Source organism: Janthinobacterium sp. TB1-E2 (assembly GCF_036885605.1).
GTDB classification, from domain to species: Bacteria; Pseudomonadota; Gammaproteobacteria; order Burkholderiales; family Burkholderiaceae_D; genus Janthinobacterium; species Janthinobacterium aestuarii.
This window is the reverse complement of the sequence record NZ_CP142523.1, coordinates 2,754,428-2,811,961: the sequence shown is the minus strand read 5'-3', so window position 1 is coordinate 2,811,961 and position 57,534 is coordinate 2,754,428. Positions and strand designations below refer to the sequence as shown.

At 64.2% G+C, this 57,534-nt stretch carries 48 protein-coding genes (2 of these 48 only partly in view); 16 read left to right on the top strand and 32 right to left on the bottom strand.

Annotation, left to right across the window (positions count from 1 at the left end; translation table 11 throughout):
- Positions 1–104, top strand: partial view of a hypothetical protein gene (locus OPV09_RS12760; RefSeq protein ID WP_070303082.1) — the final stretch only. It extends 940 nt beyond the left edge of the window; only the last 104 of its 1,044 coding nucleotides appear in the window; the start codon falls outside the window, past its left edge; the stop codon is at positions 102–104.
- A gap of 151 nt (positions 105–255) precedes the next feature.
- Positions 256–1,356 carry a glycosyltransferase family 9 protein gene (locus OPV09_RS12755; protein WP_338682002.1) on the top strand — a complete coding sequence of 367 codons (1,101 nt, stop codon included), beginning with the start codon at positions 256–258 and terminating at the stop codon, positions 1,354–1,356.
- Here OPV09_RS12755 and OPV09_RS12750 read toward each other — a convergent pair.
- Both OPV09_RS12750 and OPV09_RS12745 read right to left on the bottom strand, forming a co-directional pair.
- Complete coding sequence (locus tag OPV09_RS12750; RefSeq protein WP_338682000.1) at positions 1,341–3,515, bottom strand: putative bifunctional diguanylate cyclase/phosphodiesterase; 2,175 nt, start codon at positions 3,513–3,515, stop codon at positions 1,341–1,343. The two genes, OPV09_RS12755 and OPV09_RS12750, sit on opposite strands and share 16 nt — an antisense overlap.
- 108 nt (positions 3,516–3,623) lie before the next feature.
- Positions 3,624–4,073, bottom strand: a complete 450-nt coding sequence (locus tag OPV09_RS12745; protein WP_338681998.1) for a hypothetical protein — start codon at positions 4,071–4,073, stop codon at positions 3,624–3,626.
- 182 nt (positions 4,074–4,255) lie between these two features.
- Between OPV09_RS12745 and OPV09_RS12740 the strand changes: the two genes are divergently transcribed.
- Positions 4,256–4,723, top strand: coding sequence for a PACE efflux transporter (locus OPV09_RS12740; RefSeq protein WP_034757742.1), 468 nt, complete (start codon positions 4,256–4,258; stop codon positions 4,721–4,723).
- Here OPV09_RS12740 and OPV09_RS12735 read toward each other — a convergent pair.
- Positions 4,699–5,580 (bottom strand): LysR family transcriptional regulator, encoded by an 882-nt coding sequence (locus tag OPV09_RS12735; protein WP_034757741.1) that lies wholly within the window; start codon positions 5,578–5,580, stop codon positions 4,699–4,701. The two genes, OPV09_RS12740 and OPV09_RS12735, sit on opposite strands and share 25 nt — an antisense overlap.
- A gap of 70 nt (positions 5,581–5,650) precedes the next feature.
- Between OPV09_RS12735 and OPV09_RS12730 the strand changes: the two genes are divergently transcribed.
- The gene (locus OPV09_RS12730; RefSeq protein ID WP_070303076.1) at positions 5,651–5,854 is read left to right on the top strand and encodes a DUF3460 family protein; all 204 of its coding nucleotides are present in this window, start codon (positions 5,651–5,653) and stop codon (positions 5,852–5,854) included.
- A 132-nt stretch (positions 5,855–5,986) separates the two neighbouring features.
- On the opposite strand, the gene OPV09_RS12725 is transcribed toward OPV09_RS12730, so the two are convergent.
- A complete protein-coding gene (locus OPV09_RS12725) occupies positions 5,987–6,736 on the bottom strand; it encodes a YcbK family protein (RefSeq protein WP_425324047.1) in 750 nt (249 codons plus the stop codon).
- A gap of 100 nt (positions 6,737–6,836) precedes the next feature.
- Positions 6,837–7,673: an EAL domain-containing protein gene (locus OPV09_RS12720; protein WP_338681994.1), complete on the bottom strand. Its 837-nt coding sequence runs from the start codon at positions 7,671–7,673 to the stop codon at positions 6,837–6,839.
- 232 nt (positions 7,674–7,905) lie between these two features.
- On the opposite strand from OPV09_RS12720, the gene OPV09_RS12715 reads away from it, so the two are divergent.
- The gene (locus tag OPV09_RS12715; protein ID WP_338681992.1) at positions 7,906–8,718 is read left to right on the top strand and encodes a class II glutamine amidotransferase; all 813 of its coding nucleotides are present in this window, start codon (positions 7,906–7,908) and stop codon (positions 8,716–8,718) included.
- Between the two features lie 65 nt (positions 8,719–8,783).
- Here OPV09_RS12715 and OPV09_RS12710 read toward each other — a convergent pair whose 3' ends face one another.
- Positions 8,784–9,314: a GNAT family N-acetyltransferase gene (locus OPV09_RS12710; RefSeq protein ID WP_034757728.1), complete on the bottom strand. Its 531-nt coding sequence runs from the start codon at positions 9,312–9,314 to the stop codon at positions 8,784–8,786.
- A gap of 301 nt (positions 9,315–9,615) precedes the next feature.
- On the opposite strand from OPV09_RS12710, the gene OPV09_RS12705 reads away from it, so the two are divergent.
- On the top strand, positions 9,616–10,671 hold the full coding sequence (locus tag OPV09_RS12705; RefSeq protein ID WP_139248378.1) for a sulfate ABC transporter substrate-binding protein: 1,056 nt from the start codon (positions 9,616–9,618) through the stop codon (positions 10,669–10,671).
- 43 nt (positions 10,672–10,714) lie between these two features.
- Here the strand turns inward: OPV09_RS12705 and OPV09_RS12700 are convergent, their stop codons facing one another.
- Positions 10,715–11,863: a LuxR family transcriptional regulator gene (locus OPV09_RS12700; RefSeq protein ID WP_338681989.1), complete on the bottom strand. Its 1,149-nt coding sequence runs from the start codon at positions 11,861–11,863 to the stop codon at positions 10,715–10,717.
- 158 nt (positions 11,864–12,021) lie between these two features.
- On the opposite strand from OPV09_RS12700, the gene OPV09_RS12695 reads away from it, so the two are divergent.
- Entirely contained in the window at positions 12,022–13,161 is a 1,140-nt protein-coding gene (locus OPV09_RS12695; protein WP_338681988.1) for a hypothetical protein, read from the top strand.
- A 12-nt stretch (positions 13,162–13,173) separates the two neighbouring features.
- On the opposite strand, the gene OPV09_RS12690 is transcribed toward OPV09_RS12695, so the two are convergent.
- Positions 13,174–13,659: a hypothetical protein gene (locus tag OPV09_RS12690; RefSeq protein WP_034757716.1), complete on the bottom strand. Its 486-nt coding sequence runs from the start codon at positions 13,657–13,659 to the stop codon at positions 13,174–13,176.
- 173 nt (positions 13,660–13,832) lie between these two features.
- Between OPV09_RS12690 and OPV09_RS12685 the strand changes: the two genes are divergently transcribed.
- Positions 13,833–14,051 carry a TOBE domain-containing protein gene (locus OPV09_RS12685; protein ID WP_034757699.1) on the top strand — a complete coding sequence of 73 codons (219 nt, stop codon included), beginning with the start codon at positions 13,833–13,835 and terminating at the stop codon, positions 14,049–14,051.
- A 30-nt stretch (positions 14,052–14,081) separates the two neighbouring features.
- Here the strand turns inward: OPV09_RS12685 and OPV09_RS12680 are convergent, their stop codons facing one another.
- Positions 14,082–14,831 (bottom strand): LytTR family DNA-binding domain-containing protein, encoded by a 750-nt coding sequence (locus OPV09_RS12680; protein WP_338681983.1) that lies wholly within the window; start codon positions 14,829–14,831, stop codon positions 14,082–14,084.
- Positions 14,828–16,087 (bottom strand): sensor histidine kinase, encoded by a 1,260-nt coding sequence (locus tag OPV09_RS12675; protein ID WP_338681982.1) that lies wholly within the window; start codon positions 16,085–16,087, stop codon positions 14,828–14,830. The genes OPV09_RS12680 and OPV09_RS12675 overlap by 4 nt, the downstream gene beginning before the upstream one ends.
- 415 nt (positions 16,088–16,502) lie before the next feature.
- On the opposite strand from OPV09_RS12675, the gene OPV09_RS12670 reads away from it, so the two are divergent.
- Positions 16,503–17,381 (top strand): serine hydrolase, encoded by an 879-nt coding sequence (locus OPV09_RS12670; RefSeq protein ID WP_034758101.1) that lies wholly within the window; start codon positions 16,503–16,505, stop codon positions 17,379–17,381.
- Positions 17,382–17,427: 46 nt separating this feature from the next.
- Here the strand turns inward: OPV09_RS12670 and OPV09_RS12665 are convergent, their stop codons facing one another.
- Positions 17,428–18,360, bottom strand: coding sequence for a DMT family transporter (locus tag OPV09_RS12665; RefSeq protein ID WP_338681980.1), 933 nt, complete (start codon positions 18,358–18,360; stop codon positions 17,428–17,430).
- A 120-nt stretch (positions 18,361–18,480) separates the two neighbouring features.
- Between OPV09_RS12665 and OPV09_RS12660 the strand changes: the two genes are divergently transcribed.
- Positions 18,481–19,380, top strand: a complete 900-nt coding sequence (locus OPV09_RS12660; protein WP_338681979.1) for a LysR family transcriptional regulator — start codon at positions 18,481–18,483, stop codon at positions 19,378–19,380.
- Between the two features lie 7 nt (positions 19,381–19,387).
- Here OPV09_RS12660 and OPV09_RS12655 read toward each other — a convergent pair whose 3' ends face one another.
- The 16 genes from OPV09_RS12655 to OPV09_RS12580 form a co-directional block, all read right to left on the bottom strand.
- Complete coding sequence (locus OPV09_RS12655; protein WP_219328374.1) at positions 19,388–21,307, bottom strand: methyl-accepting chemotaxis protein; 1,920 nt, start codon at positions 21,305–21,307, stop codon at positions 19,388–19,390.
- Between the two features lie 150 nt (positions 21,308–21,457).
- Positions 21,458–23,431 (bottom strand): exodeoxyribonuclease V subunit alpha, encoded by a 1,974-nt coding sequence (gene recD, locus OPV09_RS12650; protein WP_338681978.1) that lies wholly within the window; start codon positions 23,429–23,431, stop codon positions 21,458–21,460.
- Entirely contained in the window at positions 23,421–27,080 is a 3,660-nt protein-coding gene (gene recB, locus OPV09_RS12645; protein WP_338681977.1) for an exodeoxyribonuclease V subunit beta, read from the bottom strand. The genes recD and recB overlap by 11 nt, the downstream gene beginning before the upstream one ends.
- Complete coding sequence (recC, locus tag OPV09_RS12640) at positions 27,077–30,496, bottom strand: exodeoxyribonuclease V subunit gamma (protein ID WP_338681974.1); 3,420 nt, start codon at positions 30,494–30,496, stop codon at positions 27,077–27,079. Before recC ends, recB begins: the two co-directional genes overlap by 4 nt.
- A 75-nt stretch (positions 30,497–30,571) precedes the next feature.
- Positions 30,572–33,610 carry a CHASE domain-containing protein gene (locus OPV09_RS12635; RefSeq protein WP_338681972.1) on the bottom strand — a complete coding sequence of 1,013 codons (3,039 nt, stop codon included), beginning with the start codon at positions 33,608–33,610 and terminating at the stop codon, positions 30,572–30,574.
- A gap of 142 nt (positions 33,611–33,752) precedes the next feature.
- On the bottom strand, positions 33,753–34,532 hold the full coding sequence (cobA, locus tag OPV09_RS12630; RefSeq protein WP_338681970.1) for a uroporphyrinogen-III C-methyltransferase: 780 nt from the start codon (positions 34,530–34,532) through the stop codon (positions 33,753–33,755).
- Between the two features lie 14 nt (positions 34,533–34,546).
- Complete coding sequence (locus OPV09_RS12625; RefSeq protein WP_338681968.1) at positions 34,547–35,725, bottom strand: CmpA/NrtA family ABC transporter substrate-binding protein; 1,179 nt, start codon at positions 35,723–35,725, stop codon at positions 34,547–34,549.
- Positions 35,726–35,882: 157 nt separating this feature from the next.
- Complete coding sequence (locus tag OPV09_RS12620; RefSeq protein WP_070303064.1) at positions 35,883–36,521, bottom strand: ANTAR domain-containing response regulator; 639 nt, start codon at positions 36,519–36,521, stop codon at positions 35,883–35,885.
- Between the two features lie 74 nt (positions 36,522–36,595).
- Complete coding sequence (locus OPV09_RS12615) at positions 36,596–38,095, bottom strand: CoA-acylating methylmalonate-semialdehyde dehydrogenase (RefSeq protein WP_338681967.1); 1,500 nt, start codon at positions 38,093–38,095, stop codon at positions 36,596–36,598.
- 14 nt (positions 38,096–38,109) lie between these two features.
- Entirely contained in the window at positions 38,110–38,907 is a 798-nt protein-coding gene (gene iolB / locus OPV09_RS12610) for a 5-deoxy-glucuronate isomerase (RefSeq protein WP_338681965.1), read from the bottom strand.
- A complete protein-coding gene (gene iolE / locus OPV09_RS12605; RefSeq protein ID WP_338681963.1) occupies positions 38,904–39,824 on the bottom strand; it encodes a myo-inosose-2 dehydratase in 921 nt (306 codons plus the stop codon). Before iolE ends, iolB begins: the two co-directional genes overlap by 4 nt.
- Complete coding sequence (gene iolD / locus OPV09_RS12600; RefSeq protein ID WP_425324046.1) at positions 39,821–41,683, bottom strand: 3D-(3,5/4)-trihydroxycyclohexane-1,2-dione acylhydrolase (decyclizing); 1,863 nt, start codon at positions 41,681–41,683, stop codon at positions 39,821–39,823. The genes iolE and iolD overlap by 4 nt, the downstream gene beginning before the upstream one ends.
- Entirely contained in the window at positions 41,644–43,590 is a 1,947-nt protein-coding gene (locus OPV09_RS12595) for a bifunctional 5-dehydro-2-deoxygluconokinase/5-dehydro-2-deoxyphosphogluconate aldolase (RefSeq protein WP_338681959.1), read from the bottom strand. The genes iolD and OPV09_RS12595 overlap by 40 nt, the downstream gene beginning before the upstream one ends.
- Positions 43,591–43,598: 8 nt before the next feature.
- Complete coding sequence (locus OPV09_RS12590; protein WP_034757661.1) at positions 43,599–44,384, bottom strand: ATP-binding cassette domain-containing protein; 786 nt, start codon at positions 44,382–44,384, stop codon at positions 43,599–43,601.
- Between the two features lie 3 nt (positions 44,385–44,387).
- Positions 44,388–45,521, bottom strand: a complete 1,134-nt coding sequence (locus tag OPV09_RS12585) for an ABC transporter permease (RefSeq protein WP_051991939.1) — start codon at positions 45,519–45,521, stop codon at positions 44,388–44,390.
- Between the two features lie 174 nt (positions 45,522–45,695).
- Positions 45,696–46,745 carry a sugar ABC transporter substrate-binding protein gene (locus OPV09_RS12580; protein WP_034757655.1) on the bottom strand — a complete coding sequence of 350 codons (1,050 nt, stop codon included), beginning with the start codon at positions 46,743–46,745 and terminating at the stop codon, positions 45,696–45,698.
- Between the two features lie 248 nt (positions 46,746–46,993).
- On the opposite strand from OPV09_RS12580, the gene OPV09_RS12575 reads away from it, so the two are divergent.
- From OPV09_RS12575 to OPV09_RS12565, 3 genes are read left to right on the top strand one after another with little or no spacing between them, the layout of a single operon-like run.
- On the top strand, positions 46,994–47,860 hold the full coding sequence (locus OPV09_RS12575) for a MurR/RpiR family transcriptional regulator (protein ID WP_034757651.1): 867 nt from the start codon (positions 46,994–46,996) through the stop codon (positions 47,858–47,860).
- Positions 47,853–48,845 carry an inositol 2-dehydrogenase gene (gene iolG / locus OPV09_RS12570; RefSeq protein ID WP_338682290.1) on the top strand — a complete coding sequence of 331 codons (993 nt, stop codon included), beginning with the start codon at positions 47,853–47,855 and terminating at the stop codon, positions 48,843–48,845. Before OPV09_RS12575 ends, iolG begins: the two co-directional genes overlap by 8 nt.
- Before the next feature lie 34 nt (positions 48,846–48,879).
- Positions 48,880–49,902, top strand: coding sequence for a Gfo/Idh/MocA family oxidoreductase (locus OPV09_RS12565; RefSeq protein ID WP_338681957.1), 1,023 nt, complete (start codon positions 48,880–48,882; stop codon positions 49,900–49,902).
- A gap of 15 nt (positions 49,903–49,917) precedes the next feature.
- Here OPV09_RS12565 and OPV09_RS12560 read toward each other — a convergent pair whose 3' ends face one another.
- Positions 49,918–50,253, bottom strand: a complete 336-nt coding sequence (locus OPV09_RS12560; RefSeq protein WP_257620297.1) for a DNA-binding protein — start codon at positions 50,251–50,253, stop codon at positions 49,918–49,920.
- On the bottom strand, positions 50,222–50,599 hold the full coding sequence (locus OPV09_RS12555; protein WP_425324045.1) for a type II toxin-antitoxin system RelE/ParE family toxin: 378 nt from the start codon (positions 50,597–50,599) through the stop codon (positions 50,222–50,224). The genes OPV09_RS12560 and OPV09_RS12555 overlap by 32 nt, the downstream gene beginning before the upstream one ends.
- Positions 50,600–50,848: 249 nt before the next feature.
- Between OPV09_RS12555 and OPV09_RS12550 the strand changes: the two genes are divergently transcribed.
- A complete protein-coding gene (locus OPV09_RS12550) occupies positions 50,849–52,069 on the top strand; it encodes a hypothetical protein (protein WP_338681955.1) in 1,221 nt (406 codons plus the stop codon).
- 12 nt (positions 52,070–52,081) lie between these two features.
- On the opposite strand, the gene OPV09_RS12545 is transcribed toward OPV09_RS12550, so the two are convergent.
- The 3 genes from OPV09_RS12545 to OPV09_RS12535 are packed head-to-tail and all read right to left on the bottom strand — an operon-like array spanning position 52,082 to position 55,554.
- Positions 52,082–53,545: an ATP-binding protein gene (locus tag OPV09_RS12545; protein WP_034757631.1), complete on the bottom strand. Its 1,464-nt coding sequence runs from the start codon at positions 53,543–53,545 to the stop codon at positions 52,082–52,084.
- Complete coding sequence (locus tag OPV09_RS12540) at positions 53,538–54,251, bottom strand: response regulator (protein WP_034757625.1); 714 nt, start codon at positions 54,249–54,251, stop codon at positions 53,538–53,540. Before OPV09_RS12540 ends, OPV09_RS12545 begins: the two co-directional genes overlap by 8 nt.
- Entirely contained in the window at positions 54,226–55,554 is a 1,329-nt protein-coding gene (locus OPV09_RS12535) for an ABC transporter substrate-binding protein (protein WP_338681952.1), read from the bottom strand. Before OPV09_RS12535 ends, OPV09_RS12540 begins: the two co-directional genes overlap by 26 nt.
- A 355-nt stretch (positions 55,555–55,909) precedes the next feature.
- Between OPV09_RS12535 and OPV09_RS12530 the strand changes: the two genes are divergently transcribed.
- Together OPV09_RS12530 and OPV09_RS12525 are read left to right on the top strand one after the other, a co-directional pair.
- Positions 55,910–57,172 (top strand): ABC transporter substrate-binding protein, encoded by a 1,263-nt coding sequence (locus OPV09_RS12530; RefSeq protein WP_338681950.1) that lies wholly within the window; start codon positions 55,910–55,912, stop codon positions 57,170–57,172.
- Positions 57,173–57,286: 114 nt separating this feature from the next.
- A protein-coding gene (locus OPV09_RS12525) for a carbohydrate ABC transporter permease (protein WP_034758088.1) crosses the window boundary here: on the top strand, positions 57,287–57,534 show its start. The gene runs 667 nt beyond the window's last position; 248 of the gene's 915 nt are visible here — the first part of the coding sequence; the start codon lies at positions 57,287–57,289; the stop codon falls past the right edge of the window.

Sequence of the window (57,534 nt, the reverse complement as noted above, 5' to 3'; positions counted from 1 at the left end):
CGCAAAAGGCCAGCGAACCTGGCTATGAATCGCTGCTGGCGATCAGCTCGGCATTGGTCGGCATCAGCCGCGAGCGCGTTGTCGCCCTGCTGGGCCTGGAATAACCGCTTCCCGTGCGTGCGCCGCCCTGGCGCACGCGGCAATAAAAGGGGCATGCCCCCCTAGCTCAGGACGGTGGAAATCCGTAAGATGCTGCTGTCGCTGGCCGATTCACCACTACGCCGGCGCATTTCGTCATCCACCTCCGGAGTTCCCTTGATAAAAACCGCCGCCCGGCTGATCAGCTACGTCCTGCTGGGAAAATCCGGCAAGCAGCCCCTCGACATCGCCAAGGTGCGCAAGGTGCTGATTTTGCGCAACGACAAGATCGGCGACATGATCGTCACGTCGGCCCTGCTGCGCGAGCTGAAGAAAAACTATCCGCACTGGCAGATCGACGTGGCCGCCAGCAGCGCCAACCGCGATGTCATCGCCGGCAACCCGCATGTGAACGAGATCCTCATCTGGGACAAGCAGACGCTGCTGCGCGATGTGCGCACCACCATCGCCGACCTGCGCCGGCGCCGCTACGACGTCATCTTCAACCCCTACAACCGCTTTTCGATTCCCTTGCTGCTGCGTATCAAATGGCTGGGTGCCCGCTATCTGACGGGCTTTGCCATTCCCAAGTACGGCACCTCGACGGCGAAGCTGGGCATGTTCGACCATACGGTGCCCTGCGATCGCAGCCGCCACATCCTGCACAGCTTTTTCGCCACGTTCGAGGAGTTTGGCCTGCGCGACATCGATATGCGCTATGAACTGTTCGGCGTGGACGCGCACGCGGCACGCGTCGACGCCGCCTGCGACGGCCTGCTGCGCACGCATGAAGGCTTGTTCTGCCTCAACTTCCAGGGCAGCAATGCGCAACGCACGGTCAGCGTGGCCGATGCACAGCGCTGCTGCGCCGCCCTGGCGGCACGCTATCCGCGCCATGCGCTGCTGGTGATCGCCGCGCCGGGCACCGAGACGCGCGCCGCCGAGATCGTGCGCGGCGCCGGCCATGCCAACGTGATGAACGCGCCGCCCACCGGCCACATCCTGGAACTGGCGGCCCTGATACGCCGCTGCGACCTGGTGCTGTCGCCCGACACGTCGGTGATCCACATCGCCTCGGCGTATGACAAGAAAATCGTCGGCTACTACATCCGCACCGACAACTACCGCTGGTTTTACCCGGCCAGCCGCCATTACCGCGTCATCCTGGCCCCAGGCCTGACCCTGGCCTCGGTCAGCGATGCCGACACCCTGGCCGCCGTGGAAGACCTGATGGAAGGCGCCGGCCCGGCGCAGGTGACGCTTCAGGCCGCCGGCTGAGACGCCAGCAGGCGGTCCATCTGCCCCACCGGCAGCGCGCGGGAAAAGAAATACCCCTGCGCATAGTCGCAGCCGGCGGCACGCAGCAGATCGCGCTGCGACGCCGTCTCCACGCCCTCGGCCACGACTTTCAAGCCCAGGCGCTGTGCCAGGGCAATGATCGCCTCGCACAGTCCCTGCCCGGCGCCATCGCTTCCCAGTTCGCCGACCAGCGAACGGTCGATCTTGAGAAAATCGATATCGGCCTTCTGGATGCACGCGAGCGACACCTGGCCGCTGCCGAAATCGTCGAGCGCCAGCGCCAGGCCCATGGCGCGGAACTGGCGCAGCCGGTCAACCACCTGGCGCGCTTCGTCGAGCAGCACCGCTTCCGTTGTTTCGATGACGATGGCGCCCGGCGCCAGGCCGTGGCGCGCCAGATGCCCGCCCCAGTCCTGGTACAGCGCGGCGTCGCAGCGAAATTCCACGGCCGACTTGTTGATGCTGATCTGGAACGCGGTGCCATGCTCGTCTTGCCACTGCCGCGCCTGGCGCACGACCTGGCGAAACACCCACTCGCCGATATCGATGATCAGGCCGTTCGCCTCGGCAAAGCCGATGAAATCGGCCGGTGCCAGCAAGCCGCGCAGCGGATGGCGCCAGCGCAGCAGCGCCTCGGCCCGCTCGATGCTGCCGTCGCACAGGCGGATGATGGGCTGGTAATGCACTTCGAACTGGTCCTGCGCCAGCGCCAGGCGCATCTCGCGCACCGTGCTGCGGCGCAATTCGGCCGCCTGCTGCAATGCCGGTGTGAAATAGCTGTAGCCGTTGCGCCCCGCACTCTTGGCCGCATACATGGCCTGGTCGGCGTGCCGCAGCAAGGCGTCCGGCGACTCGGCGTCGGCCGGATACAGGGCCACGCCCACGCTGGCCGACACTTGCGCCGTGTCGCCTTCGAGCACGAACGGCAGGGCCAGCGCGGCCGTCAATTCCTGCAGCACGCGCTCGATGCCGCCCAGCTGTCCCACGCCGGCGAGGATGACGGTGAACTCGTCGCCGCCCAGGCGCGCGACCGTATCGGTAGCGCGCACGCGTTCGCTGATGCGCCGCGCCGCCTGGCGCAGCAGCATGTCGCCCTTCTCGTGACCGAGGCTGTCATTCACTTGCTTGAAATGGTCGAGGTCGATGAACAGCAGGGCCAGGCAAGCGCCCTCGCGTTTGGCGTGGGCCGCCTCGTGCTGCAAGCGGTCGAGAAACATGTGGCGGTTCGGCAAGCCCGTCAGCTGGTCGAAATTGGCTTGCCGCCAGATGCGCTCGGACGCGGCGCGCTGCGCCGTGATGTCGCTGACCAGCGCCAGCGCCCCCAGGTAGGTGCCGCTGGAGTCGAAGATGGGATTGGTGGCCAGGGTGGCCCACAAGGTGCTGCCGTCGCGCCGCAGGAACTTGAATTCGTGGCGCTCGACGATGCCGTCCTGGCGCCGCGCGATGTTGCGCTCTAGGATGGCGCGCCCCTCCTCATCCATGAAGGCCGCCAGCGGCTGGCCCAGCATATCCTCGATCTGGCAATCGAGCATGTGCGCCATCTTCGGATTGACAAAGCTGGTCAGCGCCTGCGCATCGATTTCCCAGATACCCTCCTCGGCGCTGTGCACGATGCGCCGGAAGCGCTCTTCGCTGCGTTCGAGCGCGGCCAGCTTGCCCTCGGCCTGCTCGAGCACCAGCCGCAGCGCCTGGCCGTTCGGGTCGGCGCTGCCCAGCAGGCTGACGGGCAAGCCCGCCTCGCGCACGCCGGGACGCGGCGGGGGCAGCTGCACCTGCAGCTGGATGCGCTCGGGCTCGCTGCTATTGAGCACGCGCTCCACGAACTGTTCGTAATCGCGGCGGAACGCCTCGTGCACAAAAGAACGGAACAGCACGTGGCCGGGACGCCCGCGCGCCAGGCCGAACAGTTCGGCCGCCACCAGGTTGACCTGCAGGATCACGCCATCGAGGCCCAGCACGAAATAGGCGACGGGCGCCAGCAGGTATAAATCGTTGAAATACGCTTGTTCGCGTTCGGCCTTCATCCGTTCCGGACTGAAGACACCATCGTCAAGCAGGGGCGCGACGTGCCGCGGCACGCCGTCGTGGCCGGGCGGGGAGGAATCCAGAGCAGGTACCGCTTGCGGTGGTGTATCCATGGCTGTCCTTGGCACGGCCGCCCTGGAAAACAGGTGGGTGCAGTAGCGAGACTAGCACGCGCCACGCGCAGTGTCGAGCCATGGATGCCGTTTCTGCAACAGGGCCGCTCAGCGGCCCATGCCCATACGGTGCCGGCGCAAGCCGAAATCATGGCCGACCACCAGCAAGGTGCTGGCCACCAGGCTCGACAGCCCCACGATCAGCTGGATCAGCTTATCGTCGGGCAAGACCCACAAGGACGAGTCCGGCGCCTCGCAGCCCGTGGCCGCGCTGATCAGCGGAGATACCCAGGCCGCGTCCGGCGTCACGTCGAGCACGACGGCGCCGTCGGCGCTCGTCTGCATATAGATATCGCCCCCTTCGGCCAGGGTAAAGCAGATACCCACGCCCGTTTCCGTGGCGCGGATATTGTCCTGCATGCTGCGGTTATGTTCCTCGATCCACACTTCCACGTCGTATGGCGTTTCCAGGTGCTCCCATGGACGGGGACGGAAACGGGGACGTTCTTCCGGGCTAGCGGGGGTATCGGGGATATTGCTGTCTGCTGCGCCTTGCATGCTCGTTGACCTTTTCTGCGGTGATGCGGCGGGACCGGTTGCCCGCCAGCCGCCATTATCCACCGTTCGCGGTGCGCATGGTATTACCCTGCTCAATCCATCAGAAAAACTGACAGCTATCGACTTCAAACATCAGCACACCTGACTTAAAATATCCGCCATCTCTTCTTTACAGGCTTTACATGCAAGGCATCAAACGCAAAATCGTCTACGTCACCGCCTTTGAAATCATCGGCATGGCCATTTCCACGGCTTGGCTGACCCTGCTTTCGGGCGAATCGCCCACCAGCACGGGACCGCTGGCGATCATGATCACCACCATTGCCGTGATCTGGAACCTGCTCTACAACACGGCGTTCGAATACTGGGAAATCCGCCAGGTGTCGCGCACGCGCACGGTCTGGCGCCGCATCCTGCATGCGATCGGCTTCCAGATCACACTCGTCATCTACCTGATCCCGCTGATCGCCTGGTGGCTCGACATCAGCCTGTGGCAAGCGTTCGTGCTCGATTTTGCGCTGATGCTGATCATCCCGTGCTACAGCTTCATCTTCAACTATTTCTTCGACGGCTTGTTCGGCGTACCCCTGTCGGCGCAGCAGCCGAAGGAAGAGCCAGCGAATGTTCAGGCCGCTTCGCTGAGCAACTGAAGAAAGGACCGCGCCGCCATGCCCAGCGGCCGGTCCTTCATCCACACGAGGTGGATGGGCACGACGAGGCCATTGCCCGTATTCTTGAACGCCACGCAGCGCACCCGCCCCGCCGCCAGCGAATCCTGGATGGCCGAGGCGGCAAAGTTGCCCCAGCCCAGGCCCGCTTCCACCATCGCCAGCGCCATCGGCAAGCTGTCCGTGCGCCAGTAGGACAGTCCCACCACGGGGCGCGCGTCGGCCAGGTCGAGTTCGCGGCTGGCCACGATGATCTGGCGCAAATTCACCAATTCCTCGATATACAGGGGCCGGCCCGCCGCGTCGGGCGGATGCTGGGTGGAGATAATCGCCAGCAAGGCATCGCTGCCCACCAGCTGGAACTGTTCCTCGTGATTGATGCGCCCGCCAGCAAAAGCCATGCAGGCGCTGATGCGGCCCCGGTGCAGCATGTCGAGCACATCGTCCTGCGGCGCCGTCAACACTTCGATGTCGAGCAGCGGATGGCGCTGCGACAGCGCGCGCACGGCGGCCAGGAAGGGCGTATGGTCGAGCTCGGCCGCGATGCCCAGCGAAATGCGGCTTTCCAATCCCTGCGACAATTCCTGCACGTGCAGGTGCAACTGCTTCAACTGCTCGGCGATCAGGCGCGCGTGGGGAAGCAGCGCCATGGCGGCCGGCGTGGGCACGGCTTCGCGCGCGCCCCGGTCGAACAGGGCGATACCCAGTTCCGCCTCGATATTGGCCATCGCCATGCTGACGGCCGATGGCGCCCGCCGCAAGGCGCGCGCGGCGGCCGAGAACGAGCCGCCATCGACGACGGCCAGGAACAGTTCGATGTTATGGCTGGACAGTTTCATGGGGAAAGTAGAAAGTGCGGCACTTTTGCGCGCCAGGGCGGTCAAAAGGAAAAACCATGGGAGGACGCGCATGCGCCATCGACTACCGTACCGCCGCAGCGGCTATGTCTCGGACTTTACCCGCTTTATCGACGGCTATCTGCAGACGCACCCGGAAGTACTGGAAAACCAGCGGCGTGGCTGGCGCATCTGGTGGGAACGCCCGGCCAAGCTGCGCGAACTGGAACTGATCCACGCCGACAGCGTGCCGGAGCCGCCCTACCACTACGACTAAAAACGCCTGACCAAACCTACTGCGCGGTGCGCCTTGCGGCCTGCGATGCTCGCCGTACCTTCGTACGGCTGCGCGTCTCGGCCACAAATCACTACCGCTCGCAACGGTTTTGTCAGGTGTTTAATCTTTCGTTTAACCTTTCCAGACGCGCTGGAGGCCCGTATCCGCATGGATCCAGCCGCCGCGCGGGCCATTGCGGTAATAAAAGCCCACGCCGCCCTGCTTGAAGCTGCGCACGAGCGAACCGAGCACTTCCGCGTTCAGATTCGCCACGCGGATGTCGGCGGCGCGGCCCGAGATGTGCAGCGACTGGCGCGCGGCCGGCACGCCCGCTTCGCGCAGGCGGCTGTTCGACTCGGCCGTGCGGTAGCCCGACAGGATCTCCAGTGGCTGCTCGATGCCGTAACGGGCCACGAACGCTTGCGTGCCCCACAGGGTTTCCAGCAGTTTCGGGTCGATCGGCGCCGTCTTCTTGCCGTTCACGTCGCGCAGCAAGTGGCACAGTTCCTGGTAAGCCGAATCGATGACTTCGCCATCTTTCCAGTACAGCAATTTCGCCTTTTCATTGCTGGCCGGACGCACCACTTCCAGGGTGCGGGGCTTGAGCCAGAATTCCAGGTCCAGCGCCTGCGCGTCGAAGATGTCGGGCGGCGGTTCCATCTCGGTGATGGCCTGGCGCGACTGCGACGTGACCGAGCGGTCGACGCTGGCCAGTTGCGTCGGCTGAGGCGGCACGGCCGTGCGCGGTGCGCGCGGCTTGGCGCTGGCCGAAGCCGAGGCCGGAGCGGCCGTGCGCGAGGCGCAGCCGATGAGAGGAGTGGCTACCAGGCCCAGCGCGGCCAGGCCCATACCGTGATGTAGAAAATTTCTGCGCGATGCCATAGTCAGTCCAATTTAACGATGGGAATACTATAGCGTATTGTGCTGCGAAGAAAAACCCTCAATGCCTATCGTGTCACCCTCATTTTTGGTATTCGGTGCCCTATGCGGCTGCCGCGCTGGCCGCCACGTCGCGGCTTGCCTGCGCCAGCGCCGTCAACGGCTTGTCCAATAAATATCCTTGGGCCACGATGGGCAAGCCCGTGATGGCGGCAACCCGCTGCAGCGCGGCCAGCGCCGGCGGCGTGTCGAGGCGCTTGAAAATGACGCGGATCTTCGCCGCATGGCACAGAGTAACGAAGCTGGCGACGGCCTGCTCGTCGCTGAGATTGCCCGCGTCGAGCTTGAACGTATGCGGGTGCAAGCGCTCCAGCATGCCGGTCGCCTCCTGCACGCTGGCCACATTGATGGCCAGGCGAAAACCGTTGCGGCGGTAATTGTCGGCCACGTAATTGAGCAGCCAGCCCTGGTTAGTCGTGACCGTCGGCAATTGCAGCACGATGCGCTCGATGGGCAAGCCCAGCGCGTCGAGGATGCGCTGAAAAGCGTGGCCGTGATTGCTGCTGACGGCGCTCAGCAGACGGTCATGCACGTTCAGGTACAGGTCCGACTGCTCCGCTTCGCCCTGGCGAAAGAAATTGATCGCGTGCAGCATGCGGCACAACCGGTCCAGCTCCACGGATTCATCGTCGCTGGCCGCGTGGTCGAGCAAGCGCCACAGCGACAAGCCCTCGTCCGCCTTCGACACGCTGCGCGCCAGCCCTTCGAACGCCACCAGCTTGCCGCTGTCCAGTTCGCGCAGCGGCTGGAAGGCGCTCGTCATGGTGCAATTGAAAAAGCGCCCCAGCGCCCTGCCCTCCCCGTCGAGCCAGACGCTGGTGCCGGCCTGGGTTTGGTGCGACAGGCGGGCCAGGTAATTTTTCAGGACGGGAAATGGCATACGTGCTCCTTCATCGGGCTGCGCCAGCTGCCCTCATGGGGAGGACGGCGCCAAAGTGTGCAGAGTAAGGCAGCGCCAAGCAAAGGAGAACGAATGGTTTCGCCATTTGATATGCGCCCAGCACATAAGGGTTGCGACGGCCAGCGCATAACGATAGTCGGAAACATTCGTTCCTGTGACCTGCCCCGGCCTTTACTGTGGGCATGTACCGATACCATCAGGAAGGGCCGCCATGTGCCAGTTACTCGCAATGAACAGCAGCAAACCGGCCGCGCTGGGATTTTCCTTTGCCGGCTTTGCCGAGCGGGGCGGACGCACGGACGAGCACCGCGACGGCTGGGGCATCGCCTATCATTCCAGTAGCGGCTGCACCCTGCTGACGGATCACCTGGCCGCCATCGATTCGCCGCTGGCGGCCCAGGTACAGCAGCATCCCGTGAAAGCGAAAAACATCGTCGCGCACATCCGCAAGGCTACGCAAGGCCGCATCGCGCCGGAAAACACCCACCCGTTCGCCCGCGAACTGTGGGGCAAGACCTGGTCATTTGCCCACAATGGCGACTTGAAAACGTGGCGCGCGCCCGCCAATGCGCACTACCGCGCCAGCGGCGACACGGACAGCGAGCAGGCGTTTTGCCACCTGCTAGCCAGCCTGCGCACGCGCTTTCCCGCTGGCGAACCCGCGCGCGCCGACTTGCGCACCGCCATCGCCGAGGTCGCCACGGACATCGCCGCGCACGGCAGCTTCAATTTCATCCTGTCGGACGGCGAGCTGCTGTTTGCCCACTGTTCCACGCATCTGCACTATGTAATACGCGAATATCCGTTTTCCGTGGCGCAACTGATCGACTGCGAGCGCAGCATCGACTTTCGCCAGCACAACCATCTGGACGACCGCATCGCCGTCATCGCCACGCATCCGCTGACGCAAAACGAGGACTGGCTGGCGTTCGCGCCCGGCGAACTGAAACTGTTTGCCGGCGGCACCTTGCTACCGGCAAACGATCGCGCGCAACCAGGCGTGTATATCCAGATCAGTTATTGAGGGAAACTATTCAAAGGAAGGAAAGGCCCGCCGCCGGATGGGCGGGCTGAAATGCAGGATAGCCGTCAGGCCGAATTGCAGTTGCAAAAGCGCTTGCGCTTGGGGTCGCCACTGGCAATGCCTGCGGGATCAATCTGTTTCCAGCAAAAAATCGTTTCCACGCCATATGGCGAACGCACATTGCCCGCCTCGACATAGCCCCGCTTGACGAAAAAGGCCTGGCTGCTGGCCGTGCTGTGCAGCTGCAGGGCCTTGATGCCCCACTCGCGCGCCTGCGCTTCCAGCTGCTCCACCAGCGCCTTGCCCGCGCCGCGGCCTTGCGCCTCGGGCAGCAGATAGCACAGGGCCAGCTTGCCGGCGCGCGTCAGCAAGCCGACGCCGACCACGGCGCCCGCCTCGACTGCGACCAGCGAAAAATTGGTGGGCGACGCGAACCAGCACGCCACCATCTGCGGTGTTTTATTGCCCAGCCAGGCTTCCAGGATGGCCGGATCGTCCCGATGATCGAGGCTGCAGCATTCGACGATGGAGCGTCGTAATACGTTGCACGCCTCGAAAGCGTCGGTCGATGTTGCAATACGAATTTCAAGACTCATGTACGCTCACAAAATATTCCAGTTGCCGATGCAGGCGGTTTTACCCCTGTATCGTGCGATTCGACTATACACCAAGCGGCGCAATCGGGTTTTTTGCCGCACGCCACAGACCGGTTTTGCCTATGGCGCCATGCCTGCAGACTAAGTGCTGGTGCGCGCCTTGCCCACGAATGTTTCCAAAAATCGATATCTGTTTTTTAGCGTAAACGGGAATCAAATCTAAGCATATTACGAAAAATTCGTTTCTTTTCCGGCCGGAATTTTAGACTATGTCTATCTATTCTCACAACAAGAGTTCAACATGACCCATTCCAACGCCGTATCGACCACCGCAGCGACGCTCACCCAACGCTCGCGCCGCTGGTTCCTGGCCAGCGCCCTGGCCGCGTCCGCTGCCGCCATGAGCCTGCCCATGGCGGCCAGCGCCGCCGAACCCGTGGTCTTGCTGAACGCCTCTTACGACGTGATGCGCGAACTGTTCAAGGATGTGAACCCCGCATTTATTGCTGACTGGAAAGCCAAAACGGGCGAAACCATCACCATCAAGCAGTCGCACGGCGGCTCAAGCAAGCAGGCGCGCTCCGTCGCCGATGGCCTGGAAGCGTCCGTCGTGACCATGAACCAGGCCAATGACATCGATATCCTCGTCGACCGCGGACTCGTGGTGGCCGACTGGGCCAAGAAATTCCCGAACAATGCGGCGCCGTTTTATTCGACCATGGTGTACCTGGTGCGCAAAGGCAACCCGAAACGCATCAAGGATTGGGACGACCTGGCCAAGCCCGGCATCAAGGTCATCGTGCCGAACCCGAAAACCTCGGGCAATGGCCGCTACACCTACCTGGCGGCATGGGGCTATGCCGTGAAAAAAGGCGGCAGCGAAGCGCAGGCGCGCGACCTCGTTACCAAGCTGTTCAAGAACGTACCCGTGCTGGACGGCGGCGGCCGTGGCGCCACGACCACCTTCACGCAGCGTGAAATCGGCGACGTGCTGGTGACGTTTGAAAATGAAGTACAACTGGTGCGCGCCGAATTCGGCGACAACTTCGAAGTGGTGTATCCAAGCATCTCCATCCTGGCCGAGTCCCCGGTGGCCGTCGTCGACAAGGTCGTCGACCGCCGCGGCATCCGCAAGGAAGCCACAGCCTACCTGCAATACCTGTACTCGGAACCCGGCCAGGAACTGGTCGCCAAGCACTATCTGCGCCCCCGTTCGGCAGCAGTCGCCAAGAAATACGCGGCCAGCTTCAAGCCGATCACGCTGTTCACCATCGATGACGTGTTTGGCGGCTGGAAACAAGCGCAAAAGAAACACTTTGACGATGGCGGCGAGTTCGACAAGATTTATCAGAAGTAATCTTCGCCATACCAGCACAAAACCGGGACATGTCCCGGTTTTTTTATGGCTGCGCGCCAGCGTGCCATTCAAGCGCGCTGAACAGGCTGGCGATCTCGCTGCTGCGGTGCGTGCCTGTCTTGGCCAGGATGGCCTGGATCTGGCTGCGTACGGTACTGATGCACACGCCCTGGCGCTGCGCGTACTCGGCTGGCTCCATGCCGTCGGCCAGGGCCAGCGCCAGCGACCACTCCGCGCCCGTCAAGCCGCATGGCCGCTCGGCCGCGCCGGGCCAATGCCGCCGCGCGCTCCTGAACAGTGGCCGCAAGGACAGCATGGCCAGGCTGGCGCCCTCCCCGTCTGCCGGGCCGATACGCACGGGCAGCGGCAGGATGCCGATTTCCAGCGCCGGCCGGCCGTCTGCGTCACTCGCATACAAGGGAGCGGGACGGTGGCACGCCAGTCCGACGCAAGCCTGCCGCACGCGCTGCGCCAGTTGCTGTTGCAGCTGGCTCACGCGCACAGCCACCTTACCGCCATGCAAGGTGATCACGGAGGCGAGCGGCGACGTCGCGGCCAGCAAGCGCTGCGCCGCCAGGTTCATGAAAACCAGCCGCAGGCAGGCATCGGCCAGCAAGATGGCGCGCGGCAAGGCATCGAGCGCCTCCCAGGCCAGCGCGCCATGCGCCTGGGCTTGCTGCGCCGTATCGCGCAGGCAAAAAACATTCGGCAGATGGTCAAGCACGCGCTGCAGCTGGCCGCACGTGTTCCGGTCATACGGACCCTGGCCCGCGGCGCGGTGCGCGGACAGGATGGTGAGCGCGCCGTTGTCGCGCACGACGCCGCTGCACGAATAGCGCACACCCGCGCGCAAATAGAAATCCTGGAAATACTCGCTGCGCGCCACGGCCTGCTCGCTGAAATAATCCTGCATCAGATGCATGCGCCCGGGCGGCCCGCGCGTGAGCACCGCATAGCCGGGATCAAGCGCATGGTAGTAGCGCCGGTAGCCGTCCTCCCAGGCGCTTTGGTCCAGCCCGGTCACATAGCCACGCGACGGTACCGCGCCCGTTTCCGCTTTCAGGAAACAGCAGGCCACATCGCCGCCCGCCAGCCGGGCGAACGCGCGCATGGCCACGCTCCACTGCAACGGTTCCAATGCCGCCCGGTAAAAGGCGGCGATAACGGGATCCGCGCCTTCCTTGTCCATCATTGCCCTACCTGTAAAAAAAACGGCAAACCAGTACCGCATCCTTCACTTGAAGGATGCGTGGCAACGGGCCGGCACGCACCATGGCATCGACGGCTGCCGCCATGCGCATGCCATCGCCAGTGTTCTCCCTAACCTCGTCCTCATCAAGGAGTAGCATCATGCCTTCAATCGATACCGGTCGCCACACTCTCCAGTTGATCCATGCAGGCAACAAGCCCTTGCGCATGGCCGCGAGCGCGTCCCTCCTGCTGGCGCTATCGGCCTGCGCCAACCTGCACACCATCCACCGCACGACCGACTTGCCAGGCGATGGCATGGCCGTCCACCTCGACGCGGCCCAGCGCGTGATTCATGTCACCAAAGACGGCAAAGCCTGTGCCGAGCCGACACCTGATGCCCTGCAATCGTATGCCTCCTCCTTCGGTGGCACCCTTAGCGCCGGCCCCGACAGCGCCGCCGTCTCGAATGCCCTGCGCGCCAATGCCGCCAGCGTGGGCCTGCACTCCCAAAGCATCACCCTGATGCGCCAGCAACTGTTCAATATCTGCGAATACGCGCAAAACAAATGGCTCAACGATGCTGACGTCATGCTGCTCATGGAGCGTTCGCAAGACCTGACCCTGGGTATCCTGGCCATCGAGCAACTGACTGGCGCCGTGGTGGCGCGCCAGCCGGTGCTGGCAGACCATACCGACATAACCGCAGAGGCACAACGGCGCCTCAAGGCGTCCCAGGATGCCTTGGCAACGCAAGCGAAACTGGATCTTGCCATCAAAAAAGAACAAGCCCTGCAAGCCAATGCCGATGCCGATGCCGCCGTTCAAGTCAAGCCAACGGCCCTGGCCACTACGGGCAAGGAAGTCGTCATGCTTAAGACAGCCCAGGAAGGTGCAAGTTCCGCCAGCGCCACGGACGGCAAGGCCGGACAGGTGGAGGCGAACGCGGGGCTGGCGCAAGCACAGGCCGAGCGTGTCGCGCTCGAAGAGGAACTGGCCGACAAGCTGGCGCAAAGCCAGCCCGGTACCAGCACCATCAATGCAGGAACGGCAGAACACCTTGCCAGGGCCAGTACCGACATCGTCAAGATGATCTTGAACAAGGGGCACTTGACCGATATGTGCATCACCTTTATCAATCATCCGAAGAAGTATGTGGAAATGTGGCAGCACTACAAGGAAGTCATGGACCAATGCAAGTCGGTACTGGCGGCGGATTTGCTCCCGGGTACTGCTCATCCATACAGCCACACCATGCCTGGGCCCAGGGATGCCACGCAGGCCAAGCCGGAACTGGAATAAGGGAAACCAGCCTTACTGCTTCTTCAGCAGCAGCTTGAACTGCGGCACCCAGCGCCCGTCCAGCAGCATCTCGCTGGCCGCCTCATAGGCATCGCCCGATGGTGTCCAGCGCACGCGGTAGGTCAAGGTCTTGCCCTTGGCGCCCACGTAGTCGGTGGCGGGAAAGTCGAGCCCGCCGTCCACCGGCTGCATCGTGCCGCGGCTATGGCCGCCGCTGTTTTCCAGATACAGGAAGGCGACCTTGTTTGCGGCGGGATCGTGGTAATACGTGGTTTCGCCCACGTAGTCGGGCTTGCCGGGACTGCGCACCGTGTGCACGTCGCGCAGCATCTGCCCGCCGTACAGCCACTGGAAACAGTGCTCATCCGTTTGCTTGCCACCAGAGAACTCGCCCTTCCAGCAATGGCCCGCCAGGAAGGCCATCGGCTGCAGCGCCGCGACCGGTTGCGCCAGCGCGGCAAATGAGGGCAACAGCAGCAGCAAGGGCAATGGACGCATGGCAAACCTCCGGAATGTTGCAGCCAAGTATAGGCGAATAATGTGCTTGCGTCAGCGCTGGCGCACGCTTTGCGCATATCGATATGCGCATCGATTCGTGGTCAAAAGCGTGCGCTGGCCGTACTCTGGCCTTGTCGCGCCGCATGGCGTATTACGGGCACAAAGGAAATATCATGGCTATCTCGGAAGTGAATGTACGCAACCAGTTTCGCGGCAAGATCAAGGAAATCATATTTGGCCCCGTAGTCTCGGAAGTGGACGTGGAAACCCCGCACGGCATCGTCACGTCGGTGATCACCTCGCGCTCGATCAAGGACCTGGACTTGAAGGTGGGCAGCGAAGTCATCGCGCTGGTCAAATCGACGGAAGTGTCGATCGCCAAGATCCAGTAAGCGCCCGGCGTTTGCCTTGCCAGCTAGTCGCTAATCGCGGAACAGATACGTAAACGTACGGCTGACGGGCAGCTTTTCCGTACTGCCGCGCACCAGCACCTGCATGCGCTCGGCGTCGATGCGTTCAGCCGCCTCGATGGCTTTCACGTTGACCATGGTGCCGCGGTGGATTTGCCAGAACTGTTCCGGATCGAGGCCGCCCAGCAAATCCTTCAGTGGCGTGCGCACCAGCGCTTCCGAACCGGCCATCACGACGCGCGTATACTTGGTGTCGGCCTGGAAGAACAGCACGTCGTCGATGTCGATCAGGCGGATCTGCTTGCCCACGCTGGCCTTGATCCATTTCAACTTGTCGCGCGGCGGTGCCGGCAAGGCCGCGCGCAGCGACTGCAGTAAATTGGCCATGTCGGCCGGCTGGGCGCCGAGCTTGTCGCGCAGCCGGGCCAGCGCCCGCTGCAAGCGCTCGGCCTGCACGGGTTTGAGCAGGTAGTCGACGGCGCCCGCGTCGAACGCATCGACGGCGTACTGGTCGTACGCCGTGACGAACACCACGTGGGCGCGCTTGCCGATGCGCTCGGCCACTTCCAGGCCCGACAGGCCCGGCATGCGGATGTCGAGAAAGACCACGTCCGGCTCATGCTCGAGGAAACCGTCCCAGGCATCGTTGCCGTTTTCCGCCACCAGCACGACGTGCGCTTCGGGCCAGGCTTGCGCCAGCAGCATTTGCAGGCGCTCGCGCATCAGGGGTTCGTCTTCGGCAATCAGGATGGTGGGATTCATGCGGCAGGGTCTTTCAGGCTGGATGCAATTTTGATGGGTAGCAATATTTCAGCGGTCACGCCGCCCTCCTCGCCGTCGCGCAGGCTCAGGCTGGCGGACGGATCGGACAGCAATAGCCGGCTGCGCACGTTTTCCAGGCCCAGTCCGCCGCCCTGTGCGCTGTCGGCGCCGCTGGCAGGCAAACCCATGCCCGTATCCTGCACGCGCAGGCGCAGCATGCCGTCCACCCGCAGCGCCGACAGGCGGATCTCGCCGCCGCGCAACGACGGTTCAATACCGTGTTTGATGGCGTTTTCCGCCAGGGTCAGCAAGATCATGCTGGGTATCGTCGCGTGCGCAAACTCGGCCGGCAAGTCCAGCGCATAGCGCAAGCGCGAGCCCATGCGTGCCTGCATCACGCGCAAATACGCAGCCACCATGTCGAACTCGCTTTGCAAGGGCACTTGCTCGCTGCGCATCTCCGCCAGGCTGGCGCGCAGGAAGGCGATCAGGTCGGCCGTCAAAGCGGCGGCCTTGCCGGCGCCTTGCGCGCCCTGCTCGGCCAGCTGTTGCACGGCGCCCAAGGTATTGAACAGGAAATGCGGCTCGATCTGCGCGCGCAGCAGGCGCAGCTGCGATTCGCTCAGTTCGCGTGCCAGACGATCGCGCTCGGCATCCTGCTGCAGCTGCACCGTCAGCGCTTCGTACTGGCGGTTGCGCCAGGTGGTCACGATCGCCAGCGGCACCATGTAAAACAGGCAAGCCACGAGCAAGGCCGTGCCGCCCACGCGCAGCAAACGCTCGAAGGCCATGTCCATGGAACCGGTATCGCTCAAGCCGGCCATCAGCACGCCAACGGCCACGCCGGCCACGCAGGTCGACACGATCAGCAAGAGTTTCTTGAGCTTGTTGCGCACGGAACTGCGGTAATTGAACCAGACGCCCACCAGGCCCCACGCCAGCGCAAACCCCAGGCCGTTGCTGAAGACCAGGGCCTTGAGCAATTCGAACTTGGCTGGCAGCAGCAAGTGCAGTGCGACGCCGATGGCGCTGAACAACAGCATCAGCTTGAACGCGGCGATGTAAAAACCGGCGCCACGGTACTTGAGCAGGAAATCGTGCAACTGCTGGCGCTCGATCGGCGTCAGCTTGACCAGCTTCATGGCGATGTAGCGGCGCATCCGTCCCTGGACCTGCTCCGCCATCTCGGGATGTTTCAGCACCAGCAGCGATTCCTCATCGACGCTGCGGTACCATTCCGTATATTTTTTTAACACGATGCGTTCTCCGTGGTCTGTGATTCAGGCATGAACGCAGTCTACGGCCCCCCTGTTGCGGGGCATAGCGCGGGGCGACGAAGCACGAAGCGGCAGGCACCAACGACGAAGCGCGCGGCGCCTGCCGTACCCCGTTGCCAATATTGCTCAAATCATACGAAGTTTCCAAGATGAAATCAATAATTGCGTAACAATTTTCACTACGGCAAGAATAGCCGTTTTTATTTGCCAAATTGGCCGCAACGCCGCCTGTTGCGGGCCTGTACCGTAGACATCGCTTGATCTTTAATGGTATTGTTTAAGCTTGGCAAATATTGCCTCCGAGATACACGCCGCGTCCCCGCGCGGCCCCGTTCCGGATTTGCGCGCAGCGCCCACGATGGCGCCCCAAAACTGCTTTTCCACATACAATCCCATGCTCAAAAAAATGTTCGCCGCGGTGCTGATGACGCTTTCGACAGCGGCCATCGCCGTGCCCTTCGGTTCCCAGTCGATACTGGTGGTCGAAGACGGCACAGGCAAAGTCTTGCTTGAAAAAAATTCCAACGTGGTGGTGCCCATCGCCTCGCTGACCAAACTCATGACAGCCATGGTCGTGCTCGACTCCAAGGCGAACATGGAGGAAGAGATCAGCATCGACCGCGAGGACGTCGATACCCTGAAGCACAGCACCTCCCGCGTGCCGGTGGGCGCCACCCTGAGCCGTCACGACGTGCTGCAACTGGCGCTGATGTCGTCCGACAACCGCGCCGCCGCCTCGCTGGCGCGCACCTTCCCCGGCGGCCCGACGGCGTTTGCCGTGGCCGTCAACGCCAAGATCAAGGCCCTGGGCATGCGCCAGACCGTGATCGAAGAGCCGACGGGCTTGTCGCCGAACAACCAGTCGACGGCGGCCGACCTCGTCAAGATGGCCGTGGCCGCCTCGCGCTACCCGGAAATCAGCCGCATCACCACGGATTCGAAGGACGTGATCCAGATCAAGGGCCGCGACGTGGAATACCACAACACGAACCGCCTGGTGGGCGCCAAGGGCTGGGACATCGGCCTGTCGAAAACGGGCTACACGAATGAAGCGGGCCGCTGCCTGATCATGCGCATCAAGTCGGCCGGCAAGTTCGCCACGATGATCCTGCTCAACGCGCGCGCCAATTCCGTGCGCGCCATGGACGCCGTCAACATCCGCCGCATGCTGGCGGCCGAGAACGGCATCGAAGAGCCGAAGGTGATGCGCGCCTCGGTCAGCCGGCACAAGAAGGCGCCGGCGAAGCCGAGTAAACGCCGCCGCGCCCGCTAAGCACGGCTGAATGCTGGGGTCAGACCCGACGGGTCTGACCCCGGAACTATTTCGCTTGCCGGTTGGTCATGATGACGCCGGCAATCGTCACCGCCCCGCCCACCAGCATCGAGGCGAGCACCGGCTCGCCCAGCAGCACCGCCGCCAGCACGATGCCGAACACGGGCACGAGGTTGTTGAACACGGCCGTGCGCGACGGCCCCAGCGCTTTGACGCCCTCGTAATACCAGACAAAGCCGATCACCGTGCCGAACACGCCCAGGTAGCCAATGGCGGCCCACACTTGCCAGCCGAAGCTGTGCCATGGCACGCTCGGAAATTCCACGGCCGCCCCCACCAGCAAAAAGGCCAGGCCCCACATCGATGCATACGTGGTGGCGGCGATCGGCGACAAGCCCTTCAGCGCGACCCGGCCGATCAGGGTATAGGCGGCCCAGCTGGAAATGCCGCAAAACATGAACACTTCGCCCATGCCGATGCCGCCGCCCGTGCCGTGCAGCACGCCGGCCAGATCGCCGCGCGTGATGACGATGGCCGTGCCGCAGAACGCCAGCATGATGCCCAGCCACTTGAACGATCCGAGCCGTTCGCGGAACAGCATGGCCGAGGCCAGCGCCGTGACGATGGGGTTCAGCGCGACAAATAAAGCCGTGCGCCCGGCCGGCATGCGCGACAGGGCCGCCAGGAAACACAGGTTGTACAGAAAGATGCCCGTCAGCCCCAGGGCCGCCGTCGTCATCAGCTGCTTGCGGTCCAGGCGCGGCAAGCCCCCTTCCAGTTTCCAGGCCAGCACGACGAGCAACAGCACGGCCACGCCGAAGCGTCCGCTGGCAGCCGTCATGGGCGGCATCTGCTGCGCCAGCACGCGCCCCGCGATAAAAGTGCCGCCCCAGAACAGGGCGACGAAAATCAGTTTCAGGTAGACGAGCGGCGATTGCACGGAAGGCAAGGCGGCGGAAGGTATGGCGGTAGTGCGCATGGAAAGTCCTATGATGTCGCTTGCGCAGCGGGCGCTGCACGTGCGGTATACTTATATATTAATACTAATATCAACTCATGAAATAATGAGTAAATACTCATAGCACAAAGAAACCACACCATGACCTTCACGCAACTGGAAATTTTTACCTTGGTGGCTGAACTGCACGGCTTTTCCGCCGCCGCCGCGCAGCTGGGCATCAGCCAGTCGGCCGTCTCGCACGCCTTGAAGGCGCTGGAAAAGGAGATGGGCGTGGATCTGATCGTGCGCCACCAGGCCTCGGCCGAGCTGACCGACGTGGGCAGCCAGCTGCTGGTGCGCGCGCGCGAAATCCTCGGGCTATCCGAAGCCATGCGCCAGGAAGCGGCCGACGTGCTGGGCCAGCGCCAGGGCAGCCTGCGTATCGGCTCATTCGGCCCCACGTCATCCCTGAATCTGCTGCCGGCCATCACGGCGCAATTCCGCCTGCGCTATCCGGGCATCGACCTGCGCATCGACGAAGGCGCCGACCATGAAGTGGTGCAGTGGATACGCGAGCGGCGGGTCGACGTGGGCTTCGTCGTGCTGCCCGACGAACGTTTCGATACGGCGCCGCTGGTGGAAGACCAGATGATGGCGCTGGTGCCGCGCAGCCATGCACTGTCCAGCGAAACGTCCATCACCCTGGCCCAATTGTGCGAAGGGCCGTTCATCATGTCCGAGGCGGGCTGCGCCTGCCTGATCGAGCCGCTGTTCGCCAACGCGGGCCTGCAGCCGCAGGTACCGTACCGCATCAGTCAGGTGATCACCATCCTCGACATGGTCAGCCGCGGCGACGGCCTGTCCATCGTGGCAGAACTGGCCCTGCCCCAGCGGCTGCGCGAGCAGTATCCGGAGCTGGTCGCCCTGCCCTTGAATCCCCCCGTCAGCCGCAAGGTGGGCCTGGCCGTGCGCGACCGGCGCCAGAACACGCCGGCCACCAACGCTTTTTTCGACGTGGCGAAACAGATGGCGCCGACCCTGGCGCCACGGCGCGCTTGAACGCTACTTAGAAAGTTTCCCACTCCTCGCTGCGTTCCGGCTTGGCGGCGGGCGCCGGTGCTGGCCGGCTGGCGATGCGCGGCGCGATGGCTGCCCGCGCCACCGGTTTGACAGGCGCCGGCGCCTGCCCTTCATCGAGCTTGAACACGCCCACCACCTGCGCCAGGGTACTGGCCTGGTCTTGCAGGCTTTCCGCTGCGGCGGCCGCCTCTTCCACCAGGGCAGCGTTCTGCTGCGTCACCTGGTCCATCTGCGCGATCGCCTGGTTCACCTGTTCGATGCCCGAACTTTGCTCGACGCTGGCGGCCGTGATCTCGCCCATGATGTCGGTGACGCGGCGCACGCTGTCGACGATTTCCTGCATCGTCGCGCCGGCCTCGTCGACGAGGCGCGCGCCAGAATCGACCTTGCCCACCGAATCGTCGATCAGCAGCTTGATTTCCTTGGCCGCGCCCGCGGAACGCTGCGCCAGACTGCGCACTTCCGTCGCCACCACGGCAAAGCCCCGTCCCTGTTCGCCCGCGCGTGCCGCTTCCACGGCCGCATTGAGCGCGAGGATATTCGTCTGGAAGGCGATGCCGTCGATGACGCTGATGATGTCGACAATCTTCTTCGACGAATCGTTGATCGAGGCCATGGTATCGACCACCTGCGCCACCACTTGGCCGCCCTTGCTCGCCACGCCGGATGCCGATTGCGCCATCTGGTTGGCCTGGCGCGCATTGTCGGCATTTTGCTTGACGGTGCTGGTCAGCTCCTCCATCGAGGCGGCCGTCTCTTCCAGCGAACTCGCTTGCTGCTCCGTGCGCGACGACAGGTCCTGGTTGCCGGCGGCGATTTCCGACGACGATACCTTGACCGACTCGCTGGCCGTGCGGATTTTTACGAGCACGGCGGCGATCTTGTCGATGAAGCGGTTGAAGGCGCCGGCGATCTGCGCCAGTTCGTCCACGCCGGAAGCGTCGAGGCGGAGAGTCAGGTCGCCCTCGCCCGAGGCGATATCGTCGAGCGCGTCGCGCACCAGTTCCAGGCGCTTGAGCATCTTGAACACCAGCAGCGACAGCAGCAGCGCGGCCAGCCCGGTCAGCAGCGCGGCCGTGACGGTGGCCGTCGTCAGCATCGTCTGCAAGGCTTGCATGGCTTCCTGCTGGTCGAGCACCACGGCCAGCAGCCAGTCGGTGCCGGCCACGCGCGTGACGTACAGCTTGCCGTCGCGCTCGTTCAATCGCACGGCCTCGCTCGTGCGCGCGCTTTCCAGCCGGTTGACCTGTGCGGCCGACAGCGACGCATCGAGTTTCGCCACCGGCTGCAGGCTCAGGTCCTTGTTCGCGTGGGCGATGATGATGCCGCTCTGGTCGACGAGGAAGGCAAAGCTGTGCGGCGTCGGCTTGATCGCCACCACGTTGGCAATCACGGTATCGAGCAGCACGTCCGCGCCCGCCACGCCCACCAATGCCTGTTTCGGCCCGACGGGCGCCGTGAACGACACCACGAGCTTGTGGCTGGCCGCATCCACGTACGGCGGCGTGAGCATCGGCACACCCGCCTTGACGGTGTCCGTATACCAGGCGCGCGCCGTGGGGTCGAAATCGGCCGGGCGGCCCGGATGGGTAAACACGGAACGCTTGTCCGCGTAGCCGATGAACACTTCCGCAAAATCGCCAGCCTTTTCCGCGATCTCGAAGGCGCGCAGCGGATCGGGCGTCTCGGCCGACATGACGACGGACGCCATGACCTTTTTCTTGCCATCGACCCATTGCGCCAGCACGGCCGACTGGCTTTGCAGCAGCTGCTGCATCTGCTGGTCCGATGACGCCAGCATGCTGCTGCGTGTGGTGACGTAATTGGCGACCGACAAGGCGAGCATGGACAATACGACGATGGCCACGCAGATGAGCACCAGCCGCGTGCGAAGGGAAGACAACATGATGGACTCCTCGTTTCGATTTTAGTGACGAGAAACAGTGCTCTGCACCACTTTCTCTATGAAAGCATTTTCACACAAAAATCGGAACAATTATCATCAATATTCGGAATACAACACATATATTTCCACGTGGAAACCTGTCAAACCCTATCAGCCGATCAGCCCCCTCAAGCCGCTGGCCCGCTGCGTACGGCGCAAGATCGCGTCAAACAGCACGGCCTGCGTGGGCGAGACGAGGGTAAAGAAGTCGCGCGCGCGCGTGATGCCCGTGTAGACCAGTTCGCGCGCCAGCATGGCGCCGCCCTCCTGCGGCAGCACCAGCACCGTGTGGCGGAATTCCGAACCCTGCGATTTATGCACCGTCATGGCGAACGCCGTCTCCACGTGGCGCAAGCGCGTGGCCAGCACGCTGCGCACGTTCTCGCCTTCCAGGAAGTACACGCGCAATGATCCGGGCCGCGCCGGATCGCGCAGGGTCAAGCCGATGTCGCCATTGAACACGCCCGTACCGTAATCGTTACGCGTGACCATCACGGGACGGCCCACATACCATTCGCTGCGGCGTATCAAGCCTTCCTTTTCCAGCCGCAGTTCGATGGCCGTGTTCAGGCCGGCCACGCCCCACTCGCCCTCGCGCACGGCGCACAGGATGCGGAACGATTCGAAAGCGTGCAGCACGGCGCGCACCCAGTCGTCATGCTGCGCGTACGCCGCTTCGCCCGCATTCACCAGTGCCAGGTAGGGCTGGTAGCCGCCCGGCGCGTCCGCGCGGCCACGCAAGGCCAGGCGCAGCACCTCGTCCGGCTGCGCGCTCACGCTCCACGCCAGCTGGCCGCCGCTGTCGCCGGCAAAACACGCTTTGGCAAGATCGGGCCTGCCGCCATTCACGGCCAAGGCCAGCTCGCCGATCGGACCGCTGAAACGGTGGCTGTGGCGCAGCATCACCGTCTGCTGCGCCAGCGCGCCGGCCGCCCCCGCAAAGGCGGGCGGAATGGCCACGCCGCTGGCCGCCTGCGCATACGCGATGGTAGCCGGCGTGTAGCCGCCCGCCTGCGCGTCGTGGCACAAGTCACCGAGCACGGCGCCCGCTTCCACGGACGCCAATTGATCCTTGTCGCCAAGCAGTATCAGGATCGCCGTGGGCGGCAAGGCGTCGAGCACGGACGCCATCATTTCCAGGTGCACCATCGACGCTTCATCGACGATCAGCACGTCGACGTCGAGCGGATTGCCCGCGTGGTGGGCAAAGGCGCGCGTATCGGGCCGCGCGCCCAGCAAACTATGCAGGGTGCGCGCCGCGCCCATGCGCCGCGCCAGTTCCAGCAGGGGCAGCGCATCGCCCGCCTTGGCCGCCAGCCCCTCCAAAGCCTTGTCGATCGACTGTTTCAGCCGCGCGGCCGCCTTGCCGGTCGGCGCGGCCAGTGCGATGCGCAGCTGCTCCGGCTGCGGCGAGACGGCAAACAGCAAGGTCAGCAAACTGGCTACCGTGTAGGTCTTGCCCGTTCCAGGACCGCCCGTGATGATCGCCACCTTGCCGCGCAGCGCGATGGCGCATGCCACTTTTTGCCAGTCCGGCCCACCGTCCTGCGTGGGCTGGTCGAACAGGATATCGAGCCATAGCCGCACCTGCGCCAGCGGCGGATTCGTCAAATCCTGCGCGCGCGCGGCGATTTTTTCGCCCACCAGGCTTTCATCGCGCCAGTAGCGGCGCAAATACAGGCGGTCGCCATCGAGCACCAGCGGCTGGCGCACGTCAGCCGCGCCCACCGTCCACACCTGCGGCGCGCCGGCCAGCAGCGCGCGCCAGCCAGCGACGCTGTCCGGCAACGGGCCGGAAACGGCAAGCACGCCATGCCACAGCTCCTCGCTCCAGCCCAGCAGCTGCGACGGTTCGCTGGCCAGCTCAAACAGCATCAGACAGCTGTGCCCCCGCCCTTCCAGCTCGGACAGCACGACGCAGGCCACGGCCACGGCGGACGCATTCGGCGCGCCCTCGTCCAGCGTGCCGATGAAGCGGGCAAACGCGGCGCTCAGGCGGCGCAGGTGCCCCGCCTCGGCAACGCCGTCGATATGGCTGAACAAGGCATCCATCTGCAGGGTATCCAACTGCGCGTTATGCTGCATGGTGTTCCGTTTCTTCTAATAGTTGATCGAGGCCGTCCAGCAGTTCCAGCTGCGGCGCCAGCCAGTAGCAGCCATGCGTGTCCGCATTCGCGATGCCGCGCAAAAACAGGAAGATGGCACCGCCCAGGTGCTCGGCCGGATCGTAGGCGTCGCCCAAGCGGCTTTTCAGCAGCCGGTGCAGGGCCAGCATGTAGATGGCGCCCTGGATATCGTAGCGGTGCTGCGCCATGCCGGCCGCCAGCGCCTGCGTGTGGTAGGCCGCGTCGTTGGCGCCCAGCGCATTCGACTTGTAGTCGAGCACCCAGTAGCGGCCATCCCGTTCGATGACCAGGTCGGCAAACCCCTTCAGCATGCCGTGCAGCTGGCGCCGCGGCAGCACGGGACGCGGCGCGCCGTCGAGCAGCAAGCGCGTGCACAGCTGGTCGAGCGCCGCCGTGGACAAATGCTCGCTGGGGAACCAGAACTCCATCTCGGACAGGGTGCTGTCCAACTGCGACAGCGAGGCATCGAGCAGCGGCAGCGGCGTGATGGCGATTTCCCTGAGCCAGGCGATGGCGTCGTCCTGGCGGTGGCCCCAGCCCGACCGCTCGCAGCGCGCGGCCAGGCGCGTGTCGAAGTTGTCATCGTGGACGCTGTCAAACCCTTCGCTGCCCATCCACTCAAGCTGCTCGTGCAGGAAATTGCCGGGCACGGAGCCGCGCGGGAAGCGGTGCCAGGGCGCGTCGCCCATGTGCATCGGCGAGGCCACGGCGACAGCCGTGCCATCTTCCAGCAAGGTTTCTTCCAGCGCCCGCTGCGGCACGTGCGCGGCCGCCACGGCGCCGATCTGGCGCGTCAGCGACGTGAAGCTGCCCACCGACCAGTCGCGCTCGAATTCGCCCGCGAACACGGGCGCGGGCCGCAGTTCGGGGCGCCGCTCGATGCGGTCCAGCACCGTGCAGGCATCAGGCTGCCCCAAGGTGCTGACATAGATGGCGTCGCAATCGCCCGCCACCTGCTGCCAGCGCAGCAGCAGCTGGTCGAACGGCAGCTTGTCGCCGCCTGTCAGCAGGTAGCCGAGCGCCGATTCGTGCAAGGTGTTCTCGCCCGCCTTGCGCGCCGCCTGGGCGGCCACGCCCAGCCACAGGAAGTGGCGCGCCCGCGTCAGGGCCACGTACAGCAGGCGCAAGTCTTCCTCGATGCGCGCTTCTTCCACAAACGCCATGGCCTCGTCGGACAAGGACAGGTCGAGGCGGCGTTCGCCATCGTCGCCCGCATACTCGAAGAAGCTGCGGTTGCGTTTATCCACCTTGCGCGCCGTGACGGAAAACGGTAAATAGACCAGCGGGTATTCGAGTCCTTTCGACTTGTGCACGGTGATGACCTTCACCAGTTCCGCATCGCTTTCCAGGCGCAGCACGCGCTCGTCGCCGTTTTCGCCTTCGCCGGCGATCTGCTCGGCCAGCCAGCGTATCAGCGCCTGCTCGCCATCGAGCTGGCGGCTGGCCGATTGCAGCAATTCGGCCAGGTGCAGCAGATTCGTCAAGCGCCGCTCGCCGCCCGTCTGCTGCAGCAGCATAGCCGGCAGCTGCAGTTCGTGGATGAAGCGGCGCAGCATGGCCAGCACGCCCTGGCGCTGCCAGATCAGGTGCAGGGCCTTCAGTTGCTCGACCCGGCGTTCCCATTCCATTTCATCGCTCGACAGGCGCGCCAGCTCGCCCAGCGACAGGCCGATCGTGCGCGTGGCAAACGCGGCGCGCGCCAGTCCTCCGTCGAGCGGGTTGGCCAGCGCCGCCAGCCAGCGCAGCACGTCCTGCGCTTCCTCGCTGTCGATGACGGAATCCTTGTCGGACAGGTAGACGCTGGCGACCCGGCGGCGCGCCAGTGCGCGGCGGATGGCGGCCGCCTCCTTGCGGTCGCGCACGAGGATGGCCACGTCGGCCGGCTGCAGGCGCGTAAAACCATCGGGGCCCGTAAAACCGGCCTGCGGGTCGCCCAGCATGGCGACGATGTGTTCGGCGCAGTGCTGTGCGAAATACTCGCGGTAGCTGTCGCCGCGCAGCGCTTCATCGCTGGCGCAGGCGGCCAGCAGGGCCGGCAGCGGGCCGCTGGCGTTCACCAGGTGTTCGGCGCGGCCCTTGGCGTCGACGGCCTCGAACGGCAGCGGATTCTCGCCCCCTTTACGGTAGCGGAAGGCGCCGGCTGGCACCTCGTCGCGCTCCGCGTGCAGGAACAGCTGGTTGACGGCCGCCACCAGCGGGGCCGTCGAACGGTAATTGGTGCCCAGCTGGTAGTGGCGTCCCGTGGTCGCGCGCCGCGCCGCCAGGTAGCTCTGGATGTCGGCGCCGCGAAAGCCGTAGATCGACTGCTTCGGGTCGCCGATCAGGAACAGGCCCAAGGCCGGATCGTTGTCTGCAATCCGGTACAGCAGGTTGAAAATCTGGTACTGGGCGGGCGCCGTATCCTGGAATTCATCGACCATGGCCAGCGGATACTGGTCGATGATGCGCTGGCGCAGGGCCGCGCCATTCTCGCCGGCCAGCGCGTCGTGCAGGCGCTGCAGCATGTCGGCAAAGCCGAACTGGCGCGACTGGCGTTTTAACTGATCCATGCGCCGCGCGATGGCCGCCGCCGCATGCAGGTGCAGCTTGTGCGCCAGCGGCGTGATACCCGCCAGGGCGATCCCCAGTGCCTCCGTATGCTCGAAGCATTCGGGCACCTGCGCCGTGAAACTCTTGGCAAACGCATCCTCGATGCCGAACGGCGTCAAGCGTTCCCACGCCTTGGCCGTGATGGCGGGCAGCAGCAACAGCGGGTCTTGCGCCCATTTACGCAAGCCGTCGAACCACTTCGCCAGGTTCTCCGGCTTCATCTTGACGCCATTAAAACACTTGGGATTGGCGGCGCGGTGATCGTTGATCCACATCGCCATCTGGTCCACGCGCTCGACCCAGCCCGCCTTCAGGGTGGCCAGCTGCGCGGCCAGCGCCCGCTGTTCGCGCGCGATCAATGCCGACAACGGCTCTTCGTCGGCCATGCGCATGATGTCCGCGCGGCGCGCCAGCTCGCGCGCGCCTTTCTTCAGCGCGCCGACGTCGGGCCAGCAGGCGAGCAGCACGTCGAGCGCCTGCGGCGGCAAAGGATAGACTTGCTGGCGCCAGTAATCGTGGGCCGCATCCTCGAACAGCGCTTGCTCGTCGCTGACCAGTTCCTCGTCGAACAGGCTGCCGCTGTCGAACGCATGCTCGCGCAACATGCGCTGGCACCAGGCGTCGATGGTGAAAATGGCCGCTTCATCCATCGTCTCGGCGGCCAGCATCAGCCGGTGCGCGGCCTTTTGCCGTTCGCTCTCGTCCGGGTAGGACTCGAGCAAGGCATCGAGAAACGGGTCGCTGCCGCCGGATTCGTGGCGAAAATAAGCAGCGGCCTCGATCAGGCGCTCGCGCACGCGGTTCGACAATTCGCGCGTGGCGGCGCGGGTAAACGTCATCACGAGGATGTCGGCCGGCAGCAGCGGACGCGTAAAGCGGCTGTCGTCGCCGCCATGCCCCAGCACGAGACGCACGTACAGCGCGGCGATGGTCCAGGTTTTACCCGTACCGGCCGACGCTTCGATCAGGCGCGAGCCGTGCAGCGGGAATGCCAGGGGGTTGAGCAGATGGCTCGTCATTGTTCTTCTCCCGCGCCGTCATCGGGCGCGCTGATCGGGTCGATCGTAATGTGCTGTTGCAGCCAGTCGGCCAGCGGGCCATACAGCTCGCGCGTGCAGTCTTCCCACGCTTCCTCCGCGGCCAGCGCGGAAAACTCGGGCCACAGGCGCGCCAGACACAGTTCCGCGCGCTCGCCAGTCATGTCAAAACCGCCATCGTAGACGGCGCGCGGGTCGCCCTGTTGCACCAGCGCCAGGCCCGTCTTGCATGCCGTGGGCAGCGGATGGTTCATGCCTTCGCGCCACAGCGCCAGCAAGGTGGCCAGCGCGTCGCGCGACGTGGCCGGATCGAGCGGCGCCATGCTGACAATGGCGTCGCGCGCCACCAGGTAGCCGGTGACGGGAAAACCGAGGGCGGCGGCAGCCAGCTGGCGCAGCCACATCAGCATCAGCTTGTCGCCGCGCGCCAGGCCGCTCTTGTCCGTCACTTTCGAGGAAATCTGCATCAGCCAGGCCGTTTCCTGCCCGTTGCTGCACAATTTGTCGAGCCAGTCGTCGATCTGCACTTCGCCAAACGGCAAGTTGATGGCGCGCTTGTCGGCCGCGTACGGGAACGAGGCACGCAAGGACAGCCATGCGCTGCGCACGGGCACCAGCGCCTCGACCAGCTGCGCCTGCACTTGCCGGCCGATCAGGCCGATCGGCAGCACGCCTTCGCGCGCCAGCTTTTCCGCGCGCGCTTCCAGGCTGGCGCGCACGTCGTCCAACGCTTCCACGGCACCGCCGTCGTCCAGCATGGTGTCTTCCAGCAGATAGCGTTCGAGCGCATTCAGGCCGAACGGTTCTTCATCCTCGCCCAGCATGGCCGCATCGGCGAAATGCACGCTCAAGCGGCGGCGGAAAAAGTATTTGACGGGCTGGCGCAAGAAGCTGGCCAGTTCGCCCAGCTTCAAGCGCGTGCCGGGATCGAGCTCGTAGGGGCCCAGCGCCAGTTCCCCGGACTGCGCCTCCACATCGGCATGCGCGACGCGCCATTCGCGTGCGTACGTCAGCAAGCCATCGGCCTCGAAATAGCGGCGGCTGAACGGCTGCAGCGCGTGCTCGGTAGTCAGCGAGACCAGGTGCCGGTCCAGCGACCAGCCGGCGGCCAGGTAGTCGCGCAGCTGCGACACGAGCACGGACGGCGGCTGCTCGGAATTGTCGCGCACATTGCGCCCCACCCAGCTCACATACAGTTTGTCGCGCGCGGCCAGCAAGGCTTCGAGCATCAGGTAGCGGTCATCGTCGCGGCGCGAGCGGTCGCCCGGGCGCGCCATGCCGGGCAGCGCCAGCAAATCGAAATCGGCCTTTTGCGCGCGGCGCGGGAAGTCGCCATCGTTCATGCCCAGCAGGCACACGACGCGGAACGGCACGGCGCGCATCGGCATCAAGGTGCAAAACGTCACGCCGCCGGAGACAAATTGATGGTTCAGGGTCGGCTCGTCCAGCGCGCCCAGCCACGCCACGCGCAGCACGGACAGTGGCACCGGCTCGATAAAGCCCGCATGCTCGCACGTTTCCAGCCAGCCCTGCAAGGCGCCTTCCAGCTGCGCCAGGGTCAGGCGGTCGCCCTCGTCGTCGGCGTCAAAGAAGGCGGCCAGCAGCGCGCGCGCCTGCGCGCCCCACTCGGCTGGCGTGCGTGTGCCGGCCAGCACGGTGCGCCAGTGCAGCAGCGCCTCGACCAGCTGCGCCAGCGAGCCCGCCAGCGCCGCATCAAGGCCGCCCACTTCCGCATACGGTTCGATGCCGCCAAAGCTGGCGCCACCGCCGCTGGCATAGCCGAGCAGCATGCGCCGCACGCCGAAGATCCACGCATTCTGCTCGCCGGCCGCGCCCAGACCCAGGCCGCTGCGGTGATGCTGGTCCAGGCCCCAGCGCACGCCGGCCCCTTCGATCCATGCACCCAGGGTGACCAGGTCGTCCGGCTGCAGGCCGAAGCGGGTGGCCAGCGCGGGCACGTCGAGCAGGTCGCGCACTTCGCTCTGGCGGCAGCGCTGCTGCGGCAGCTGCAGCAGCCACTCGAGCGCGACGAGCAGCGGGTTGACGCTGCGGTCCTTCACGTCGCCGATCTCGAACGGGATGAAACGCTCGTCGTTGCGCCGGTACTGGCCGAAGACGGCGTGGATGGCGGCCGTAAACGTGTCGATGTCGGGCACCATCACCACCACGTCGCGCGGACGCAAGAGCGTCTCGGCGCTATGCGCAAACATGGCCAGCAGCTGGTCGTGCAGCACTTCCACTTCGCGCTGCACGCTGTGCGCCACGTGAAATTCGATCGAGCGGTCGCCGGCATCGGGCGGCGTTTGCTCATGCTCGGCCAGCGGACGCAGTTCACGGATGGCCACCTGCACCTGCTGCAGCAGGGTCTCGCCCGTTTCCTCGCCAAACAGGTCGATGCGCAGGCTGTCGTCGCGCCCCTCGGCTTGCGCGTGTTCGTCGAATTCGTCGAGCATGCGGATGAAATCGCGCCCTTGCCTGCCCCAGCTGGCCAGCAGCGGGTGGCTGTGCGCATGCAGTTCTTCCAGCGGAATCCCGGCTAGGTCGGTGCCATTGCGCTGGCGCTGGCGCTTGTTTTCCGCGCGCAGCAAGTCGCGCCCGTCGATGATGTCGCCCCAGTAGAACTGGCACGGATTGGGTACGGCCAGCACCACCTGCGTGTGGCGAGCCAGCGCGGCCAGCGCCTGCAAGGTCTGGTACGGCAAGGCCGACACGCCAAACAGCACGACCCTGCGCGGCAGCTTGCCTACCGGCGCGTCGCCGGCGGCGATCGCCGCCAGGAAGGCGTCGTGGATGTCGGCGCGGCCCGTGTCGCGCTCGAAATCCTCGACATCGGCCGCCACGGCGCGCCACAACTGCGCCTGCCAGCGCTGGTCTTCCTTCAGAACGATGGAGTCGCCGCGCGCCGTGCGCAACTGGTCGCGCCCGGCCGCCCAATCGGCCAGCCAGTCGGCGCGGTAGACCTGGTACTGGTCGAACAGGTCGGCCAGGCGCTCGGCCAGCTGCAGCCGGCGTTCGCAATCGCCATCGGCAAGGAAGTAGCGCAGCGGCGCGAACACGGGGTCGGCCAGCAGCGACGGCAACAGGCGCATCAAACGCCACGTCAGCGGGGACTTGTCGAACGGCGACACGCGCGGCACTCTGTCGCGCCCCAGCATGCCCCGGTAGCTTTCCCACAGCAGGCGCGCCGGCAGCGCGATGCGCGTGGCGGCGCATACACCCATCTCCTCGGCCAGGGCGATCTTCAGCCATTCGGCCACGCCGTTCGACTGCACCAGGAAGATGTCCGTTTCCAGCGGCGCCAGCGGATGCTGGCGCAGCCACTGGAAGACGGCGGCGCGCAGCTGTTCCAGCTGGTTGCCGTGCAGGATGAGGAGGCCGGGCGTGACGGGTGTATGCATGCTGATCCGATGGGTTGCCGCGCCTCCGGCCCGGTGGCCGGAGACGTCAAACGCCTATTATCGCCGCTGCTTGCGTCAGGGGGTGTCGCTGGCGGCAAATTCCACTGAAATTTGTTCCGCCACCTGCGCCAGCGCCGGTCCCAGGGCTGTCAGCAAGACGCGCGCCTGTTGCAGGTCGCCGCCCACGCGCAAGCCTTCGATCGACGTGCACAGGCCCGCAAAGGCATGGGCGCCCACGGCCAGCGCCGACGATTTGCTGCGGTGGCCCAGGTCGGCCAGGCGCCCCAGGTCTTCCAGTGCCATGGCCTGCTCCATTTCGGCGATGCCGTCGCGTGCCGTGTCGAGAAACAGCTGGGTGTATTTGCGCATCTTCACGACGTCATTGCTGAACGTGAGAGCCAGGGTGGCCAGGTCGAGGATGGCCGTGTCGCGCAATTCCGGCGCGGCGGCCGATGACGGCGCTGCCGGCGCCGCCGCCAGCCTGTCGCTTGCACGCATGCGGCCGATGTTGCCGATGCCGCCACGCAGACGGAACCATTTCGCCAGCAGGTGAAACAGCAGATTCGGGGCGATCGGCTTGGTCACGAATTCATCCATGCCCGCCTCCAGGCAGCGGGCGCGGTCTTCGCTGCCCGCGTTGGCCGTCATGGCGATCACCAGCAGGCCAGTGAGTTTCGGGTCGGCGCGGATGCGGCGCGTCGTCTCGAAGCCATCCATCTCCGGCATCTGCACGTCCATCAGCACGCAGTCGTAGCGCTGGCGGGCCAGCAATTCCAGCGCTTCGCGGCCATTGCCGGCGACGCAGACGGTGGCGCCGGCGTCTTCCAGCAATTCGCAGCCCACCTGCTGGCTGAAGACGTTATCTTCGACCAGCAGGATGGATGCGCCGCGTATCACGCCCAATACTTCCGGCTCGACTTCGGCGATGCGCTCGTCGGACGCCTGCGCGCTTTTCTCCAGCCGCGCCGTGAACCAGAAGGTGCTGCCCAGGCCCGGCTGGCTGTACACGCCCACCTTGCCGCCCATGAGCTCCACCAGCTGCTTGCTGATCACCAGTCCCAGGCCGCTGCCGCCATACTTGCGCGTGGTCGACGGGTCGGCCTGGTGGAAGGAACGGAACAGCTGCGCCACCTCTTCCTGGTTCATGCCGATGCCCCGGTCCTGCACTTCGAAGCGCAGCATGGCGTAGCTGCCGCGCTCCTCGGACTGGCGCACGCGCACGAAGATGCTGCCATTGTCGGAAAACTTGATGGCGTTGCTGGTCAGGTTCAGCAAGACCTGCTCCAGGCGCAGCGGGTCGCCGCGCCAGCGCTGCGGCAGCTCCGGCGCGATATCGAACTGCAGCGCCAGGCCCTTGACGGCGGCCGCGTCGCCCAGCTGGCTGGCGATGTTCGCCAGCAGGGTGTCGAGACGGAAGTCCAGCACTTCCAGTTCCAGCTTGCCCGCCTCGATCTTGGAAAAATCGAGGATATCGTTGATCAGGCCCAGCAAATGCTGGCCCGAATGATAGATTTTTTGCAGATAGTCGCGCTGGCGCGCGTCGGCCACGGATTTCAGCGCCAGGTGCGCCATGCCGATGATGCTGTTCATCGGCGTGCGGATTTCATGGCTCATGTTCGACAGGAAGTCGCTCTTGGCCTGGCTGGCCGCGTCGGCCTGCTCTTTCAGGCGGTGCAGTTCCGTCACGTCGGTGGACAGGCCGATCAGGCCCGTAACGGGACCGGGCAAGCCCAGCGGCACCTTCACGCTCCACAGGTGGTGCACCTGCCCTTGCGCATCGACGAAGCGCTCCTCGCCGACGAACTTGGCGCCGCTGTCGAACACCCGGCGCTCGGTCAGCTGCGCGGCGGCGGCCGCATCGCCGAGCATCAACTCGCCATCCTGGCGGCCGATCAGCTGCTCCACGGGACGGCCCAGGATGGTGGCCGTGCGCGCATTCACGTAGCGGTAGCGCAGGTCGGCATCCTTCATGTAGACGTAGGCATCGACGCTGTCGAGCACCGTATCGAGCAGGGTGCGCTGCGCCACCGCGTTGCGGCGCGAGCGGTACAAGGTAAAGATGTAGCCATAGATGAGCAGGGTGCCGGCCACGCCGACGCCCAGCGCCAGCCATGGAAAGTAGCGGTCGAAGGGGCTGTACAGCTCCGCCTTGCGCACGCGGAAATGGGCTTTCCACAGGCCCCCCTGGTAGGCGACGGGCAGCACCCGGTCGAAATAACCGGCATCGCCGCCCGGTTGCGGCGGCGCCGCCGCCAGGTCGCCGTCATCGTTGAACAGCAGGCGGTCCTGCGGCGTGATGGACAGGGCCCCGCTGGCCGGCAAAGGACCGGCCGCGCTGTACAGGGTCAGGTGCAGCGGTTCCAGGGCGCTGCGTTCGAGCGCGCTGTGCACCAGCCGCGCCACGCCAAAGCCGATGCCGACGGAACCCTGGTAGGCGGCGCGGCGCTCGGCCACGCTGCCCTGCGGCATGCCATTGCGGTACACGGGCAGGCGCATGCCCAGGCCCACGTGCGCGGGCGGCCCCTTGATCATGATCACCTGCCCCGACGCGCTCACCTGGCCGCTGTCGCGCGCCTGCGTCAGCGATTGCGCCACCAGCGGGTTGGCGCCGATATCGACGCCCATCCGTTCGGCCAGCAGGGAATCGGGTTCCAGGTAAGTGAGCACCGTGTATTCCGGCCGCTCCCCCGCAGGCCGGATGGTGAAGGCAGGATAGCCGCGCGGCGCCAGGCTGGTGTCTTTGCGCACGGACTCGATGAAGGCGGCGCGCTGCGCCGACGGCACGGCCGCCGCGTAGTTGACCGATTCGATGGCCGGGAACTGGCGCACGATATCGAGGCCGGCCACGTAATCGTGGAACTGGCGCCGCGTCAGGTGCTCGCTGGTGCGGAACAGGGCTTCGAGTCCCCGCAGCAGGTCGGAATAGCTTTTTACGCGCGTGATCAGGCTGTGCTGGGCACTATGCGTGAGATTGTCGAAACGCTGTTCGGCGTCGTCATTGACCGTGCGCGCCGCGCCCGCATACAAGGCGCCGCCCACCGCCAGGGCCAGCAGCAGGCCACCCGCCCATATCCTGATACCTGATCCCGCCCCGCCCTTGCTCAAAGTGTGCATTGTCGATCGCTTATTCCGGTTTCCTCGAATGGACGGCGCTGCGGCCGCCCAGCAAGTACGAGGATACTATCAAAGCTCATGCCCGACGCGCTTGTGGAAGAAAAAAAGCGCGTACGATGGTTGCACTGGAAACACCGGGTGCTCAAGCTTCCCGCAGTGCCCCGGCCAGCAAGGCGCCGGCGCCATGGTCATCCCAGGCATCGGCGCAGCGCACCACGTCGCCCACGACGATGATGCTGGGACTGCCCAGGCCGCTGGCCAGCAGAGCGTCCGGCAAGCGCTGCAAAGTGCTCAGCAACTGGCGCTGGGCGGCCAGGCTGGCCGATTGCACCACGGCCACGGGCGTGCCGGGCGCCATGCCGCCGGCCAGCAAGCCGGCCTGGATGGCGGCCACCCTGGCCACGCCCATGTAGATGACGAGCGTCAAGCCACTTTGCGCCAGGGCCGACCAGTTCGGCTCGGACGCGGCATCCTTGCCGTGGCCCGTGACGAAGATGGCGCCCTGGCTCCAGCCGCGGTGCGTGAGCGGCACGCCGATGGACGAAGGCGCGGCCAGGCCGCTGCTGATGCCGGGAATTACTTCGACGGGCACGCCATGGCTGCGCAGGTAGGCGCGCTCTTCGCCGCCCCGTCCGAACAGATACGGGTCGCCCCCCTTCAGGCGCACCACGTGCAGGCCCGCGCGCGCCTCGGCCAGCATCAGGCGCTCGATGAACGCTTGCGGCGTGGAAGCGCAGCCGCCCCGCTTGCCCACTTCGACCACGCGCACGCCGTGTGCCGCATGGGCGAGGATGGCCGGGTTGACGAGGTCGTCGATCAGCACCACGTCGGCCCGCGCGATGGCCTTCACGGCCTTGAGGGTCAGCAGGTCCGGGTCGCCGGGACCGGCGCCGACCAGGGTCACGCTACCACATTGCGCCATGATGAACTCTCCAATCAGAAAAAGTGGCCGATGGCAAACGATGCCGCGTACGCTTCCGGCGCGCTGCCGTCCCACACGACGCCGTCGCACAGGGTCGAGCTGCGCATCGGGGATTTGGGTACGGGCGTAGCCGTCATTTCCGCCGCCTGGCGGTACAGGTCGATGCGGTTGACCTGGCGCGCCACCGCCAGGTAATCGGGTTCGTCGCGCAGCAAGCCCCAGCGCCGGTGCTGGGTCATGAACCACATGCCGTCCGACAAATACGGGAAATTGACGGCGCCATCGCCGTAAAACTTCAAGCCGTGCGCTTCGTCCCAGGTCTTGCCCAGGCCATCCTGGTAATGGCCGAGGATGCGCGGCGCCAGGGTTTCCTGCGGCGTATGCAGATAAGCAGGCTCTGCCAGGGTGGCCGCCATGGCCAGCCGGTTGGTGTCGCTGGCGTCGATCCAGCGTCCCGCCTCGAGCACGGCGGCGATCAGGGCGCGGCAGCTGTTCGGATGCTGCTGCGCAAACGCGGCGCTGGTGCCCAGCACCTTGCCCGGATGGTGGGGCCAAATGGCGCCGCTGGTGGTGGCCGTCACGCCCACGCCATCGACGATAGCCTTGTAGCCCCACGGTTCGCCGGCGCAAAAGCCATCCATCTGGCCCGCGCGCAAGGCGGCCACCATTTGCGACGGCGGCACCGTCATCACGCGCGCGTCGCGCAGCGGATCGATACCGTGCGCGGCCAGCCAGTATTGCAGCAGCATCGCGTGGTTGCCGGTCGGGAAAGTATGCGCAAACGCAAATGGCCGCGCCGCGCCGCGCATGTGCCGCGCCAAGGTGGTGCCATCGTGGGCGCCCTCGCGCGCCAGCGCCGCCGACAAGGTCACGGCCTGGCCGCTGTGATTGAGGTTCATCAGCACGGCCATGTCGTGCTGTTGCCCGCCGATGCCCATCTGCACGCCATACACGAGACCGTACAGCACGTGGGCCGCGTCGAGTTCGCCGTTGTTCAATTTGTCGCGCACGCCGGCCCACGACATCTCCCGGCTCAGTTCAATCTTGATGCCGTATTTTTCGTCGAGGCCCAGCTTTGACGCCATCACCAGCGAGGCGCAATCGGTCAGCGGCAGGTAGCCGATGCGTATCGTCTGTTTTTCCGGATGCATGGAGCGCATCGCGTGGGCACTCGTGCCCGCTTGCTGTGTCATACCATTCCTTGCTGATAAGTACTGTTTTGCCGCGCCAACATGGGCAAGGCCATAGCCATCCAGCAGCAAGGACCGTGCCTGTGCATGCCCGGTCCCAGGCAGGTGAAAATGCACCGGAATGGTGCACTGCACCAGCATGTGTCAGGAAATGCGCGCTTCATCCCAGCAAGTCCTCCACGTCGAGGATGCGTTGGGCAATGTCCGCCAGTTTGAGTTTCTTGTTCATGGCCATGCTGCGCAAGCGCTGGTAAGCCTGGTCTTCCGTCAAGCCATGATGCGTCATCAACAGGCCCTTGGCCCGTTCGATCACCTTGCGCTCGAGCAGCTTGTGCCGCGTGTCGAGCAATTCGGCGCGCAGTTTTTCTTCCTGGCGAAAGCGCGCCAGGGCCACATTGAGCACGGGCAAGATGCGCTCGGCATGCAAGCCGGCCACGATATACGCGGATACGCCGGCCGCCATGGCCGCATCGATGCTGGCTGTGGCGCCGTCTTCGGTAAACAGGACGATGGGGCGGCGCTCGTCGCGCGTGGCGATGACGATGTGCTCGAGCACGTCGCGCGCGTCCGATTCGGCATCGATGATGATGAGGTCAGGCTGCAGTTGCGCGATTCGCTCGGGGAGGTAGAGGTCGGCTGGCAGCGAGGCGACGATGTCGAAGCCCGATTCCAGCAAGCCGATGCGCAAGGCATTGCCGCGCTGCACCTGGGCAGCCAAGGCCGCGTTCTCGTGCACGCCGTGCTCGACAATGGTGTTGACGACAACGATGCGCAAAGGCTGGGTACGGCTGGACGTCATGGGAACGATCTGCAATGGCTAAACACAACCATTGCAGTAAGCAAGAAGCGAACCAGCCGGGTTTACACGGTACTTTACTTCAGGGTCGGCATGGCAAACTCGGCGCCGGCCGCCGTCGATGCGGGCCAGCGTTGGGTCACGGCCTTCTGTTTCGTGTAGAAGCGTACGGATTCCGGGCCATGCGCGTGGTGGTCGCCGAACAGGCTACGCTTCCAGCCGCCGAAGCTGTGGAAGGCCATCGGCACGGGAATCGGCACGTTCACCCCGACCATCCCCACCTGCACCCTGTGCGTGTACTCGCGCGCCGTGTTGCCGTCGCGCGTGTAGATGGCCGTGCCATTACCGTACTCATGCGCGTTGACCAGGTCCAGCGCCGTCGTAAAGTCCGGCACGCGCACGATGCACAGCACGGGCCCGAAGATTTCTTCCTTGTAGATCGTCATGTCCGGCGTGACATGGTCGAACAGGCTGCCGCCGAGGAAGAACCCTTGCTCGTGGCCGGGCAGCACGAAACCGCGCCCGTCGGCCACCAGCTTGGCGCCCTCTTCCACACCGTTGGCGATGTAGCCGGCGATCTTGTCCTTGTGCACTTGCGTGACGACGGGGCCCATCTCGGCCGACAGATCCATGCCCTGCGTGATTTTCAGGGCGTTAATACGCGGCACCAAGGCTTCGACCAGCTGGTCCGCGACATTGCCCACCGCGACGACGACGGAAATGGCCATGCAGCGCTCGCCGGCCGAGCCAAACGCCGCGCCCATCAGCGCGTCGACCGTCTGCGGGATGTCCGCGTCGGGCATGACGACCATGTGATTCTTGGCGCCACCCAGGGCCTGCACGCGCTTGCCCTGCGCACAGCCAGTCGCATAGATATATTCGGCAATCGGCGTGGAACCGACGAAACTGACGGCACGCACGTCCGGGTGGTGCAATAACCCATCCACGGCTTCCTTGTCACCCTGCACCACATTGAAGACGCCATCGGGCAAGCCCGCGTCCGTCAACAGTTGCGCCAGCAGCAGGCTGGCCGACGGATCGCGCTCCGACGGTTTCAGCACGAACGTATTGCCGCAGGCAATCGCCATCGGGAACATCCACATGGGCACCATCACGGGAAAGTTGAATGGCGTGATGCCGACGCACACACCGAGCGCCTGGCGGATCGACCACGCATCGATGCCGCCGGCCACTTGCTCCGAATACTCTCCCTTCATCATTTGCGGGATGCCGCAGGCAAACTCCACCACTTCGATGCCGCGCGTCACTTCCCCTTTGGCATCCGTAAATACTTTGCCGTGCTCCGCCGTGATCAGGGCGGCCAGTTGGTCGGAGTGCTCTTCCAGCAATTCCTTGAACTTGAACATGACCCGGGCGCGACGCAGCGGCGAGGTTTGCGACCAGGCGGGAAACGCCGCGTGGGCTGCCGCCACGGCCGCGTTCAGTTCGGAAGGCGTGGCCAGCGCCACTTTCGCCGTCACGGCGCCGGTGGCGGGATTGAAGACGTCGCTCGTGCGCTCTGAACGCGAAGCCATCGGGTTGCCACCAATAAAGTGGCCAATCATCGGGGTTGTCATTGTCTTGTCCTAGGTTATTTCGTCATCAGCCAGTCATGGGCCGGGTCGTTCTTGAAATGCCAGACCCGCTTGGGGCCAGCCATCACGTTCAGGTAATAGCCGTCGTAGCCATACGGCACGGTCACGGGGTGGTAGCCCCTGGGCACCATTACCACGTCGTGGTTTTCCACGGCCATGGCTTCATCAATGGAACGGTCGTCTGTGTAGACCCGTTGGTAGGCAAAGCCCTGCTCGGGATTGAGGCGGTGGTAATACGTTTCTTCCAGTGAGCTTTCCAGCGGCACATTGTCGCTGTCGTGTTTATGCGGCGGATAGCTGGACGAGTGGCCGGACGGCGTGACCACCTCGACCACCAGCAAGCCATCGGCCTCGGCCGTCTGCGGCAGGATGTCGCACACATAGCGGGTATTCGCGCCCTTGCCGCGCACGGAGCGCGTCATGGTGGCGGGGTCGATCAGGCGCGCCGGACGGTGGGTCGTGGCGGGCGCGCTGCAAAGTCCGACCTCGGCATTGCTCACTGCCGCAATGTTGACCGTTGTATCCAGCGGGACATACACGGCATACGGCGAGCGGTCCTCGAAGACGCTTTGGCGGTGACCGATCTCGCGCCACTGCTGTTCACCGGCCTGTACGGTGACCGTACCCGTCAGCACGACGATGCACAGTTCGCGGCCGCCCGTCTCCAGTTGCAAGGACTCGCCCGCCTGAAGCCGGTGCGCGGCGAACCCGACATGCGTCCAGCCGGCCGATTCGGGCGTGACTTCAACGATCTTGCCGCCGGCCTTGTTCGCTTTGACCAATAGCGGGCTCATGCCGCCTCCCGGCCCAGGCGCGGAATGGCCTCGACGAGCTTGGCCAGGTAGTCATGGCCCATCTTCGCGTATTCGTAGCTGGGGGCCACGGCCGGATCCTGCTCCGCTTCCACCACGAGCCAGCCTTCGTAGCCGTGCAGATACAAGCGCGTGAGGATGGCCGGAAAGTCGATGCTGCCGTCGCCCGGCACGCTGAAGGCGCCATTGATCACGGCCTGCAAGAAACTCCAGTGGCCATTGCGCGCCAGCTTCACCACGTTGGGGCGCACGTCCTTGCAATGCACGTGGCAAATCCTGTCGATATGCTTGTTGAGCACCGCCAGCGCATCGCCGCCGGCAAACGTGATGTGGCCCGTGTCGAACAGCAAGCCGACTTCGGCCCCCGTCAAGGCCATCAACTGGTCCACGTCGGCCGGCGTTTCCACGTAGGCGCCCATGTGGTGGTGATACGCAAGGCGTACGCCATGCGCGAGCAAATGGGCGGCAAAGGCCGTCAATTTGTTGGCGTAGTCCTGCCATTGCTGCTGCGACTGGAAACGCGGGCGTTTATACAGCGGGCGCGCTTCGCCCTGGATCGCGTCGGCCACTTCGCCGTAGACCATGACGGTGGCGCCGCTGTCGGCCAGCAGCCGCAAATGCGACGCTACGGAAGCGATCTCTTCTTCGACCGACCGGTGCGCCAGCCGTCCTGAATACCAGCCGGAAACACAGGCGAGATTGTATTTGCCCAGCACCGCGTTCAGCGCTGGGGCATCCTTGGGAAACTTGTTGCCCAATTCAAAACCCACGTAGCCGATCTCGGCGCCCTCTTTCAACGCCGTTTCCAAAGGCGTTTCGCCGCCCAGGCTCGGTAAATCGTCGTTCATCCACGAGATCGGGTTGATGCCGATCTTCACATTCCATGTTGATGCATTCATTTTTGTTGTCCTTGGCGGTCAAGTTCATAACGGGCGCGCGCAGCTTGCACGGCTGGCTGCGTGGAGACCTCGGGCACGGCCACTTCCCACCAGCAACCACCGTCTTCGGTCGTGCGCGTGTCGTCCGTATCGATGCAAATCAAATAGGTGCGTGGCGCGGCGCGAGCGCGCAGCATGGCTTGCTCCAGTTCGGCAATCGACCCCACGTGTTCGGACAGCGCACCCAGCGATTGCGCATGCAGGGCAAAGTCGATGTGCGGTGCGCTGTCGGGCAACATATTGTTGAACGAAGGGTTGCCGCAGGCCTGCTGCAGGCGGTTGATGCAGCCATAACCGCGGTTGTCGAGCACGACGATGATAAGTTTTTTATCGAGCATGACGGAGGTGGCGATTTCCGAATTCATCATCAGATAGCTGCCGTCGCCCACCATGACGATGACCTCGGCATCGGGCTTGGCCATCTTGACGCCGAGGCCACCGGCGATCTCGTAACCCATGCACGAGTAGCCGTACTCCATGTGGTAGCCGCCCGGCGTCGACGTGCGCCACAGTTTATGCAGCTCGGCCGGCAAGGTGCCCGCCGCACAGACGACGATATCGTTGCTGGTCGAGTCCGCTGAAGAGCGTTGCACGGCGCCGATGACTTCGCCGTCGTACGGCAAGCCGGCCACGTCGCGCTTGCCGGTGATGCTTTTGACTGTCTCGCGCCACGCGTTCCCTGCCTGCTGTGCACGGTCCATCCACTGGCCCGCGCTATTCCAGCTGCCCAGCAGCCGCGACAGGCCTTGCAAGCCGAGTGTCGCGTCCGCCTGCAAGCCCAGGCCGCGGCGTTTCAGCGCATCAAAACTGTTAACGTTCAGGCTGACCAGTTGCGCCTGCGCAAACAGGGAGTTCGAACCCGTCGTGAAATCCTGCAGGCGCGTGCCGATGGCCAGCACCACGTCCGCGTCCGCCGCCAGGCTGTTGGCCGCAGGCGAGCCCGTCACGCCGATGGCGCCCAGCTGCAGCGGATGGTTCCATGGCAAAGAACTTTTACCGGCCTGGGTTTCCGCCACGGGAATGCCATGGCGCTCGGCAAACGCCTGCAAGGCGGCGCTGGCCTTGCCATACAGCACGCCGCCACCGGCGACGATCAGCGGCTGCTTCGCGTTTTTCAACAACGCTGCCGCCTCCTCCAGTTCCTGCTCGACAGGCGGCAAGGAGCGGAAACGCACGATGCGCGGCTCAAAGAAATCCACGGGATAGTCATACGCCATCGTCTGCACGTCTTGCGGCAAGGATAAAGTCACGGGACCGCAGGCGGCCGGGTCCGTCAAGGCGGCAATGGCGCGCGGCAAGGCCGTCAATAGCTGTTCCGGATAGACGATGCGGTCAAAGTAGCGCGACAGCGGCTTGAACGCATCGTTCACCGACACGCTGCCATCCGTGCCATCTTCCAGCTGCTGCAGCACGGGATCGGGCGCGCGCGAGACGAAGACGTCGCCGGGCAGCAAGAGCACGGGCAAGCGGTTCACGTGGGCCAGGGCGGCGGCCGTCAGCAAGTTGGTCGCGCCCGGGCCGATGGAACTGGTCACGGCCATCATGCGCCGGCGCATGTGGGCTTTCGCATAGGCAATGGCCGAGTGCGCCATCGCCTGTTCGTTATGGGCGCGGTAGGTCGGGAAGCTGTCGCGGTACTGGTACAGCGCCTCGCCCAGGCCCGCCACGTTGCCGTGGCCAAAGATGGCAAAGGCGCCGCCGAACAGAGGTTCGCCCCCCTCCACCCGCAAGGCGGCCAGGTAGCGCACCAGCGCTTGGGCCATGGTTAAACGAATCGTGCTCATGCTGCACGCTCCAGACGGTTGCGTGTACGCTGCCACAGGGAAATGAGCTGCTCGAAGTTGGCGCGCACGGCGGCGATCAGGCCGGCATCGTCGAGTTCGCCGGCCAGCCAGCGGCGGCTCGGTTCCTGGAAGATGGTGCGGCCCACCATGAAGCCGCGGCACGTCGTGCTGGCACTGGCTTGCTCAAAACTGGCGGCCAGGGCGGCGATCGGCGCGTTCAAACCCAGCAGGACGACGCCACGGCAGTACGGATCGCGCTCGTGCACGAGGACATCGATGGCTTGCCATTGCTGGGCTGACATGCTTTCCAGCTTCCACCATTCCGGGTAAATGCCCAGGTTGTACAAACGCTTGACGGCGCGCAGGACCGTGTCGTCACCGTGCGGCAAGGCTTCCGACGGTATGACTTCGAGCAACAGTTCGTGACCGCTCACTTGCGCCGCATCGTACAGGGCCTTGATTTGCGCTTCCTGTTCCAGCCGGTTTTCCACGGCATCGTCCGGGTGCAATTGCACCAGGCATTTGATCACGTGTTCCTTGGGCCAGCTGAGCAGGTGCGAGCCGATGGAACGGCCCCAGTCGAATTGCAGCGGGTTCGATCCCGGCAATTCCACGGGACGGCCTATCCACCAGCCGCGCCCGGTCGCATCGTTGAGCGCATCGACGCCATAGCGGCCATCGATCAGCACGCCCGTCTTGCCGGCCAGCTGCAAGGCCGTTTCCGTCTGCGCCACGGCTTGCACCATCAATTGCTTCAAGGCCGCAATGGCGGACTCGGGCGCGCCCGTCTGTTGCGCCAGCTCAAAGAATTGCGTACGGTGGTCAAAGGCAAACACGCACAGCTCGCTCCATTCCTTGCGCGCCACCGTCGTGCGGTGCAGGCGCGACAAGGTGGCGTCCTGATCCGGCTGCGTCAGCTTGGCCGCATTGGCGAGGAAATAGTCGAGCTCGACGGGTGACGGCATGGCCGGCGCGCAGCCGTGGCGCGACACGACGAGGGCGCCGCAGCCATTCGCGTAGCGGCAGCACGCTTCGTAATCCTCGCCGCGCAGCCAGCCTTTCAGGAAGCCCGACAGAAACGCGTCGCCCGCGCCCAGTACATTGAGCACTTCCACGCGCACGCCACGGTAGTTATATGCATCATCGAGGCTGCGCGGCACCACATTGTCGATGACGGCGCTGCCCAAAGGGCCCCGCTTGACAACGAGGGTGGCCAGGGTGGCGGCCCTCACGGCGCGCAAGCTGGCCATGATATCCGCGCCGCCGCCGGCGATCATAAATTCCTCTTCCGTGCCGACGATCAAGTCGAATTGCGGCAGGATGCTTTGCAGATGTTTGGTCACGCCTTCGTTCGAAACGAAACGCGTTTCGCCATCGGCCTTGCCCGACAGACCCCACAGCACGGGCCGGTAATCGATGTCGAGCACGGTACGCACCTTGTTGGCGCGGGCCAATGTGAGCGCCTGCGTGCTGACGGCGTGCATGGCAGCCGTGGAGAAATGCGTGCCGGTGATCAACAGCGCTTTGCTCGACGCAATGAAAGCCGCATCCACCGACGATGCATCGATGGCCATGTCGGCGCAATTTTCACGATAGAAAATCAGGGGAAAGGTGTTCTTGTCCTTGATGCCCAGCATGACGAGGGCCGTGAGGCGGTCGCGGTCGATGCCCACGTGGCTGACGTCGCAGCCCTCTTTCGACAGGGTGTCGGTGAGGAAACGGCCCATGTGGTCGTCGCCCACCTTCGACAGCATGGCGGACTTCAAGCCCAGCCGAGCCGTGCCGAAGGCGATGTTCGCCGACGAGCCGCCCAGGTACTTGGCGAAGCTCGTCGCGTCTTCCAGCGTGCTGCCGATCTGCTGCGCGTACAGGTCCACGGCCAGGCGGCCCAGGCAGATCACGTCCAGCGCCCGGCCCTGGGCAAATTGTGTGGAATTATTCATGGCTATCCTTAAATCGTGACACCGTCGAGTTCACTCATCAGCGTTTGCATTTCCGCGCCGCCCGCCATCATGTCCAGCAAGGCATCCTTGCTCACCGTATCCTTGGTGAAAGTACCCAGCGACTTGCCACGGTTCAACAACGTGAACGAGTCGCCGACCGGATACGCATGGTGCACATTATGCGTAATAAAGATCACGGAAATGCCCCGCTCGCGCGCCTTGTAAATCAGTTTCAACACATTGAACGACTGTTTTACGCCCAGGGCTGCCGTCGGCTCGTCGAGGATCAGCACCCTGGCGCCGAAGTGGATGGCGCGGGCGATGGCCAGGCACTGCTTTTCGCCGCCGGACATGGTGCCGATGGCCTGGTGCGGGTCGCGCACCATGATGCCCATCTCGGCCAGCTTGTCGCGCGCCGTCTCGGCCGCATAGTCGATATCCATCACGGGCACCAGTCCCAGCAGCTTTTTCATCGGCTCGCGCCCCATGAAGAAATTGCGCGCCACGGACAGCAGCGGCACCAGCGCCAGATCCTGGTAGACGGTGGCCACGCCCATGTCCAGCGCTTCGCTGGGCGAATTGAAGACGACGGGCTTGCCATCGACCAGGTATTGGCCGTCGGTGGGCTTGTGCACGCCGGCCAGGGTCTTGATCAACGTCGACTTGCCGGCGCCGTTGTCGCCCAGCAAACAGTGGACTTCGCCTTCCTTCAGCCGCATGGTGATGTTTTGCAGGGCCAGCACGGAGCCGAAGCGCTTGCTGACATTTTCCAGGGCAAGAATATGCTCGCTCATGATTTATCTCGCTTCCGTGACGCGTGAGCGTACAAAGTTATTGAACAGCACCGCGATCAGCAGCATCACGCCGAGGAACACGCGGAACCAGTCCGAATTGATGTTGGTATAAGTGATGCCGATCTGCACCACACCGAAGATCAGCGCGCCGAAGCAGGCGCCGACGACGGAACCGTAGCCGCCCGTCAGCAAGGCGCCGCCGATGACGGCCGCGATGATGGCTTCGAATTCCTTTTGCATGCCGCGGTCGGCGGCGGCCGACCCCACGTCGCATACTTGCAAGGTGGCAAACAGGCAGGCGCAGAAGGCCGTGAAGACGAACAGCGAAATTTTCACTTTACGCACCGGCACGCCTACATTCTTGGCCGCGTTGGCGTCGCCGCCCACGGCGAACATCCAGTTGCCGAAGCGGGTACGCGACAACACGAACGCGGCACCGGCAGCCAGCACCAGCCACCAGGCGATGACTTTCGGAATGCCTTTCACCAGCGGCGAGCCGTCGTCGAGCACGGCGATCCAGCCATGCGCGCCCATCCACTGGAACAGGCCAGTGGCCACATTGCCGTGGAACAGCAGGCTGGCCAGCCAGTCCTGCGCCGCCAGGTCGCCCACGCCGCTGACGATGGTGCGGTTGGCGAACATGATCGACAGGGCCAGGGTCAGGCCGCGCAGGATGAACAGGAATGCCAGGGTAACGATGAACGATGGCAGGCGCGTCTTGATGACGATGTAGCCGTTGAGCCAGCCCAGCGCCATGGAACCGGCGAAGGCGAAAATAATGGCGGCCCACAGTGGCCAGTGGAAATAGATGGTCGGGATGGCGATCATCATGCCGGCAAAGCCGATCATGGAGCCGATCGACAGGTCGAATTCACCGGCGATCATCAGCAGGCAGGCACCGATGGCGATGATGCCCAGGTAGGACGCCACTTGCATCCAGTTGACGACGCCATCGAGGTTGAACATGCCGGAGTCGCCGGCCGTGATGACGAAGAAGGCAAACACGAGCACCGCGCCGGAAATCGAGGCGAACTCGGGGCGGCCAAAAAACCGTTTGACCCAGCTGGTCGTGCCCACGCGCTCGTCGGCGGCGGCAACTGGCTTGCTGGCGGCGCCGGGAGGCGGAGGAGGATTCATGCCGGGGCTAGCCAGGCTGGTTTTGAGCGCAGTCATACGATGTCCTTTCAGTGATACTTGTTACCAATTTCAATTACTTTCCTGCCAGCATCGCTGGCGCCAGGCGTGTTCCTCCCATGCGCCGCCCGCGGGAAGCGGTGCGGCGCTGGGCAAACCCGGGGGCGACTGTGTGGATTAGCGGTATTGGCCCGCGTATTTTTCGACCTTGGAAATGTTTTCCTTGGTCACGAAACCGGGGCCGGAGCTGATGTGGCGTGGGCCGTAGATCGGGGTCAGGCCGTATTCCGCCAGGCGCGCCTGGTATTTCGGATTGGCGATCAGGATTTCCTTGACCTTGGCCAGGTCAGTGATCTTTTGCTGTTTCATGATGGCCATCACGGCGACAGGAATGTAGCCTTGCAGGTAGGGCTGCTGGTCGATGGCGAACTGGATGCTGCCATCCTTGATGCCCTTGGCGATTTCTTCCGACAAGTCGAAGCTGGCGAAGTACATCTTGCCTTTCAAGCCCAGCTTCTCGACGGCGCGCATGGCGGCCGGCGCCGAATCCGGTCCCAGCGCCAGCACGGCCTGGGTCTTCGGATTGCTGCGCAGATAAGCGCTGACCTTGCTTTCGATGACGCCAGGGTCGACGCCATTGGTGTCGAGCGTGGACGATTTGAAGTCGACGCCGAGCGCATCGGCAAAACCGCGGCAGCGTTCGAACGACGACGCATTCATCGCATAGTGATTCACGCACACGAACGACTTGATGCCCGCTTCCTTGGCGCGCTTGCCGGCGCCCAGGCCCGCGTCATATTCGGGCTGGCCCACGTGCATGATGGCTTTCAACTGTTCGCTTTGCGCGATGGTGCCCGAATTGATGGTCACGAGCATGATTTTCTTGGCCACTACCGTACCCAGCGGTTTTTGCAGCACGCTGAAGTCGGCGATGTCGGCGATCAAGCCATCATAGTTGCGCGCGGCCGACTGCTCGATCAGGCGCGCCATGTCGGCCAGGTCGCCATTCGGCGGATTGCGGTAGTCGACGGACACGTTGAAGTCTTCACCGGCTTGCTTGATGGCGTTCTTGATGGTGTTCCACCAGGAATCGGAGTCCGGCGCGTGGCTGACCATGACGAATTTCTCGCCGGCAGCATGGCTGGCGCCCGTGCTCAAACCCAGGCTCAGGCCCAGGCTGGCGATGGCCAGGCACTTCATCAAACCCTTGCTTTTATTGCTATGCATGAATGTCTCCTAGACGGATTAATTTTTATAGTTGCGAGCTTTTATGAAGGGTGTCAACGGCCTGGCCTTGCGGCACACGAACCGATGCACTGCGCACAGCTTAGGCCACAAAAAAGACAAATGCAATAAAATTTTCAAAATAAATTTAAATAGAAATTCGTTTCTATTTTTAAGATTCCCTCCTATAATTCTCGCCAGAACCAGCCGCACGGAGACAGCGGCCCAGCAAGTACACCAAGGAAAAAATCATGGCAGCCACCGCCCCCATCGAACAACTGATGCAGCACATTGCCGCCGAGTACGACAACCTGTCGCGCCAGTTGAAAGTCATCGCCCAGTACATTGAAAAGCACCGGGCCAGCCTGATGCTCGAACGCATCAGCGACATCGCCGCCGCCTGCGACGTGCAGCCGTCCGCCATCGTGCGTTTCGCGCAGCGCTTCGGCTACACGGGCTTTTCCGAAATGCAGGACGTGTTCCGCCAGGCTTATACGGACCAGGCCGGCGCCACGCCCGACTACCAGCAGCGCATCCGCAAGCTGATCTCCACGCGCGACGCCGCCCTGAGCGCAGGCGACCTGACGCGCGAATTCGTCGGCGCCAGCCGCGCCGGTCTCGACGACCTGGCGGCAGGACTCGACGACGCCCAACTGGAAGCGGCCGTCAACCTGCTGCTGAAAGCGGAAAATATCTATGTGATCGGCGTGCGCCGGTCCTTTCCGATCGCCTCCTACATCGCCTATGCGCTCGAACACACGGACAAGCGCGTGCACCTGATTAGCGGACTGGGCGGCATGCACCGCGAACAGATGCGCAGCGTGCGCGAACGCGATGTGGCGATCGCCATCAGTTTCTCGCCTTACGGCAAGGAAACCCAGCAGTGCATCAAGGCGGCGCAAGACAAGGGCGCCAAGGTCCTCGTGATTACCGACAGCAAGCTGGCCCCGCTCGCGCGGGCCGCCGACGCGCTGCTCACCGTCACCGAGGGCAGCGCCTTCGCCTTCCGCTCGCTGACCAGCACCATCTGCCTGTGCCAGGCGCTGTTCATCGCGCTGGCCTACAAATTAGAGCTCGACATCGAAGAAATCCACACCCCAGGAGAACATGATGATTGAAGTAGCGTTGTTCGGCGCCGGACGCATCGGCAAAATCCACGCAGCCAACCTGGCTGCCCAACCCGGCGTGCAGTTCAAGTACGTGGTCGACGTCAACCAGGAAGCGGCCGCAGCGCTGGCGGGCCTGCATGGCGGCAGCAGCGCGACTGTCGAGGCGGCACTGGCCGACCCGGCCATCAAGGCCGTCGTCATTGCCTCGAGCACGGACACGCACGCGGACCTGATCCTGCGCTCGGCCGCCGCCGGCAAGGCCATCTTTTGCGAAAAACCCGTCGACCTGACCATCGACCGGGCGCGCGCCTGCGCCGCCGCCGTCAAGGAAGCCAAGGTGCTGTGCATGCTGGGTTTCCAGCGCCGCTACGATCCCACTTTCAATGCCGTCAAGACACGCATTGAAGCGGGCGAGATCGGCACGCCGGAGTTACTCATCGTCACCAGCCGCGACCCGGGTCCGCCACCGGTCAGCTACATCAAGGTCTCGGGCGGCATCTTCAAGGATATGCTGATCCACGATTTCGACATCTTCCGCTGGATACTCGACGATGAAGCCGTCAGCGTGCACGCCACGGGCAGCTGCCTCGTCGATCCGGCCATCGGCGAAGCGGGCGACCTGGACACGGCCGTCGTCACCATCCGCACGGCCAAGGGACGCTTGTGCCAGATCAATGCCTCGCGCCGCGCCGCCTACGGCTATGACCAGCGTTTTGAGGTGCTGGGCAGCGCCGGCATGCTGCAGGCGGGCAACCACAAGCCGACGGAAGTGACGGCCTATGGTTCGGTGAACGTCAGCGTCGACAGGCCGGAAGATTTCTTCCTGGAACGTTATCGCGTGGCCTACGCGCAGGAAATGGCGCACTTCTTTGATGCCCTCACCCACGGCACGCCGCTGCGCACGACCGTCCACGATGGCTTGAAGGCGCTGGAACTGGCCGAGGCGGCCACCCTGTCGTGGCGCGAGGGTCGTGTCGTGACCCTGGCGTCGTAACTTTATAAACAACAATAAAAAATCTGGAGACACCATGTCATCCCCAACATTAAAAGTCGGCATCGTCGGCCTGGGCCGGCTGGGCCAGCGCCACGCCATCAACCTGGCGCAGCGCGTGCCGAATGCCGAAGTCGTGGCCGCCTGCAGTCCCGTGCCAGCCGAACTGGACTGGGCCGCCAGCCAGCTCGGCATCACGACCGGCTATGCGGATTACGACGCCCTGCTGGCCCACCCGGGCCTGGACGCCGTCTTTCTCGTCACGCCCACCTCGCTGCATGCGGACCAGATCATCGCCGCCCTGCGTGCCGGCAAGCACGTTTTTTGCGAAAAACCGCTGTCGCTGGACCTGGCCGACTGCCTGAAGGTGGAAGCGGAAGCGGCGCGCCACCCGCAGTTGACGATCATGATCGGTTTCGTGCGCCGTTTTGACGCCAGCTACCATGACGCGCAGCAAAAGATCGCCCAGGGCCTCATCGGCAAGCCGTATCTGGTGCGTTCGCAAACCTGCGACCAGAACGACCCCAGCGGCGCCTTCATGCGCTTCGCCCCCACCAGCGGCGGCATCTTTCTCGATTGCAGCGTGCACGATATCGACCTGGCGCGCTGGCTGCTGGGCAACCCCGCACCCAAGCGCGTGTATGCGAGCGGCACCAACGCCATCCACACGGGCTTGCAGGCGTTCGGCGACGTCGACAACGGGCTGGCAACGGTCGAATTTTCCGATGGCAGCATGGCCAGCTTCATGGCCTCGCGCACCATGGCGCATGGCCATGAAACCCTGACGGAAGTGTTCGGCACGGGCGGCCGCCTGGCCGTGGGCAGCAATCCACGTCTGAACAGGGTGGAAATTTCAGATGCGCATGGCGTGCGCAATGAGTGCACGCCGGACTTCTATGCCCGCTTCACCGACGCCTTCTTGATCGAGGCGCAGGAGTTTACGGATGCGGCACTGGGCCGGCGCACCTTGTCGCTGACCTTGCACGACGCAACAGAAGCGACGCGCATCGGCCTGGCCATGACGCAAGCGATGCGCGAAGCGCGCCCGGTGGAATTCTAGCCGCGTGCCAAGAACTCAGGCAGCCGGTGCGGAAAATGGACGTTCGGGCTGCCTGGGTTCCACGGCCAGGCGCAAGCCCATGGCATCGAGGATGGCCGTCAAGGTACTCAGGGAGGGATTACCATCGGGAGACAACGTGCGGTACAGCTGGGTAGGATTGAGCTTGGCCGCCTGCGCCACGGCGGGCACGCCGCCAAAGGCGCGCGTCAACTGGCGCAGCACGGCCAGCAGTTCGCCATGGTCGCCGTCGACGAGGATATTGTTGATCAGTTCAAGGGCGAAGGCGGGATCATCGCGGTACAGTTCGGCCATCGCTTCGTCATGCGAGCGGTCTCTTGGTGGTTTGCTCATGACCTGTTTCACGTCCTCTTTCATGTCCTCTCTCCTTCCAGTCGTGCCAGCAGGCACAGGCGTATTCGATGTCTTTCGACTGCGTGCGCTTGTCTCCGCCACACAGCAATAAAATAATCTGGCCCTCGTCGATGGCATAGTAAATACGGTAACCAGGCCCCACGTCGATGCGCAATTCCCACACGCCGTCGTGGCAAAATTTATGATCGCCAAAATTACCGGGCATCATACGCAGCACGCGTCGCACGATAGCCACCCTGGCCGTATTGTCGCGCTGCCGCTTCAGCCATTCCGTATATAAATCCCTGCCCGATGATGTCAGGTAGTGCCGGATCTCGTACATCATATTCGTCCATAAACGAAGAAAAATCAAGGGGAAGATCACGTGTACACATAAAAAAGAAGACCACGCCATCTTGCTACCAAACCCGCACGCGCAGGCCACGAACGCCGGGTTCACTGAGCTATATCAAGATGCATTTTTCTAATTGTTATAGAGAAATGAGGCCGCCCGTCCGTGCTCCGTATCCGTGCCTCGCTCCAGCCTGTTGCGCTATACAATAAGCGCCTGCCCAACCGCAAAAACCAGGCCACCATGACGAACAACGACAGCAACTCTCCTACTCTCGCCGGCGTGGCCGAACGCTACGTCAGGCTGGTCCTGGCCATGGGCCAGCACGATGCCTCGTATGTGGATGCCTATTACGGCCCGCCCGCATGGCAACAGGAAGCGGTGGAACAGCAACTGGGTTTAAGCGATATCCAGGCTGCGACGGACAAGGCGCTGGCCCTGCTGGCCGGTGAAACTGGCCTGCGCGCCCTCAACCTGCGCAAGCAGCTGCAAGCCGTCATGGCGCGCGCGGAGATGCTGCAGGGATCGCGCCTCGATTTCGATACGGAAAGCGCGCGCCTGTACGACGCCGTCTCGCCCCATCACAGCCGCGCATACTATGCAGCACTGGTGGCGCAGATCGACGCGCTGCTGCCTGGCGACGGCACGGTCAGCGACAGGGTCAACGCCTTGCGCGCACAGCTCATCATTCCCGCCGACAAGCTGCACGCCGTCATGGATGCGGCCATCCGCGCGGGCCGCGAACGCACCTTGCGCTACATCGCCCTGCCCGAGGGCGAAGATTTTATATTGGAATTTGTCACCGACAAGCCGTGGAGCGGCTACAACTGGTACAAGGGCAACTACCAGAGCGTGATCCAGATCAATACGGACTTGCCCGTGTACATCGATCGCGCCGTCGATCTCGGCTGCCACGAAGCGTATCCGGGCCACCACGTCTACAACGTGCTGCTCGAGCGCGACCTGGTGCGAGGCAAGGGCTGGATGGAGTACTGCATCTATCCGCTGTATTCGCCGCAATCCCTGATCGCCGAAGGCACAGCCAATTACGGCATCGAACTGAGTTTTACGGATGAAGAACGGCTGGCTTTCGAACAACAGGTGCTGTACCCGCTGGCCGGCCTCGACCCGGCGCTGGCGCCCCGCTATGCGCAACTCAACGCGCTGCTGGCCAAGCTCGGTTATGCCGACAACGACATCGCGCGCCAATACCTGAAAGGCAGCCTGACGCGCGAAGAGGCACTGGAATGGCTGGTCAACGTGCGCCTGTACCCGGCCGAGAAATCCGCGCAGCGCCTGCAGTTCTACGATGCCATGGGCGCATACGTCATCAATTACAACTTGGGCCAGGACATGGCGAAAGCCTATGTCGAACGCCAGGGCGCGACGCGCGCCGAGCACTGGGCCGCCTTCCGCGACCTGATGTCTTCGCCGCGCGTGCCCAGCGCACTGCTGGCCGGGTAAAGCTGACGTCGCTTACTGGGCCGGCAGGCGAATGGTCGCTTCCAGGCCGCCATCGCGGTGGTTGGCCAGGGTCAGCTCGCCGCCGTGAGCCTGGACGATGCTGCGCGCGATACCGAGCCCCAATCCCATGCCATGCGCGTTTTGCTCGCGGCCATGTTCCAGGCGCACATAGGGCTGGAACAGGCTGGCGAACGCCTCTTCGGCCACGCCGGGGCCGTCATCGCGGATGCGGATGACCACGTTGGCGCCCTCGCGGCACGCCGAAAGGTGGGCGGTCTTGCCGTAAAACAGGGCATTGTCGAGCAAGTTGCCGATGGCGCGCTTCAAGGCCAGGGGCTTGGCCTTCACGCTCAGGTCCGTTTCCACGTAATGCACTTCATGGCCGGCCAGCTGGGTTCCGCGCACCATGCGCTGCAGCAAGGGGTCCAGGCGCACCTCGGTGGCGTTTTCATGGATATCGCTATCCTTCACGCATTGCAGCGCCCCCTTGACCATCATGTCCAGCTCATCGAGGTCATCGTGGAATTCGTTGCGCTGCACGTCGTCGTCGAGCAATTCCGTGCGCAATTTCAGGCGCGTGATGGGCGTGCGCAAGTCGTGCGAAATCGAAACGAACAGCCGTTCGCGGTCTTCCAGGTAGCGCTGGATGCGTTCGCGCATGCCGCTGAAGGCGCGCGCCGTCTGCACGAACTCGCGGCTGCCCGTCTGCGGCAGGGGTGGCGGCGTCTCGCCACGGCCAAACGCTTCGGCCGCGTCCGACAGGGCCGCCAGCGGCCGTGTGGTCCAGCGTACGACGAGGATCGACAGCAGCAGCACGGCCGCCAGCGACAACGCTTGCAGCAATACCCGGTCGAGTGTCCACGGATTACTGCTCTGCAAGAAATACGGGTTGGGCATCAGTGCCGCCAGGTACAGCCAGTTGCCCGGCTCCAGCTCGGCCTGGATCACGAGGACGGGCGCGGGATTCGGTTTCAGCAGCAAGATGTGCTGGACCCAGTTTTCCGGCAAGTCGCCGATGTGCGCGCCGCTGTCGGCCACCACCAGGTCGCTCGGCCAGGCGAAGCCCACGCGGTAGCCGGCCAGTTGCGGCAAGTCGCTCTTCAGCGCCGCACCCACCGTGGCCACCACCGTATCGGCCAGCGCGTGCGGGGCGATTTCACGGATGGCCAGCGGCCCCTGGTTGACGTTGACAAAGAAGCGCGTGCCGCCCATCTCGCGAAATTGCTGGATCAGGATGGGGCGGTAGTTGGCCGGCAGGCTGAGGAAGAAACGGATGGTGCTGGCGGCGCTGCGGGCCAGGTGCTGCGACGCCATGCGCGCCTCCACGGCCGAGTCGCGGCGCAGCTGCGTGGCCCAGATCAGGTTGCCCACCAGTTGCGTGGCCAGCACGCCGGCCACCATCACCACGGACAGGCGGCCCAGCAGCGATGGCGGCAGCAGGCGCTCGAGCAGCCGGCGCGCACCCCGCTCAGGCATGCCCACTGCTCACGTCGGCCGAGAACACATAACCGGCCCCGCGCACCGTCTTGATCAGCATGGGCTGCTTGCCATCGTCCTTCAGGCGCAACCGCAGCCGGCTCACCTGCACATCGAGCGAGCGGTCGAGCGGCCCCGCGTCGCGCCCCCGCGTCTGTTCGCACAGCACGCTGCGGTCGAGGATATCGCCCGGATGCTCGACAAAGTAGCGCAGCAACTGGAAATCGAGACCCGTCAGCTGCAGCGCTTCGCCGTCGGCATCCGTCACCGTGCGCTCGAGCGTATCGAGCGTGAAACCGACGAAGCGGTAATAGCGGGGCGGCGCGGCCGCGTCGATGCCCGTGCGGCGGTGGATGGCCTTGATGCGCGCCAGCAATTCGCGCGGACTGTAGGGCTTGGCAATGTAGTCGTCGGCGCCCAGTTCCAGCCCCACCACCCGGTCCGTCTCGTCGGAGCTGGCCGTCAGCATGATGATGGGCACGTTCGAGCGGGCGCGCACCACCTTGCACAGGGCAAAGCCATCCGTGTCGGGCAGCATCACGTCGAGGATCACCAGCGACAGGCTGTCGACGTGGCGGTGGAATTCGGCCAGGAAGGTGGCGCCATCGTGCGCCAGGCCCACCTCGTACTGGTTCTTTTCCAGGTAGGCCTTCAATAGCATGCGGGTCTTTTGATCGTCGTCAACGACGAGGATTTTGCGTGACATGGTCTCGTCCTTTTTTATTCAGCGCTTGCAACATGCTGCCGATGCGGCGTTGCGCGTCGGCCGCGCTGATCGTCTCATCGAGGAAATAGCGGTGCACTTCGGCGATGATGGCATCCTTGCTGGTTTCATCTGTGGCCATGCGGTGCACAAGGCTGGGCGCCTGGAACGCGGCGCCGCGCGCGAATGCCTGCGCCGAGGCGCGCCCACAGCTGTCCAGGCGCGACAGGTCGGCCTGGCGCAAGGCGGGAATCGAGCCCTTCACCTGGCTGTATTCGAGCTGCACGGGCAGCGAAGCGACCACCTGCGCCAGCTTTTCCTGTGCGCCCTGGTGCGTGTAGTCGGAGGCGAACATGGCCAGCGTATCGATGCTGTACAGGTGGTAGTCGCCCGTGTCGGGCGCGGCGGCGCAGCCGAATACCTCGTCCGTGGCGCGGCCCCAGGCGTTCAGCTCGCCCTTCGCCCAGTCGCCCATGATGTACATGGCCGCCTCGCCATCGCCCACCTGGCGCGCCATCTCGGGCCAGCTCTGTTCGCGCAGCGGCATGCCCATCCATTGCTTCAGCGACCTCAAGCGCTGCAAGGCGTGGCGCAGGCGCGGGTCCGCATACGCCTCGGCTTTCTTGTCGACAAACAGGGCGCGGTAATACGCGGGCCCCGATTCAGCCAGCACCAGCGTTTCAAACAAGGTCGCCACCTGCCACGCTTCGCTGCTTTGCACCAGCGGCGTGATGCCGGCCTGGCGCAGCTTGCCGGCCACACGCTCGAAGTCGCTCCAGCTGCGCGGCACGGCCAGGCCCAGGCGCTGGAAGATCTTGCGGTTGTAAAACAGGGTATTGATGCGGTGGATGCCGGCCGGCACGCCCATCGTATGGCCGCGGTTTTGCAGCAAGCCCCACACGGTGGGATACATGGTTGCGCGCCAGTTGTTGCTGGCGGCGACGCTGTCGAGCTGCAGCAGCAGACCCAGGTCGCTCCACTCGCCCAGGGTATAGCCGATCAGCTGCATGACTTCCGGCGATTTGCCGGCCAGCACGCGGCTCTTCAAGACCTTGCCCGCGCCGACGCCCGCGCCGCCCGCGATGGCCGCGTCGCGCCATTCGACGCCTTCCTGCGCCAGGCGCGCCACCAGCACGTCGGCGGCGCGGCGTTCGCCGGCCGAGGTCCACCAGTGCAGCACTTGCAGCGCTTCGGCCCGCGCCGGCACGCTGCTGCACATGAAGGCAAGCAGCGCCAGCGCCGCCACGCCGCGACGGCGGGCGGCCCCGGCATGGCGGTCGGCGGTGCTGTACGGCGGCGTCTTCAATCCTGTCCCCTTGTTCTTGTCGCGACAAACTATAGCCCAACTACAAAACAGCAGGTTGGTAATTTAGTACCCTGATTTGTAAAGAAACGTGAGCTTTTGTTGCACTACCTTGCGCACCGCACAAGGGGCGCCACACACCCGACGCCCGGCGCGGTGCGCCACGGCAGCGGACGACGGTAAGGAAAGGTAAGCAAGCACCCCCGCGCATTTCAAGATTTTTCTTTTAAATCAACGAGATAAGAAATAATCGTCGGCACAATACCGGACGCTGGCGTCACATTTCCCCCGATGCTACTGTCCGCCAACTGCAGCGTAACAGGCAGCCAAACAAGACCAACACCAACAAGGAGACGACATGCAACTGCATGCAAAAGGCGGCGCGGCCGCGCGCAACACATTGCTGGCCCTGCTGCTGGCCAGCGGCACGGCACAGGCGGGCACGCTCACCATCGAAAGCTGGCGCGTGGATGACAAGACCCTGTGGGAAACGGTGCTCATTCCCGCCTTCCAGAAAAAGCATCCTGGCATCGAAATCAAGTTCTCGCCCACCGCCCCCACCGAATACGATTCCACCCTGAACGCGCGCCTGAGCGGTGGCACGGCCGGCGACTTGCTGGCCTGCCGGCCGTTCGACGTCTCGCTGGCCCTGTACAAGCGGGGCCAGCTGGAAAAGCTCGACGGCAAGGCCGGCATGGACAACTTCCCCGCCTCGGCCAAGGTGGCGTGGCAGACGGACGATGGCAAGGACACCTTCTGCATGCCGATCGCGTCCGTCATGCATGGCTTCCTGTACAACAAGAAAATCTTCCGCGAACTGAAACTGCAGCCGCCCGCCACGGAAGAGGAATTCTTCAAGGTGCTGGAAACGGTCAGGAAAAGCGGCAAATATGCGCCCTTGGCCCTGGGCACGGCCGACCAGTGGGAAGCGAATCAGGTGGTGTTCACCAGCATCGGCGCCAATTACTGGAAGGGTGAAGAGGGCCGCAAGGCGCTGATCGCCGGCAAGGCCAAATTTACCGACCCGCAATTCGTCGCCGCCTGGGAATATGAAGCCCGCCTGGGCAGCTACCTGTCCAAGGGCGCCAGCGCGCAAACCTATGGCGACAGCCAGAACCAGTTTGCGCTGGGCAAGGCCGCCATCTACCCGTCCGGCTCATGGGACATCGCCTACTTCAAGCAAGACCCGGAACTGGAACTGGGCGCCTTCAACCCGCCCGTGCGCAAGGCCGGCGACAAGTGCTATATCTCGGACCACACGGACATCGGCATGAGCGTCAACAAGAAGTCGAAGAACAAGGAAGACGCCTACAAATTCCTCGCCTGGCTCGGTTCGCAGGAATTCGCCGACATCTACACCAACAAGGTGACGGGATTCTTCTCGCTGTCGAACCATTTGATCTCCATCAAGGATCCGCTGGCCAAGCAAATGAACGGCTGGCGCGCCAGTTGCGCCTCGACCATCCGCCTGAACGCGCAAATCCTCAACCGTGGCGAACCGAGCATGGAAAACGAGCTGTGGAACGTCAATGCCCAGGTCTTGAACGGCAAGCTGGCGCCGAAGGACGCCGCGCGCCAGATCCAGTCCGGCTTTGCCAAGTGGTACAAGCCGCAACAGTAATCACCACGTCTACCCTCCCCGAGCAACCGGCCTGAGCAGTGCGATGCGGCAGCCGGTGGCACGGTTTTGCCGGCGGCCCTGCCGCCGGTGCTTTTCTTCGTCTGGAGTTTCGCCGTGAAAAAAGCTTTCCCATGGCACGTGCTCGTGTTCCTGGCCCCGGCGCTGGTCATTTACTCGCTGTTCAGCGCCCTGCCCCTGGCCGATACCCTGCGCCTGGGCCTGTACACGACCGATGAGAGCGGCCAGCACCATTTTGCCGGCCTGGCCAACTACGCCACCATCCTGTTCGACCCGCAATGGTCGCAAAGTTTCTGGAATGCGATGTGGAACAACTGCAAGTTTTTCCTCATCCACATGCTGCT

Bases quoted from the DNA above. Each gene is read 5' to 3' on its own strand.
- OPV09_RS12720 (WP_338681994.1), bottom strand. From the start codon at position 7,673: ATGCCATTTCCCGTCCTGAAAAATTACCTGGCCCGCCTGTCGCACCAA.
- OPV09_RS12730 (WP_070303076.1), top strand. From the start codon at position 5,651: ATGCGCCATCGACTACCGTACCGCCGCAGCGGCTATGTCTCGGACTTT.
- cobA (WP_338681970.1), bottom strand. From the start codon at position 34,532: ATGGCGCAATGTGGTAGCGTGACCCTGGTCGGCGCCGGTCCCGGCGAC.
- OPV09_RS12665 (WP_338681980.1), bottom strand. From the start codon at position 18,360: ATGCGCACTACCGCCATACCTTCCGCCGCCTTGCCTTCCGTGCAATCG.
- OPV09_RS12635 (WP_338681972.1), bottom strand. From the start codon at position 33,610: ATGCACACTTTGAGCAAGGGCGGGGCGGGATCAGGTATCAGGATATGG.
- OPV09_RS12655 (WP_219328374.1), bottom strand. From the start codon at position 21,307: ATGTTGTCTTCCCTTCGCACGCGGCTGGTGCTCATCTGCGTGGCCATC.
- iolE (WP_338681963.1), bottom strand. From the start codon at position 39,824: ATGAATGCATCAACATGGAATGTGAAGATCGGCATCAACCCGATCTCG.
- recC (WP_338681974.1), bottom strand. From the start codon at position 30,496: ATGCATACACCCGTCACGCCCGGCCTCCTCATCCTGCACGGCAACCAG.
- OPV09_RS12565 (WP_338681957.1), top strand. From the start codon at position 48,880: ATGTCATCCCCAACATTAAAAGTCGGCATCGTCGGCCTGGGCCGGCTG.
- iolG (WP_338682290.1), top strand. From the start codon at position 47,853: ATGATTGAAGTAGCGTTGTTCGGCGCCGGACGCATCGGCAAAATCCAC.
- OPV09_RS12740 (WP_034757742.1), top strand. From the start codon at position 4,256: ATGCAAGGCATCAAACGCAAAATCGTCTACGTCACCGCCTTTGAAATC.
- OPV09_RS12700 (WP_338681989.1), bottom strand. From the start codon at position 11,863: ATGATGGACAAGGAAGGCGCGGATCCCGTTATCGCCGCCTTTTACCGG.
- OPV09_RS12680 (WP_338681983.1), bottom strand. From the start codon at position 14,831: ATGAATCCCACCATCCTGATTGCCGAAGACGAACCCCTGATGCGCGAG.
- OPV09_RS12710 (WP_034757728.1), bottom strand. From the start codon at position 9,314: ATGAGTCTTGAAATTCGTATTGCAACATCGACCGACGCTTTCGAGGCG.
- iolB (WP_338681965.1), bottom strand. From the start codon at position 38,907: ATGAGCCCGCTATTGGTCAAAGCGAACAAGGCCGGCGGCAAGATCGTT.
- OPV09_RS12575 (WP_034757651.1), top strand. From the start codon at position 46,994: ATGGCAGCCACCGCCCCCATCGAACAACTGATGCAGCACATTGCCGCC.
- recB (WP_338681977.1), bottom strand. From the start codon at position 27,080: ATGACGAGCCATCTGCTCAACCCCCTGGCATTCCCGCTGCACGGCTCG.
- OPV09_RS12620 (WP_070303064.1), bottom strand. From the start codon at position 36,521: ATGACGTCCAGCCGTACCCAGCCTTTGCGCATCGTTGTCGTCAACACC.
- OPV09_RS12560 (WP_257620297.1), bottom strand. From the start codon at position 50,253: ATGAGCAAACCACCAAGAGACCGCTCGCATGACGAAGCGATGGCCGAA.
- OPV09_RS12555 (WP_425324045.1), bottom strand. From the start codon at position 50,599: ATGATGTACGAGATCCGGCACTACCTGACATCATCGGGCAGGGATTTA.
- OPV09_RS12540 (WP_034757625.1), bottom strand. From the start codon at position 54,251: ATGTCACGCAAAATCCTCGTCGTTGACGACGATCAAAAGACCCGCATG.
- recD (WP_338681978.1), bottom strand. From the start codon at position 23,431: ATGCAGCATAACGCGCAGTTGGATACCCTGCAGATGGATGCCTTGTTC.
- OPV09_RS12660 (WP_338681979.1), top strand. From the start codon at position 18,481: ATGACCTTCACGCAACTGGAAATTTTTACCTTGGTGGCTGAACTGCAC.
- OPV09_RS12615 (WP_338681967.1), bottom strand. From the start codon at position 38,095: ATGACAACCCCGATGATTGGCCACTTTATTGGTGGCAACCCGATGGCT.
- OPV09_RS12590 (WP_034757661.1), bottom strand. From the start codon at position 44,384: ATGAGCGAGCATATTCTTGCCCTGGAAAATGTCAGCAAGCGCTTCGGC.
- OPV09_RS12750 (WP_338682000.1), bottom strand. From the start codon at position 3,515: ATGGATACACCACCGCAAGCGGTACCTGCTCTGGATTCCTCCCCGCCC.
- OPV09_RS12595 (WP_338681959.1), bottom strand. From the start codon at position 43,590: ATGAATAATTCCACACAATTTGCCCAGGGCCGGGCGCTGGACGTGATC.
- OPV09_RS12670 (WP_034758101.1), top strand. From the start codon at position 16,503: ATGCTCAAAAAAATGTTCGCCGCGGTGCTGATGACGCTTTCGACAGCG.
- OPV09_RS12685 (WP_034757699.1), top strand. From the start codon at position 13,833: ATGGCTATCTCGGAAGTGAATGTACGCAACCAGTTTCGCGGCAAGATC.
- OPV09_RS12705 (WP_139248378.1), top strand. From the start codon at position 9,616: ATGACCCATTCCAACGCCGTATCGACCACCGCAGCGACGCTCACCCAA.
- OPV09_RS12550 (WP_338681955.1), top strand. From the start codon at position 50,849: ATGACGAACAACGACAGCAACTCTCCTACTCTCGCCGGCGTGGCCGAA.
- OPV09_RS12745 (WP_338681998.1), bottom strand. From the start codon at position 4,073: ATGCAAGGCGCAGCAGACAGCAATATCCCCGATACCCCCGCTAGCCCG.
- OPV09_RS12625 (WP_338681968.1), bottom strand. From the start codon at position 35,725: ATGACACAGCAAGCGGGCACGAGTGCCCACGCGATGCGCTCCATGCAT.
- OPV09_RS12530 (WP_338681950.1), top strand. From the start codon at position 55,910: ATGCAACTGCATGCAAAAGGCGGCGCGGCCGCGCGCAACACATTGCTG.
- OPV09_RS12580 (WP_034757655.1), bottom strand. From the start codon at position 46,745: ATGCATAGCAATAAAAGCAAGGGTTTGATGAAGTGCCTGGCCATCGCC.
- OPV09_RS12695 (WP_338681988.1), top strand. From the start codon at position 12,022: ATGCCTTCAATCGATACCGGTCGCCACACTCTCCAGTTGATCCATGCA.
- OPV09_RS12725 (WP_425324047.1), bottom strand. From the start codon at position 6,736: ATGGCATCGCGCAGAAATTTTCTACATCACGGTATGGGCCTGGCCGCG.
- OPV09_RS12585 (WP_051991939.1), bottom strand. From the start codon at position 45,521: ATGAATCCTCCTCCGCCTCCCGGCGCCGCCAGCAAGCCAGTTGCCGCC.
- OPV09_RS12545 (WP_034757631.1), bottom strand. From the start codon at position 53,545: ATGCCTGAGCGGGGTGCGCGCCGGCTGCTCGAGCGCCTGCTGCCGCCA.
- OPV09_RS12690 (WP_034757716.1), bottom strand. From the start codon at position 13,659: ATGCGTCCATTGCCCTTGCTGCTGCTGTTGCCCTCATTTGCCGCGCTG.
- OPV09_RS12715 (WP_338681992.1), top strand. From the start codon at position 7,906: ATGTGCCAGTTACTCGCAATGAACAGCAGCAAACCGGCCGCGCTGGGA.
- OPV09_RS12735 (WP_034757741.1), bottom strand. From the start codon at position 5,580: ATGAAACTGTCCAGCCATAACATCGAACTGTTCCTGGCCGTCGTCGAT.